This is a genomic window from Mesorhizobium sp. CU3 (assembly GCF_006442965.1).
Lineage (GTDB): Bacteria > Pseudomonadota > Alphaproteobacteria > Rhizobiales > Rhizobiaceae > Mesorhizobium.
Window position 1 is genome coordinate 55,507 of the sequence record NZ_VFWX01000012.1, and the last position, 57,671, is coordinate 113,177.

At 58.8% G+C, this 57,671-nt stretch carries 49 protein-coding genes and 1 tRNA gene (2 of these 50 only partly in view); 17 read left to right on the top strand and 33 right to left on the bottom strand.

Features of this window, described 5'->3' with window-relative positions:
• From FJ988_RS19260 to FJ988_RS19270, 3 genes are all read right to left on the bottom strand, one after another.
• Positions 1-844, bottom strand: the 5' portion of a protein-coding gene (locus FJ988_RS19260; protein WP_140819928.1) for a DUF2130 domain-containing protein. It extends 449 nt beyond the left edge of the window; 844 of the gene's 1,293 nt are visible here — the first part of the coding sequence; it begins with the start codon at positions 842-844; the stop codon falls past the left edge of the window.
• A 179-nt stretch (positions 845-1,023) separates the two neighbouring features.
• Positions 1,024-3,270, bottom strand: coding sequence for a Mov34/MPN/PAD-1 family protein (locus FJ988_RS19265; protein ID WP_140819929.1), 2,247 nt, complete (start codon positions 3,268-3,270; stop codon positions 1,024-1,026).
• The gene (locus FJ988_RS19270; RefSeq protein WP_246688592.1) at positions 3,270-4,406 is read right to left on the bottom strand and encodes a metallohydrolase; all 1,137 of its coding nucleotides are present in this window, start codon (positions 4,404-4,406) and stop codon (positions 3,270-3,272) included. Before FJ988_RS19270 ends, FJ988_RS19265 begins: the two co-directional genes overlap by 1 nt.
• A 634-nt stretch (positions 4,407-5,040) precedes the next feature.
• Here FJ988_RS19270 and FJ988_RS19275 point away from each other — a divergent pair.
• Positions 5,041-5,892 (top strand): S1/P1 nuclease, encoded by an 852-nt coding sequence (locus FJ988_RS19275; RefSeq protein WP_181183592.1) that lies wholly within the window; start codon positions 5,041-5,043, stop codon positions 5,890-5,892.
• Positions 5,893-5,997: 105 nt separating this feature from the next.
• On the opposite strand, the gene FJ988_RS19280 is transcribed toward FJ988_RS19275, so the two are convergent.
• Positions 5,998-6,065: transfer RNA gene (locus FJ988_RS19280), tRNA-Arg, on the bottom strand.
• A 249-nt stretch (positions 6,066-6,314) separates the two neighbouring features.
• Between FJ988_RS19280 and FJ988_RS19285 the strand changes: the two genes are divergently transcribed.
• Both FJ988_RS19285 and FJ988_RS19290 read left to right on the top strand, forming a co-directional pair.
• Positions 6,315-6,809: a hypothetical protein gene (locus FJ988_RS19285; RefSeq protein ID WP_140819931.1), complete on the top strand. Its 495-nt coding sequence runs from the start codon at positions 6,315-6,317 to the stop codon at positions 6,807-6,809.
• 98 nt (positions 6,810-6,907) lie between these two features.
• Positions 6,908-8,608 carry a metallophosphoesterase gene (locus FJ988_RS19290; protein WP_246688593.1) on the top strand — a complete coding sequence of 567 codons (1,701 nt, stop codon included), beginning with the start codon at positions 6,908-6,910 and terminating at the stop codon, positions 8,606-8,608.
• A 72-nt stretch (positions 8,609-8,680) separates the two neighbouring features.
• Here FJ988_RS19290 and FJ988_RS19295 read toward each other — a convergent pair whose 3' ends face one another.
• The 5 genes from FJ988_RS19295 to FJ988_RS19315 form a co-directional block, all read right to left on the bottom strand.
• Positions 8,681-9,139, bottom strand: a complete 459-nt coding sequence (locus tag FJ988_RS19295; protein ID WP_140819933.1) for a hypothetical protein — start codon at positions 9,137-9,139, stop codon at positions 8,681-8,683.
• Positions 9,140-9,376: 237 nt separating this feature from the next.
• Complete coding sequence (locus FJ988_RS19300; protein WP_140819934.1) at positions 9,377-9,649, bottom strand: hypothetical protein; 273 nt, start codon at positions 9,647-9,649, stop codon at positions 9,377-9,379.
• Between the two features lie 925 nt (positions 9,650-10,574).
• Positions 10,575-10,853 carry a hypothetical protein gene (locus FJ988_RS19305; protein WP_140819935.1) on the bottom strand — a complete coding sequence of 93 codons (279 nt, stop codon included), beginning with the start codon at positions 10,851-10,853 and terminating at the stop codon, positions 10,575-10,577.
• A gap of 300 nt (positions 10,854-11,153) precedes the next feature.
• Positions 11,154-12,059 (bottom strand): hypothetical protein, encoded by a 906-nt coding sequence (locus FJ988_RS19310; RefSeq protein ID WP_140819936.1) that lies wholly within the window; start codon positions 12,057-12,059, stop codon positions 11,154-11,156.
• A gap of 795 nt (positions 12,060-12,854) precedes the next feature.
• A complete protein-coding gene (locus FJ988_RS19315; RefSeq protein WP_140819937.1) occupies positions 12,855-15,092 on the bottom strand; it encodes a hypothetical protein in 2,238 nt (745 codons plus the stop codon).
• Positions 15,093-15,150: 58 nt separating this feature from the next.
• On the opposite strand from FJ988_RS19315, the gene FJ988_RS19320 reads away from it, so the two are divergent.
• Positions 15,151-15,345 carry a DUF2274 domain-containing protein gene (locus FJ988_RS19320; RefSeq protein ID WP_140820047.1) on the top strand — a complete coding sequence of 65 codons (195 nt, stop codon included), beginning with the start codon at positions 15,151-15,153 and terminating at the stop codon, positions 15,343-15,345.
• 324 nt (positions 15,346-15,669) lie between these two features.
• On the opposite strand, the gene FJ988_RS19325 is transcribed toward FJ988_RS19320, so the two are convergent.
• The 8 genes from FJ988_RS19325 to FJ988_RS19360 form a co-directional block, all read right to left on the bottom strand.
• On the bottom strand, positions 15,670-16,452 hold the full coding sequence (locus FJ988_RS19325) for a hydroxypyruvate isomerase family protein (protein ID WP_140819938.1): 783 nt from the start codon (positions 16,450-16,452) through the stop codon (positions 15,670-15,672).
• 4 nt (positions 16,453-16,456) lie between these two features.
• Positions 16,457-17,095 carry an aldolase gene (locus FJ988_RS19330; RefSeq protein WP_140819939.1) on the bottom strand — a complete coding sequence of 213 codons (639 nt, stop codon included), beginning with the start codon at positions 17,093-17,095 and terminating at the stop codon, positions 16,457-16,459.
• On the bottom strand, positions 17,092-18,348 hold the full coding sequence (gene otnK / locus FJ988_RS19335; RefSeq protein WP_140819940.1) for a 3-oxo-tetronate kinase: 1,257 nt from the start codon (positions 18,346-18,348) through the stop codon (positions 17,092-17,094). Before otnK ends, FJ988_RS19330 begins: the two co-directional genes overlap by 4 nt.
• Before the next feature lie 116 nt (positions 18,349-18,464).
• Positions 18,465-18,989: a gamma carbonic anhydrase family protein gene (locus FJ988_RS19340; protein ID WP_140819941.1), complete on the bottom strand. Its 525-nt coding sequence runs from the start codon at positions 18,987-18,989 to the stop codon at positions 18,465-18,467.
• Between the two features lie 44 nt (positions 18,990-19,033).
• On the bottom strand, positions 19,034-19,966 hold the full coding sequence (locus tag FJ988_RS19345; protein ID WP_140819942.1) for a 3-keto-5-aminohexanoate cleavage protein: 933 nt from the start codon (positions 19,964-19,966) through the stop codon (positions 19,034-19,036).
• A 190-nt stretch (positions 19,967-20,156) separates the two neighbouring features.
• Positions 20,157-21,032, bottom strand: coding sequence for an SMP-30/gluconolactonase/LRE family protein (locus tag FJ988_RS19350; protein ID WP_140819943.1), 876 nt, complete (start codon positions 21,030-21,032; stop codon positions 20,157-20,159).
• A 28-nt stretch (positions 21,033-21,060) separates the two neighbouring features.
• A complete protein-coding gene (locus tag FJ988_RS19355) occupies positions 21,061-22,656 on the bottom strand; it encodes a sugar ABC transporter ATP-binding protein (protein WP_140819944.1) in 1,596 nt (531 codons plus the stop codon).
• A 30-nt stretch (positions 22,657-22,686) separates the two neighbouring features.
• Complete coding sequence (locus tag FJ988_RS19360) at positions 22,687-24,063, bottom strand: NAD(P)H-dependent oxidoreductase (protein ID WP_140819945.1); 1,377 nt, start codon at positions 24,061-24,063, stop codon at positions 22,687-22,689.
• Positions 24,064-24,407: 344 nt separating this feature from the next.
• On the opposite strand from FJ988_RS19360, the gene FJ988_RS19365 reads away from it, so the two are divergent.
• The 4 genes from FJ988_RS19365 to FJ988_RS19380 all read left to right on the top strand — a co-directional run bounded on the left by FJ988_RS19365 (position 24,408) and on the right by FJ988_RS19380 (position 29,507).
• The gene (locus tag FJ988_RS19365) at positions 24,408-25,538 is read left to right on the top strand and encodes a sugar ABC transporter substrate-binding protein (protein WP_246688594.1); all 1,131 of its coding nucleotides are present in this window, start codon (positions 24,408-24,410) and stop codon (positions 25,536-25,538) included.
• A 114-nt stretch (positions 25,539-25,652) separates the two neighbouring features.
• Positions 25,653-27,668 (top strand): ABC transporter permease, encoded by a 2,016-nt coding sequence (locus FJ988_RS19370; RefSeq protein WP_210242776.1) that lies wholly within the window; start codon positions 25,653-25,655, stop codon positions 27,666-27,668.
• Positions 27,669-27,746: 78 nt separating this feature from the next.
• Positions 27,747-28,676 (top strand): LysR family transcriptional regulator, encoded by a 930-nt coding sequence (locus FJ988_RS19375; protein ID WP_140819946.1) that lies wholly within the window; start codon positions 27,747-27,749, stop codon positions 28,674-28,676.
• Positions 28,677-28,715: 39 nt separating this feature from the next.
• On the top strand, positions 28,716-29,507 hold the full coding sequence (locus FJ988_RS19380) for an SDR family oxidoreductase (protein WP_140819947.1): 792 nt from the start codon (positions 28,716-28,718) through the stop codon (positions 29,505-29,507).
• 552 nt (positions 29,508-30,059) lie between these two features.
• Here FJ988_RS19380 and FJ988_RS19385 read toward each other — a convergent pair.
• Positions 30,060-30,941, bottom strand: a complete 882-nt coding sequence (locus FJ988_RS19385; RefSeq protein ID WP_140819948.1) for an SDR family oxidoreductase — start codon at positions 30,939-30,941, stop codon at positions 30,060-30,062.
• A 103-nt stretch (positions 30,942-31,044) separates the two neighbouring features.
• Between FJ988_RS19385 and FJ988_RS19390 the strand changes: the two genes are divergently transcribed.
• Complete coding sequence (locus FJ988_RS19390; protein WP_140819949.1) at positions 31,045-31,935, top strand: LysR family transcriptional regulator; 891 nt, start codon at positions 31,045-31,047, stop codon at positions 31,933-31,935.
• Between the two features lie 311 nt (positions 31,936-32,246).
• Here FJ988_RS19390 and FJ988_RS19395 read toward each other — a convergent pair whose 3' ends face one another.
• The 8 genes from FJ988_RS19395 to FJ988_RS30875 all read right to left on the bottom strand — a co-directional run bounded on the left by FJ988_RS19395 (position 32,247) and on the right by FJ988_RS30875 (position 39,966).
• Positions 32,247-32,912, bottom strand: coding sequence for an SGNH/GDSL hydrolase family protein (locus tag FJ988_RS19395; protein ID WP_246688595.1), 666 nt, complete (start codon positions 32,910-32,912; stop codon positions 32,247-32,249).
• Positions 32,913-33,038: 126 nt separating this feature from the next.
• Positions 33,039-34,334: an ABC transporter substrate-binding protein gene (locus FJ988_RS19400; RefSeq protein ID WP_140819950.1), complete on the bottom strand. Its 1,296-nt coding sequence runs from the start codon at positions 34,332-34,334 to the stop codon at positions 33,039-33,041.
• 469 nt (positions 34,335-34,803) lie between these two features.
• Positions 34,804-35,553 carry an SDR family oxidoreductase gene (locus FJ988_RS19405; RefSeq protein ID WP_140819951.1) on the bottom strand — a complete coding sequence of 250 codons (750 nt, stop codon included), beginning with the start codon at positions 35,551-35,553 and terminating at the stop codon, positions 34,804-34,806.
• A 4-nt stretch (positions 35,554-35,557) separates the two neighbouring features.
• The gene (locus FJ988_RS19410) at positions 35,558-36,613 is read right to left on the bottom strand and encodes an ABC transporter ATP-binding protein (RefSeq protein ID WP_140819952.1); all 1,056 of its coding nucleotides are present in this window, start codon (positions 36,611-36,613) and stop codon (positions 35,558-35,560) included.
• Between the two features lie 54 nt (positions 36,614-36,667).
• Positions 36,668-37,519 carry a carbohydrate ABC transporter permease gene (locus FJ988_RS19415; RefSeq protein WP_181183593.1) on the bottom strand — a complete coding sequence of 284 codons (852 nt, stop codon included), beginning with the start codon at positions 37,517-37,519 and terminating at the stop codon, positions 36,668-36,670.
• A complete protein-coding gene (locus FJ988_RS19420; protein WP_181183594.1) occupies positions 37,516-38,412 on the bottom strand; it encodes a carbohydrate ABC transporter permease in 897 nt (298 codons plus the stop codon). Before FJ988_RS19420 ends, FJ988_RS19415 begins: the two co-directional genes overlap by 4 nt.
• Before the next feature lie 14 nt (positions 38,413-38,426).
• Positions 38,427-39,725 (bottom strand): ABC transporter substrate-binding protein, encoded by a 1,299-nt coding sequence (locus FJ988_RS19425; RefSeq protein ID WP_181183595.1) that lies wholly within the window; start codon positions 39,723-39,725, stop codon positions 38,427-38,429.
• A gap of 43 nt (positions 39,726-39,768) precedes the next feature.
• The gene (locus FJ988_RS30875) at positions 39,769-39,966 is read right to left on the bottom strand and encodes a hypothetical protein (RefSeq protein ID WP_181183596.1); all 198 of its coding nucleotides are present in this window, start codon (positions 39,964-39,966) and stop codon (positions 39,769-39,771) included.
• Between the two features lie 193 nt (positions 39,967-40,159).
• On the opposite strand from FJ988_RS30875, the gene FJ988_RS19430 reads away from it, so the two are divergent.
• Positions 40,160-40,912 carry an SDR family NAD(P)-dependent oxidoreductase gene (locus tag FJ988_RS19430; protein WP_140819956.1) on the top strand — a complete coding sequence of 251 codons (753 nt, stop codon included), beginning with the start codon at positions 40,160-40,162 and terminating at the stop codon, positions 40,910-40,912.
• 328 nt (positions 40,913-41,240) lie between these two features.
• On the opposite strand, the gene FJ988_RS19435 is transcribed toward FJ988_RS19430, so the two are convergent.
• The 4 genes from FJ988_RS19435 to FJ988_RS19450 all read right to left on the bottom strand — a co-directional run bounded on the left by FJ988_RS19435 (position 41,241) and on the right by FJ988_RS19450 (position 45,349).
• Positions 41,241-42,080 carry a fumarylacetoacetate hydrolase family protein gene (locus FJ988_RS19435; protein ID WP_140819957.1) on the bottom strand — a complete coding sequence of 280 codons (840 nt, stop codon included), beginning with the start codon at positions 42,078-42,080 and terminating at the stop codon, positions 41,241-41,243.
• Between the two features lie 43 nt (positions 42,081-42,123).
• A complete protein-coding gene (locus tag FJ988_RS19440; RefSeq protein ID WP_140819958.1) occupies positions 42,124-43,626 on the bottom strand; it encodes a tripartite tricarboxylate transporter permease in 1,503 nt (500 codons plus the stop codon).
• A gap of 18 nt (positions 43,627-43,644) precedes the next feature.
• Positions 43,645-44,316 carry a tripartite tricarboxylate transporter TctB family protein gene (locus FJ988_RS19445; RefSeq protein WP_246688596.1) on the bottom strand — a complete coding sequence of 224 codons (672 nt, stop codon included), beginning with the start codon at positions 44,314-44,316 and terminating at the stop codon, positions 43,645-43,647.
• A gap of 97 nt (positions 44,317-44,413) precedes the next feature.
• The gene (locus FJ988_RS19450) at positions 44,414-45,349 is read right to left on the bottom strand and encodes a tripartite tricarboxylate transporter substrate binding protein (protein WP_181183597.1); all 936 of its coding nucleotides are present in this window, start codon (positions 45,347-45,349) and stop codon (positions 44,414-44,416) included.
• A 262-nt stretch (positions 45,350-45,611) separates the two neighbouring features.
• Between FJ988_RS19450 and FJ988_RS30880 the strand changes: the two genes are divergently transcribed.
• Both FJ988_RS30880 and FJ988_RS19455 read left to right on the top strand, forming a co-directional pair.
• Positions 45,612-47,030, top strand: a complete 1,419-nt coding sequence (locus FJ988_RS30880; RefSeq protein ID WP_181183598.1) for a hypothetical protein — start codon at positions 45,612-45,614, stop codon at positions 47,028-47,030.
• Between the two features lie 7 nt (positions 47,031-47,037).
• Entirely contained in the window at positions 47,038-47,739 is a 702-nt protein-coding gene (locus FJ988_RS19455) for a GntR family transcriptional regulator (protein ID WP_181183599.1), read from the top strand.
• Positions 47,740-47,829: 90 nt separating this feature from the next.
• Here FJ988_RS19455 and FJ988_RS19460 read toward each other — a convergent pair whose 3' ends face one another.
• Positions 47,830-48,786, bottom strand: a complete 957-nt coding sequence (locus FJ988_RS19460) for a LysR family transcriptional regulator (protein ID WP_181183600.1) — start codon at positions 48,784-48,786, stop codon at positions 47,830-47,832.
• Positions 48,787-48,902: 116 nt separating this feature from the next.
• On the opposite strand from FJ988_RS19460, the gene FJ988_RS19465 reads away from it, so the two are divergent.
• The 4 genes from FJ988_RS19465 (at position 48,903) to FJ988_RS19480 (ending at position 53,375) form a co-directional block, all read left to right on the top strand.
• Positions 48,903-49,358, top strand: a complete 456-nt coding sequence (locus tag FJ988_RS19465; protein WP_140819963.1) for a (2Fe-2S)-binding protein — start codon at positions 48,903-48,905, stop codon at positions 49,356-49,358.
• Between the two features lie 73 nt (positions 49,359-49,431).
• Positions 49,432-51,555, top strand: a complete 2,124-nt coding sequence (locus FJ988_RS19470; protein WP_348644331.1) for a molybdopterin cofactor-binding domain-containing protein — start codon at positions 49,432-49,434, stop codon at positions 51,553-51,555.
• Positions 51,552-52,871, top strand: a complete 1,320-nt coding sequence (locus FJ988_RS19475) for a cytochrome c (RefSeq protein WP_246688597.1) — start codon at positions 51,552-51,554, stop codon at positions 52,869-52,871. Before FJ988_RS19470 ends, FJ988_RS19475 begins: the two co-directional genes overlap by 4 nt.
• 93 nt (positions 52,872-52,964) lie before the next feature.
• A complete protein-coding gene (locus tag FJ988_RS19480; protein WP_140820052.1) occupies positions 52,965-53,375 on the top strand; it encodes a DoxX family protein in 411 nt (136 codons plus the stop codon).
• A 115-nt stretch (positions 53,376-53,490) separates the two neighbouring features.
• On the opposite strand, the gene FJ988_RS19485 is transcribed toward FJ988_RS19480, so the two are convergent.
• Together FJ988_RS19485 and FJ988_RS19490 are read right to left on the bottom strand one after the other, a co-directional pair.
• On the bottom strand, positions 53,491-54,525 hold the full coding sequence (locus FJ988_RS19485; RefSeq protein WP_140819965.1) for a phosphotransferase enzyme family protein: 1,035 nt from the start codon (positions 54,523-54,525) through the stop codon (positions 53,491-53,493).
• A 1-nt stretch (position 54,526) separates the two neighbouring features.
• The gene (locus FJ988_RS19490; protein WP_140819966.1) at positions 54,527-55,810 is read right to left on the bottom strand and encodes an aspartate aminotransferase family protein; all 1,284 of its coding nucleotides are present in this window, start codon (positions 55,808-55,810) and stop codon (positions 54,527-54,529) included.
• 283 nt (positions 55,811-56,093) lie between these two features.
• Here FJ988_RS19490 and FJ988_RS19495 point away from each other — a divergent pair, with 283 nt between their 5' ends.
• Positions 56,094-57,671: the 5' portion of a thiamine pyrophosphate-binding protein gene (locus FJ988_RS19495; protein WP_140819967.1), read on the top strand. 96 nt of this gene lie beyond the right edge of the window; the window shows 1,578 of its 1,674 coding nt (coding positions 1-1,578); it begins with the start codon at positions 56,094-56,096; its stop codon lies off the right edge, out of view.

The window sequence follows — 57,671 nt, forward strand, 5'->3', positions numbered from 1 at the left end:
TTGCGCTGCGCTGATCCGCGCGCAGCTTGGCCAACCAGCCTGCGCTCCAGTTCTTGGTACGCTTCGATTCCCATAAAATGGCGCCACACTGCTGGCCGGCAGGGCCGACGATCCGTTGCAACACGTCGCCGCCATATTCACCTTTGGCAACCGGTTCGATGACGTCGACCGGGAACCTGCTGGCGATCAGCGACTCGAGCTCAAGCTCGAGCACCTCGCCCTGAAGCTGCTGCGAACCCTGCTCGGCCTTGCGCTTCAGCTCCTCAATCTGCCGCTGCATACCAGCGATCTGCTCCTCCTTTTCGGCCACCTTCATCCGGAGCCCCTCTTCTGCTTCCGCTTTGGCCTTGGCGCGGACGAGAGCTAGCCCCTCCTGGACCTTCTTTTCGACCGTCAGATCCAGTTCGCGCTTTTCGTCGTCGAGGGCACGTTGCTGCTTAAGGAACTCGGCCTGCTGTCGCTGAGCCAGCGCCAGCTTTTCACTACGAGCCTGAAGCGTCACCTCGAGGTCGGCGAGCTTCCGGTCCCGCTCCTGGAGGTCCGCCGCCACCAACTGCTTCGCCTTGCGGGCTTCGTCAGCCTCGATCCGAGCCCGTTCCGCCGTGAACTTCTCGGCAACCTTGCCGTCGATGTTTGCCATCGCGGCATCAATCTCCGCTCGCTGTCGCTTGAGGTCTTGTTCCTTGGCCGTCATCGCGGCGTTGGCTTGGGTCAGCCTCCGTTCGTAGTCTTCCTTCGTCGCTGCAATCAACGGTGCGGCGAGTGACTCGTTCAGCTTGATGTTGGTTTTGCAGCTGGGGCAGCTGATTGTCGGTTCGTTGAAAATCCTAGGCTGTTCGGTCATTGCCGCCCCTTCCAAAAGGAATCTGTTTGGGCGGTTATCTTACATCGGAACGGTATAGATCGAAAGAACATAAAGTGAACAGGCTTATTATCCCCTGGTCACATTGACGCCGCGCCCATCAAAGCAGGCGCCGCGCATACGAAGGTCGTGCACTCGTATGTGAGAACATCGGCAGAGCTCTATCCGGGATCTGCAATCGCGAGAAACTGGCTCGGAGTTGCAATGAGCAGAACCGAGGGTGGCGGCCTAACCTGTGCCAGGTCGGCCGCGGTCTTCCAGTCCAGGGCGGACGGTCCCTGTTCAGCCAAGTGACTGTGCCAGGTTCCGACGTCGAGAAGAGCGCCGCCGCTCTCCCGGTTCCGGTCCAGGATTTTGTCATGAAGCCCCTGCGTCCCTAGAACAAACAGGGTAGGGGAGCGCGTGCTGTCTTCCGGCGCGTCGATAACATCGACCACGGTGATGGTCTGGGTTCGCGAGCAACAGGTTCCGATCAGAACACCGCCGGTCTCGACGCCGGGATAAGCAGCGATATCCGCCCTGATCTTGGCTTTGGCCGAGGGCGAAAGCCGCAAGTGCCATCCTAGCTTTTCAACCCCGACCTCTACAAACGGTGGCACGATCACCCGTCGGACCGTCGTGGATACCCCCTCGGCATCGCGGTTGAACACCAAAAGCTCGCCGTTCTCCACCGTCGAGCTCATCAGACGCATTACCTGTTCGACGGCCAGCCCAGTCATCGCCGACAATCTGGCGTCAGTCATCGGCATGGTCAGTGTTCCACAACCCTCGCCGATCTGGATATTGCTGAGACCGAACTCCGGATCGAATAGAAGTGTGCGTTCACGAGGCGTAACGTCGGCGTAGAGGTGGACGACTAGGTCGTCCAGCGATGGGTTACGCGCGGGACCTTCCCACAGAACGAAGGCGCCTTCGCCCCTGCCGAAAAGCGCGATCTCGCCGATTCTTACTGACAGGTCGTCGTAGGAAATAGACGACAGGGCACTGCGGACGAGTAGCGACGCTGTCGTATTCAACAACACCTTAGTGTCCGGCGGCGCGATCACTTTAAGCTGGTCGGGATCGCGGATACCGTCAACGACGTCCCCATCAAAGATCGTAGGCGTTAGGCCCAGTGGCTTGAGTTCATCTACCAACTCTTGCGCCTTGCCCTGTCCAATGCCATCGCGCACCAGCGCGTGCCGGGCCATGTTGTGGGGCTGGAGAAGCCTTGCGTCGGATAACGCGGTAACCTTTGCTCCGGCCCTCGCGAGATGAAGCGTCGTCTTTGAGCCGACACTACCACAACCAACAATCGCCACAGGCGCAAGGTTCGGGGCACCGGATACCTCTCGCAGCAGCGACGGCGTCGGCTTCTCGAGTGGTCGGAGCGGCACCACCGCCTTTCCGGCAGGCCCTTCGAACAATGACCTGCGCCCAGGGAGCGCCGCAATCTCAAAAGCATAGGGGATGAGCTCGATCGATGAGTCACGATCCATCATCCGAAACGGCCGTCGAACGCAAAGGACCACGCCCACCGGGCCGAGAAATGCGGTATTCCGACCTCTCCACCGAGTCGCAAGCCGCTGGAGGAACGTGTCGAAGCTGGCCTCCACGCCGCATTCCTTAGCCCGGGCGGACAACTCGTCCAAGTTCTCGACGGTGTCCGGCAGGAAATTGGCGTTCACGGTCTTTTCGTCCGGCCAGAAAACACCGGTGACGGTCGTTCCAATGGTGAAGCCGCTCTCGTGCACCCTGGAATTGAACGGGAAAGCCTTGAAGTTGCCAACGAGAGCCGACAATTCGTTGTCGGGTTCGAGCCAAACGTCTTTGCCGGCACCAAAAACACCAGACCGGCCGGCCAAAAAGCGGGTCGACAAGACGACCGAACCAGTGCCTTTGCTAACCTGGCTCCGAACGTAGGAAGTGTCGAACACCATCCAATCCGGCAGTTGGCCTCGCAAAGGTGGTTCCCAGCCCTGCTGAGCCGACATGAGTGTTCCCTGGGCTGCCTTGACCAGCCAAACGCACATTTGTTCGATGATGAAGGCGACCCCCAATTCCAGCATGCCGTGCTGGTTGAAGAACTCGTCCAGCGAGCCGTCAATCAGACAGGGCACTGGTGGTCGCCGAATCGAGCCGGGTGTCAAATGCGGGAGATCACGGGGAAAATCGTCGCGTAGATAGAAGCGAGGGCTACGCCGCGGATAATCGGACGATAGGAGCACTTCGACGCGCTCGACCTTCCGCACTCCGTTGGGGCTCTGGCCCCGTGTCCGGAACACGAAGGGCATGTTCACGTCAAGATTAAGGGCGATCCGTGCCTCGACTTCGGTCACACTCGCGAGATCGGCGGACCTCACGTTCGGGTGCTCGTGAGCGACACGCAGAAAATGTTCCGCGTGTCGCTGCATGTCAGCCAAGGCCATCAGCCATGCGCCCGGGCAGTGGTGGTGACGGTAGTGACGCCGGCGATCGCCGCCGCCTTCGCGGCACCCAACATCTGTTTCTTGGAAATTCCGGTGCTGGCGATAGTCAGTTCGAGGGGGCGGTCGTTGGCGTTCGTGTACTCGGACGTGCAGATGAAGCGGTCATCATCGCCATCGACGATCGACACGTATTCTCGCTTCGCGCGCTCGTGCGGCGGGTTGTCGTCGTCCTTCTTGATCGGCTTGCAGCTGGCCACGATCACGGCACCTTCGCGGGTCTGCGAAAGGGCCTTGCGCGCGTCCTCTGAGACCTCGGCATCTTCGCCATAGATCGACCAGCGATCATGGCTGAGGGTGCGCCAGCTGCAGTGGTGTGGTGTTTCCATCACGTCGAAACTGAACCAATCGGGATGGTTCTCGCCGTTCTTCTGCCAAAGGAGTTCCCAGATGCTCACATCGGCGTCGCCGCCCGTGAGGAACCGGCATTTGTCCGAGTAGCCGTCAGCGGCGATCGAGAACCGTAGGATCACACTCGAATTGTTGCGCTCAAGCGTTTCGATGAGCTCCTGATCCTCGGAGTCGACGTATCCGGGCGCAAGCAACCTCGCCTCAAAAGCTCCCGCGATGACGCGGTCGGCGGCATAGATCATGCCGTCCTGCTTGATGAGGATGCCCTGAATGTCGTCAGTCTTTCCGTCCTTGTCCTCGCCAAGGACGAGGATGCGATCACCCGGCCCGGTCCCGAACGCGCCACCGTCTTTGTAAAGCTTGACCCGCCGTCTGGCTTCAGTCGCCCAAGCCAGAGCGTCGTCGCAGAGCTTATGGTTCTTACTGGCCCGGCGGAAGACGATCGGCGAAGACCACATCTCCCGGATTATGATCTTGCCGGAGTCCTTCGGGTAATCACTAGGCGCGCCCAAATGGAAATGATTGCGCAGTCCAGTGACGTGGTCTTGGTCTGGATGCGAAAGCACGAAGACATCGACATAGGGGCGCCCCTGGTCGTCTTTCTTCAAACGATCCTTAAGGTCCTTGGCGACGTCGTACGCTTCATCGTCGTCCGGATCATCGGCGGCCCCGCGGATATTGATATCCACAAGAATGTTCTGGCCATTATCGAGCGTGAGCAAGGCCATGTCCCCGTTATCGACGGGGAAAAATGTTAGATTTGCAGTCATATCAGTTCCCATGAAGGCAAGCGTCGGCATCCACGCTCACGCGTGGTCCAACAACTCGGCGCGCCGGCGCCTTGTCAGTGAAGCCTCTGGGCACTAGACGAACTTGTCAGGGATCGTTCTGGTGGTCTGTCGGGGCCCCGTGCGGCGCCAGCTGAGCCACAGGAACGAACAAACGAAAGGCAGGCGATGAGAATCATCGTCTGCCTTTTTTATAGGCGTTTTCGCCCGAAAAAGCAACTACCTCTGCGGCGTGCGAACACCTAAAATAATGATTTTCTGTGGATTGTCAATTCGGTCTTGACAGGAAATTCACGACAAAACGTCGCAGCCCATGTCTAGGACCTTATTCCTCTTATGTAAGAACCTGAGCTATTGCTTTCAAGACACCGGTCAGAGCAGGCGAAACGTGACCCGCGCGGCCCAGGGAAGTGTTGTCGGCAATGTTGTTTGCAGCTTTTTATGGGACGGCTCTTAATGTACAATTGAGCGGTGGGCCGATGCTTCAGCTTGAAGAGTAGAGCGGGTGTTCTTGGAGGAGGGGATGTTGAAGTCAGGCTCATTGCTACAGCTACCGCCGGTGAGGCTAAACCGCTTGGCACGGACCAGGGCCGGCGTCGTGCTCCTCGGGGCGATGATGGTGGGTTGTGCTATTGGCCCGGCGGCTGCCTGGGGACCTGAAGGCCATTCTATTGTCGCCGAGATTGCCCAAAGGCGCCTGTCGGCGACGGCTCTGACAGAGGTCAAGCGCATTCTTGGTGGTGAGGTCTCGATGGCTTCGGTGGCCAGCTGGGCGGACGATGTGCGGTACTCCGTCCATCCCGAGAGCTACAACTGGCATTTCGTCGATATTCCGCTCGCCAACGATACCTATGACCCGGTGTCGGAATGTGCCGCCAATGCTCAGGGCGACTGTGCGATCGCCGAGATCGACCGCGCCGAGCACGAAATCACCTGCGCTTCGGACCCGATGCAGCGCCGCGACAGTCTCCGCTATCTCATCCACGTTGTCGGCGATATCCATCAGCCATTTCATACGGTCGCTGACAACATCGGGGAGAACACACTGACCGTAACCGTGAAGTTCGGCGGATTGATCAAGAGTCCCCCAAAATTTCCGGGCGACAATCTCCATGCCGTGTGGGACAGCACAATCATCAAGCAGACAACCTATGCCTGGGGTTCTTATGTGGATCGGCTCGAGGGCGATTGGCTGCTGAAACATCCAGAAGCTTCGCAGACCCTGGATCCGGTCGCCTGGACCCTGGAGGCGCACGCGTTGGCCAAGGACATGTCAGCCGGCGTCGCCACTGGCACTGTTTTGGATGACGCCTACTACAATAAGGCCCTGCCGATCGTGGACCAACAGCTCGGCCGCGCGGGCTTGCGTCTGGCCGCAGTGCTGAACCGGTGGCTTTCGACGGCGCCGGCATGTCCGCTGCCGTAAGCTCGCAGAGGCCGGCTCTTACTCAAACCTGAGTGGGCTATCCAAATCCAAGCCGCCTTGCAGCCAGGCGCGATCGCTTACAGCGAAGAAAGCAAGGAGGGGAACCTCAGTGGAGCGGGGTCGGACCCGCATCTGCCGGGTAGAAGCCGGCCGTTCTACCATTGAACTACTGACGCGCGAGGAGGCGCCAACCGGCAGCTAGCCGAAGGTGCAAGGGAGGTTTCCTTAGTAGGTTGGGGTGTTAGAGCCTTCCCGGTAAAAGCGGGATACGCATCGTCTTCGCGACGGTGCGTTTTCTATTTGCCGCCAGCGCGTGATGCTTTCTCTAGATCGAGAGCGGAAACTGGGCGTGCGATGTCACCGGCTCTTCTACTTTTCAATTGACAACGATATAAAGACAGAGGGCAGCGGGGTAAAGTGCTATGGGCGACATCGCCGCGAAACTCTCATCTTACAATATTTTCACCAATCTCATTCCTGGGGCCGTCTTTGCGTTCATTATGAAACGCCTCGAAATTTATGACTTCGGGTCGCTCTCCGCCGTCGTTGACGTCATCATGTATTATTTCCTGGGTGTTGTCATAAGCCGCATTGGATCGGTCATTCTCCAGCCGATCTTGAAGGGAATAGGCTTCGTAGAGCACGGCGAGTACTCGAAGTTCATCGTGGCCGAGTCGAAGGATCCGAAGATCGCGGTCCTTCTCGAATCCAGCAATTTCTATCGGTCGCTTTGTTCCGTCTTACTGACGACGCTAGCAGCCTACGGCGTCAAGTTGGCGGCGGGGTATTTCGCCTGGTCGCTGCGCTCGATCGAGGTATGCACGGTCATTTTCCTACTGGTGCTTTTTCTGCTTTCCTACCGAAAGCAAACGATGTTCATCGAAAATCGTGTGCAGCACCATAGCCAGCAGCCATAGCTCGGTGAGCGACTGACCCAATCTTGAAAATCAATGGGATGCTATAGAACATGCCGACGCCGCCTCCTGACGTAGATGGCCTCTCGAAATATCCAAGGATGACCGGTTGGTTCGGTCCTGTCTTGCTGTTGCGCTTGCTTTGGCGAGTGGTGTTGTCAGATTTGTTTGGTCAGTACGCGGATCGGCGCCTCATCGTAGCCGCTCTTGACTCAGCCATGCCTGAGGAGCTGGTCGGGCGCGCGCGCCAATTCATGCCGGGGCAGCGGAACGAACAGGTGTGGAGCCTGGAGCCCGATGCCGACGGCGCTGTTTGGGTCGACTTCGTCGCCGACCTCGGTGATGGGTTCGACGCCACCTTCGCCATAGCCTCGCTGCTCGCACAGGACTCGCTGTCGGTCGATGGCCAGCAACTGAAGCGCGGCCAGATGTTGGTCATGGGCGGCGACGAGGTCTATCCGCGCGCCGCACCAGAGACCTATCAGAAACAACTCCGGGATCCGTATGACTGGGCATTTCCGGATCCGAATCCGGGTCTGCTGAAGGGCCCGCCGGTCTTTGCAGTTCCCGGAAACCACGATTGGTATGACGGGCTGGTTCTGTTTCTGGCCCTGTTTTGTCGCAAGGACCATATGCATCTTGGCGGGTGGCGCACCCATCAGCGGCGGAGCTATTTCGCCGTGCAGTTGACGGACCAGTGGTGGATATGGGCGATCGACGCTCAGCTCGCCGACGATGTGGATCAGCCGCAGAAGGAGTACTTCCGCGAAATCGCCAAGGCTATGCCTGACAACGCTAAAATCATCCTTTGCGGGCCAGAGCCTGGATGGCTCTATACAGGTCAGACAGGAAACAAGGCGCTTGGCGTGATGAGCTACATCGGCTGGATCGCCGTGAACCAGCGCCGCGGTCTGACAATCCCTCTCGTGCTCTCAGGCGACACCCACCACTACAGCCGCTATATAGCGGACGACGGCAACACCCAGTTCGTGACCTCCGGGGGTGGCGGGGCATTTCTGCATCCGACCCACCAGGTCGAGCCGCGCGTCGATCTCGACAGGGGCAAGGACGGTTATTCTTGGCTCGCGGGGCATATTAAGGCTCTCACGCTGGGTTCGAATGCGCAGGGTAGGGAAGCCGTCTACCCCTCGAAAACCGAGAGTCTGTCGATGCTTCGCGGGAACTTCGGGTTTGTGGCATACAACCCGGGCTTCGCGCTGGTCCTTGGAGTTCTTTATTGGATCGTTTCCCTGATTGGAAAAGCGCTGCCGTCCGACGTCTACTATATAGCTCCAATTCTGCTGATTGGCGGCTTCTGGGGGTATACCAAGAAGCAAGAGGGCGGCGGCCTCAAGACGGCGCTGGTCTCGGCGGCCAATGGCCTAGCGCACTGCCTCGGCGCGACAGTGACCGCATTGGCCGTGGCATGGATCAACGACCACTATGTCGACCTGGCCGGTTGGCCGAGAAGCTCTTTCCTGTTGTCAGCGGCCGAAACGATCCTGCTTGGCGGACTGATCGGCGGCACTCTTTTTGGAGTCTATCTTTACGTCACTTCCCGCTGGCTGGACATGAACCACAACGATGCCTTCAGCTCCATGCGACGCAACAGTCATCGGCATTTTCTCAGAATGCGTATCAAGGGCGATACCGTGACCGTCTTTCCGGTCGGACTTAAGGATATTCCGAAGAGGGAAGATTGGCGGCCGAATGCCGAAAGAGCCGGACAACCGCCGCCGGCGTACGTTCCGAAATCGCCCCTCAAGCCCGAACTGATCGAGGAGCCTTTTTCCGTCAAGTAATGTCCGTTTTAGACCAGGATTCCCCAGGGCATCGGAGGTGACCATCAAGCCGGAGGATTCAGAGCAAGGCCCTTAGCCTGTCTTAACGATACGACCGCGGGATTCTCTGTCGCGTTCACGCATGCGGCGCGACCGATAGGCCTCGCTCTCCTCGTAGGTGTGCGAATGGGTCGTCAACTTAGAAGCCAGCGCCTTGATCTCCGGGTTACCGTCGATCGCGTCTTGGATGTCATCGATGACGTTGCGTAGAATTTTTCGCGTGCGGCCTGCAAACATGCGATCATTTTCGCAGGCACAGCCGGCCTCAACCAAATTAAGAATTTCGCCGAGAATTTCCTCCTGCGTATCCTTCTGGCCATTTGCCAGGTCGAAAGCTCGCCATTCTGCGCGCATCGACTCAGCGAGCGACATATAAAGCGAAGCTGAGGTCGCCCGACGATTTCCGCGCATTTCCCAGGCGGACAACAAAAAGGCTGCGGCAGTGCCTAAAAGGCCGCCGGCCGCCAGCCAATCGGAGAGGTCTCCCGGCATTTAATCGGCTAGGGCTTCGCCTTACCGTCTTGAGCTGAGCCTGAGGTGCTGGTGTTGGACTGAGAAGAGCTCCCGCCGTTGTTGCCGGTAGAACCCCATCCGCTGAGCCGGTCGCTTACTTTGGCGTTAGACGTTGTTCTAATCTGGTCAACGTGCTCAATCTTTGTACTGGTTTTTTCACCGGTCATGTCGGCTCTCTCCTTGACAAGAAATCCGTGGGCACCGTCAGATGGATGATTATCGACCGGCTGGCTTCGGTGACCCCTTCTTGGGCGCATCCTGCTTCGAGCTTATTCTTTTCGTGCCTGGTTGAGGCAGTTCCGCCGCAAACTTCCTGAGTCGATCGGCGACCTTCAGATTCGAAACGGTAGCGCCTTCAGAATTCATCAGCGGGAGGTCAAACGGGTTGAACGGTTTTTCTGACATGCGAATCTCCAAATTTTGATCAAGCAGTTTAGCGCCGAGGCGGGTTGTCGCCAAGCGCGCCACCTGCTGATCTGCCAAATGCATGCCAGGATGCGGCCGGCCATAAGCGGGCGTTGTGCGGGGATCGTCGTTAGCGAAGTCAGGGGTGCAGTCCACGGTCGTAGCAGCGCTACAAGGGCGATATCTTGGATCGGCCGATGTAAGCCGGGTGTGCAGGCGAGGGTGCCGGCAGCCTTGCCCTGAGGCATGGTCGGCATGGCGTTGACCTTGCCAGGCATTGGAGGCGCCAGAACGCCAATCGCGGATCGCATGACTAACCCGCAATATCGGTCATGATCGCGAAAGCTGAGGCAGCCGACCGGCAAACTCGCCTTGGGACGCTGATCCATGATACGCGGTGCATGCCTTGGGTGAGTCCATCGGGCCAGGATTTTGAGGCCACTCGACCGTGTCGCCAGTTCTGACAAGGGGATGATACCAGTCTTTACCGAATGTATCCGAGAGGCTGCTCAGGACCTTGCCGTGGATGATGTAAGGATTCTCTCCGGCAAGGCAATCAGAGCAGACGCCGCCAACGCTCGCTTGCAACTCTGTTCCCGCTCCAAAGTCGGAGAAGGGTCGTGAACCACCCAAGGGAAATTCGAACGTCTGTCCGTTCTTCCCATTGTCCCAAAAGCAGGTCTTTGAAGTGTCGCGCCCCAGGCATATCACTCCGTCGAGCTGAACCACGTTGTTGACATCGTAGCGAGGCAGGGCGACGCAAAAGCCGGGAGGGGAGGTGCTCGTCCAGGTCAAGACCTCCGCATCGATGCTGCGAACGATGAACAGATCCGCACGGCATAAGGCTGGCTCCGCGCTTCAGTAACCTGGGTCCAGAGTTTCGTTCGTAAAATGCGCTTCAGCGCATTGTTCTTCTGGCGGATTCGATCGTCGGCTTGGGGTGGAATAGCGTCAAGGAGCCAATCCACAAGGTTGGCGTCTAATATCAGGCCGGCTTGTTCGTCCAATGTCAGGCCCGTCCTGAGACGCTGATCCAGCTTGTGAAATCCCGGTGCTGGGCGTCAGTCAATCGTGCCGCGAGCCGCGCTTTGTACCAAGCCAAAGCCGCGCCTACCGACTGCAAAGTGGGGGATATTTCGTTGCCTGCTTGGTCGAAGATGGCCCCATGACCGACAAAAGCGATAGGATCGTCACCTTGGCTTTGAGCAAAAGCGATCGAAGATATGAATCCGGAAAGCAAAAGGGTAAATGAGGTATATAGCCCGACAAGACGAAGCTGTTGAAACATAGAACCCTCTTTCGACGGCTCCGAGGCCAATTCCGTATCCCGGCAGCGATCCCAACCTACAGGCCTACCAGCTCGGCGTCGGACATGTTGCATGCCCTGCACTCTGCCTCGCTGACGAGGATTGGTCCCCTGTATGTGCCGGTTTTCGGATTCAGGACCCATTTCTCATATACATCTCCGATCTTATAGCAGCGGCATGCGTACGCCTCATTGTTCGCCTGTTTCGCAAACAGTTCGACTGACGCTTTTTTGTTTCTCTTGGCCATGGTGGTGCTCGCAACTGATGTACGGTTACTGAAACTATTGCGCGTTGGCATTCGCTAGATTTGCACTGACGGTTGTCCCGACATCTGCCGCAAAGGCAGCGCTGGCGGCCGCAGGTGCTAATGCGGTCGGCCGCATAAGGGGTTTTCCGGTGGCCGGGTTGATCTTCGGCTTTTTGGTTATGGGATCGATAACCACCAAGGACCAATTGGGATCGGGTGGGCCAAACGTGATCGTCAGATCCTGTATCCGGTCACGCGTCGCGCTAAGGAAGTTCCCCGACGGGTTGACCGTCGCCCTAACGAATTTCCATCCGGGGGTGACGTTGCCGGTGGAAACGATCTCGAACTTGACCTGATGCGAGATTACATTCGACTTATTGGGCCCGCTCGGGTTCGCAGGAGCCGGGGTATCTCGGTTGCCTATGCTGATCATGGTCGCCTGCAGCCACTCGTACAACTTCAGATCGCCCTGAAGAATGAACGGCCCGGTGTTGCGTTCACTTGGATCGCAGGCTTGAAGGGATTTCAATTCGGCTACCGTGAAAAACGATCCGATCTTGTCGATGCGCGTAGCATCCGCGGAAAGGGTGCCGCCGAGATTAACGTTGAAAACCCTGGTGGTAGGGCTCGGTGGAAGCAAGTTGACGACCGGATTGACTGAGCTCTTCTCTTCGGTCGTGAGGGTCAGCGACAACTGGGCAGCCCAAGAATCAAACCACCCCAGATTCCGGTTCAAAGGGTCGATTTTCTGGTTCTCGGCATAAAGGTGCACCACCGCGTCTTGAATCTCACATCTTACATTGCGAGCGATCGCATTGACGAAATCCGTGCGCGCATGCTCAGACGCGAAAGCGTTCTCCTGGATCTCGGGGACCCGAGTTCCGCACGCGGAAAGAGCAAGGCAAGTTAAAGCAATGAGAGGTCTTGTCTTGGCCGCCATAACGTCTTCCCCCAAAAATGGTATCCTCTTATTAATACAGCTACATACTTATCTGCTAAGAGTCTATATCGCAGCGGGAAAACTGTTAAAACATGCTAGAAAAAAACGCGGATAGAGCGCGAAAGGTGATGACGCGGCCAGAGCTCTCACCGCTGTTGGCCATTGTATCGCCTTCACCGTTTGCCAGATGCCTGAAACATAACGGTGTTTCATCGGGTCAATTTCACCTGTTTACCGGCCGAGGCATTTCACTTCGACGCCCAGGGCGTGCCCTCGCCAGTTGCCACGCTGGCAGGCCTTTCAAACCGCCTGTCGATTCCTGCCACTTGGCGAGCGGGTTGAGCACCACGAACTCTTTCCTCGACTTGGTCCCTAGCGGTGCAACGGAAGCCGAGTAGCAGCTCGAGTTATACGTGTCGTGACACCCACACCTACGGCCCTCGCCCGCTGAATGGCGCCATTCGCACCGAGAGCCCTTGCTGGCGACAGTGAAAGCGTAGAGCTGACCTTGGTAGAGAGGGCTGCTGCGGTTTACCAATGCTGTCTGGGTTGACCAACCCGTTGCCGACCATGGCGGGTTGACCAATTAGGGCCCCTAAGATCTGCGCAAATCCAATCAAAACCTATCTTAAGATTGGAACTCTCCTCAGCCAAGAACACTCCTGTTTCAAAGGCAGAGGCCACCGGCCGGCTGCTCATAATTCCGGATTGGTAAACCCCGTGAAATGCCCAATAATTGCGGACATCACCCAGTGTGCCGTCCGGAATTAACTGTCGGATACGCACGAGGCCCAGCTACTGTCCGACAACTTCGGCTTGCGGGCCGGCACATGGACGCCCCCTCGGCGCGACGCCTCCCGACAGCCGATAGCTGATCGAGCAGGCGACGCAACTGTTGGTCAGCACGGCTTTGTTGATACCACGGATCACCTGCTGCTGGGACGGTGGAGTGTCGGCTCGCAACGTGGCTAGCTCGGTCACAGTCGCGTTCCGACAGGAGGCCGCATCGCCCACCTGCGCGGAGATCAGTCGTTGGGTCGCACTGGCCAATTGCCATGTAAGCGGCAGAGGCAATTCAGCATTCAGGCTGACGATGGGTGAGGGTGAGGTGAAATCACCGATGGTTCCCTCGGCGAGCCTGTGTTGCGGGTTGAGGAATGCTCTGATGCGGTGCGTTGCCATGTCGGCTCGTGTTACCCTGGAAGAAAGGAGCGTCCGCACTGGCGAAAGCAACTCGCCAAAACCCTCTACCGCCCCCGGCACCAAAACACCGTTGGAGGTCAGCGTGATCAGATGGACTTCGAACGGAGGTGACTGCCCTATAGCGAGCTTTCCACCCATCTCCTGGATTTGCCGAAGCTCCAGGAGCAGGTCGAATGCCGTCTCGTCGCCGGAATTGTCGAGATAACCGCCATCAACCAGCCGAAATTGCGTGGAGCTGGTTATGAAGCGGGCTGCTGGCATGATCCACGGAAAGCGCGCGCTCAGTCCCAATGCGGTGCTGAATCTGATGTCCTCGCCCGGACCCAGAGCCTCCCAACCCTCGTCAACGAGGTAGCCGTTCACATAGTGCGTGTAGCGGGCCCTGTGATGCAGTGTGCCAGCCTGCAGTGGGCTGTCTATGGACATGAACGGGGCAACGACCACCCGCATCCCGTTCTCGACCTGGGTCGTGTTCGCCAATACGGCCGGCGCGGCACCGTCTGCCCGCCAGAAATCCAAAAAGGGTGAAGCTAGCGGATTCTCGGCGTTTGGCAGGACCTCGCTCCACGCACGTTCGAGCTCACGGTCAAAGACTTCCGCCCGGTCACTTCGTGAGACCAGCGCCGGTACGAATGTCTGCGGGACATCGCCGAAAAGCATCGACGCCATCACAGGTGCGAGAAAATCGCGATCGAGTATTTGGCGCGTGGTTCGCTCGAACATGCCAGGGGCCCTGGCGCCGGCGGCACACTCGCTCCAGGGGCCGTTGGCGGCGAAGGACTTGGCCAGCGCGGCAAAGACACCCGCACCGATGGAGCCTCCGGAAACCGAGCTTATCGCAAAGATGTGCTGGGAGAAATTTGGACAGCGATCTTGGACACGAGCGAGGAAAGTCGCGGCAAAGTCCGCAGCGTAATGGCCACCGCCGGCCGCGGAGATGATGAAGATGGGGTAGGGGCGACCAGTTTTCAGAAAATGCTCACGATCTCCCCGAGCCGAAAGCCAGGTGTAAAGCGCCGCGGCGGTCGGCTGAACTTCGGCGGCACCGGCGCTACGTTGCACCTTGGGGGGTATGTGATTGTCGCTGATGTTCAACCAGGCAAGGCAGGTCGCTACGATCAGCAAGAGCGAGAATGCAGGAACGTTCCATCGGTCGCGCATCCGAAAAAGGATACTGAACAACGCTGCTGCAATCAGAAAAAAGCAAAGCACTATCGCAACACTGCCCAGCAGTTCGGGAAGCCGGTAGGGGGCAATGGCAAAGGCGATCCCGCCGAAAGCGCCAATTCCGCATATTGGAGCAGCTACCCTGCCAAATGCGGGACGAAACGATCGCCCCAAGCGGAAGAAACCGACCGCCACGGATGAGCCTATCAAGGCCAGGATCACCCCTGCGGCGATCAAATTCGAGGGAAGCTCGGAGATAGAGGCGAAGAGCTCGGCAAAGTCGCCCTCAAGCGCCCCCGCGGGCTGCCCAGCTCCGATGATCGTCGTGTTAAACCCAGCCAAAATCAGGCCAGCCGCAGCCCCGGCAATTGGCACCAGGGCGGTCACGGCCGCTAGGACTGCTCTGAATCGGCTGCCAGACGGTGTCAGTGCCATCGCGAGCAGCGACAGTCCGACCGCTAGGCCAAGCAGCGCTACGACGGCGAACACCGTTGGAGCAGCCTGGCCAGGTGGATCCAGGGCCAGGACCCGATAGATCTCATAAACTTGGCTCGGAAACGCCAACGATGCGGCAGAAACGGCCGAAACCAGGAAAGGTGCTCTGGCAGTCCGCACCAGTGCGAGACTATCGGCGAGACGACCTCTCCATTCCCGAAGCTTCATCACAATTCGGCTGCCCATTGGTGAAGTCAGTCCGCTTGCGACATCTGGGAACTATGCTATCGCCATTGGCCACGTAAAGGTCACGGTAGAACTGCCGGCGCCTTTGCATCGCGATTTGGTCAAATACGCAGAAATCCTTGGGCGCGAGACCGGGCAGCCATCTACCAATCCATCGCGCTTGATCGCGCCGATGCTTGAACGTTTTATCGCAACGGATCGCGGCTTTGCCAAAGCAAAGAGGGAGGAGGTCTAGATTTGAGTTTTTTCATGCCGACGACAACCTATGCCGGCATCGACAACACGCGGTTCTGCAAGGACGGCGGCTATGAGCGACACCCGGATGTTCAAGCGGTTGCAACGCTCGTGACGGCCTTTCGGTGAAAGTCAAGGCGGCTGGCGTAAGCGAGGACCGGAAGTTCCCCCAGCATTTCCAACACCGAAAGTGATCTGGGGCCGCGTCTCTCAGATTGGTCCGCCAAGGACGCCATGCAACAGATAGCAAACTGGCAATCAATTGACCTCGCTTGAAACCTCTGCGGATCGGCTCGGCCCCCCAAGCAACGAGGTCCTGTGGCTTCTACTGCCAGGCGTTCAGTTTGCTTGTCCAGACGAGACCATCTTCCACCTTGGCGCGTGGCTTGTATTCGCAGCCAATGAAGCCGGCGTAACCAATGTTCCGCAGCTCGGCGAAGATGGCGGAATACGAGATTTCGCCTTCGTCAGGTTCCGTCCGGCTCGGCACGGCCGCGATCTGGACGTGGCCGATCAGATCCTTATAGCGCCGAAGCTTCATGATCACGTCTCCCTCGGCAACGCCGACATGATATGCGTCGAACATTAACCGGACCGTGTCTGAACGCAGGTCCTCGATGATTGAGACGGCCTCCCCCACCGTAGAGTAGAAGTAGTCAGGCTTGTCGCGTGGGTTGATGGGCTCGAGAAGAAGCGTCACGCCCTGTGCGGCTGCTTTTTGCGCCGCCTCGGCAAGATTGCGCAGGAAGATGTCTCGAGCCTTTGCGCGCTCCCTTGATGGCACTATACCGGCCATCGCGTGAACCGCGTTCGCGCCGGAGTTCCGGCAGAAGGCGAGGGACTGGTCGATCGCGGCCTGGAAATCCGCCTCGCGCCCGGCAAGCGCGCCGAGGCCGAATTCGCCGAGCGCGGCATCGCCGACCGCCGTATTGATTCCGAGCAACGTCAACCGGTGCTTTTCGCATGCCTTGCGGACCGCGTCGGCCGGCGTGTCGTAGGGCCAATGAAGCTCGATCGCTCGGAACCCTGCGCTGGCGGCCCGATCTATTCGCTCAAGCAGCGGAAGGTCCGACCAGAGGAATCCCAGATTGGCGGAAAAGCGATGCATAGCCTTATTTCAGCTTGAAGGTGGCATCGAGTTCGGCGATTTCGGTCGCGGAAAGCCGGCGAACCTTCATGGCGCGCGTCAAAATGGCAAGCCGTGCCGTCTCTTCGAGTTCCTCGGCAGCGAACACGGCAGCGTCCAGTGACGTGCCGGCAACCACCGGACCGTGATTGGCAAGTAGCACGGCCGCGTGTCGCGGCGCGTGGGCGCGGATGAACGGTGCGATGTCCGCCGAGCCGGGTCTGGCATATGGAAGGACCGGAACGCGGCCGACGCGCATGACGACATAGGGTGAGAGGGGGGGAATGGCATCCTGGGGATCGACATCCGCCAGGCACGACAGCGCGGTGGCGAAGGTCGAATGAAGATGGACGACGGCCCGCGCTGCGGGGCGGGCTTCATAGAAGCCGAGATGCAGGGGCAGTTCCTTGGTCGGTCTGTCGCCGTCGATGTGGTTTCCGCTCCCGTCGAGCCGGGACAAACGGTCGGAATCGAGAAATCCCAAGCAGGAATTGGTCGGCGTCGCCAGGTACCCGTCGTGAAGTCTGACGGAGATGTTACCCGACGAGCCCACTGTGAAGCCGCGCTCGAAAAGCGAGCGCGCCCACTGCACGATCGAGGTCCGCAGTTCCTTTTCGCCGTTCATGCCGTGCCCAGCATCCTCAGTGCCTTCTCGTAGAAATTCTCGGTGCCGAAATTTCCGCTCTTGAGCGCGAGCCGGACGGGCCGTGCGCCGGACGCGGCCAAGGCGGGGACACCCGGATCGATCTCGGGTCCGACAAGCATATGGGGAACCGCCAGCGCGGTGACGACGGCGCCGGAGGTTTCGCCCCCGCCCACGGCAAGCCGAACGACCCCTTCATCGATCAGCCCGACGGCGACTTCGGCGAGGAAGCGCTCGATCGCCTGCGCGACCTCCTCTCGTCCGTATTTTTCCTGCGTCGCTTTCACTTTATCGGGCTCCGCCGTCGAATAGATGAGAGGCGCTTCGTTGGAATGGTCATCGAAAAAGGCGATGGCTGCCTGTGGCGTCAGCCGGCCCTCCAAAATGTCACCGCCATCCACCGCCAAACCGGGATGCGATTGCAGGTAGAGATTGACCTGGGCAATAGAGGTGCGCGAACACGAACCGGAAATCACCGCTGCCTTTCCCCTGGTGGGCGTAAAATCCGAGCCGGCATCGCGCAGCAATCCGAGCGATCGGAAATTGTCCGGCAGCCCCAGGGCAATGCCCGAGCCGCCGCTAATCAGTACATGGTCGGCAATGGCGCGGCCGATTGCCATGAGGTCGCAATCCGCCAATGCGTCGACCACGATGAGCCGGCGTCCCTTGTGTGTTTCCGCCGCGATGGCCGCCCTGATGGAATCGCTTCCCTCTCGGACCGCCCCATAGGCGACAAGTCCGACCTCGACGGCTGTCTGCCGTTGCAGCCAACGCCTTATGTCGGGATCGGTCATGGGATTGAGCGGATGGCTCTGCATACCGGATTCGCTCAGCAATCGATCCCCGACGAAGAGGTGGCCCATATAGAGCGTGCGCCCGGTGGCCGGGAACACCGGACACACGATGGCGCAGGGCACATCGAGCGCCTGCAGGAGGGCTTCGGCCACCGGGCCGATATTACCCTTCGGCGTGGAATCGAACGTCGAGCAATATTTGAACAGGAACTGGCGACAGCCCTCGCCGCGCAGCCATTTAAGCGCTGCGAGGGATTGCTCGACAGCGTCCCGCCGCTCTATGGAACGTGTCTTGAGAGCCACCACCGCAGCCTCGCAATCGGGCACTTCATTCCCTTCCGGAACTCCCGAAAACTGGACCGTTCGCATGTCCTGCCTGGCCAACGTGTTGGCTAAGTCACTGGCGCCCGTGAAATCGTCCGCTATGCAGCCAAGCAGCATTTGATATGGATCCTAACACCGTTTTGCACATCGCCAATCAGGCGAGAATAGCTCGACGCCGCGCTCGACTTGCCGAGGCGTATCTCTTCAATATCCAACAGCTGCATGGCACCTGCTCATTCAATCATTCTCATCTCTGCCCCGAACCTGCCGGCGTTGCCGACATATTCGGAGGCAAGGTGCTCAATATAGCTGGTGGTCTCGCTCCCCAACTGCCGCACGACACGGCCGGGCACGCCCACGACCAGAGAGTACGGCGGAATCGTCTTACGCTCAGGCACCAGCGCGTTGGCGCCTACTATCGAACCGTGACCGATATGAGCCCCGTTGAGAACCGTGGACCCCATTCCGATCAGGCATCGGTCCTCAATCGTGCACCCGTGAAGGATGGCGCGATGGCCAACTGTGCAGTCCGAGCCAATAGTAAGGGGATATCCCGGATCCGCGTGAAGAACCGCCCCGTCCTGCACGTTAGCGCGATCGCCGATTGTGATCACCTCGTTATCTGCTCTGATGACAGCGTTGAACCAGATACTGGCAAGCTTGCCGATGTGGGCGCGTCCGATGATGCACGCTCCCGGAGCGATCCAGACCGGCGCTCCATGGAATTGGGGCGCATCACTTCCTAACGCGAACAGCATGTTGCGCCCCTTTCCATGTAGCAGCGTCACTGCGGCAACACCTGTCAGAAATTGACGGCGTCACCGCCCTTCAAGGCCAACATTTCACGGGCCTCGTCGGCCGAAGCCACGGTCAGGCCAAGGCCTTCAAGTATCCGCCGCGCACGTGTAACCTGGGCAGCGCTCGATTTAGCGAGCGTTCCGGGCCCGTCCCACAGGCTGTCCTCTAGCCCAACACGCACGTTGCCGCCCATCGCCGCACCGATGGCGACGACCGGCATCTGATTCCTTCCCGCACCGAGAACAGACCATTTGTAGTCGTCGCCAAACAGTCGATCCGCCGTGCGCTTGAGATGAAGGATATCCTCGGGATTGGGGCTTATGCCCCCAAGGATGCCGAATACGGTTTGTACAAACAGAGGAGGCTTTACTAGGCCCTGCTCGTAGAAGTGGGCGAGGGTGTAGAGGTGGGCTGTGTCGTAGCATTCGAACTCGAATTTTGTTCCGGCGTCCGAGCAGGCACGAATGACGAACTCGATGTCCTTGAAACTGTTGCGGAACACCAGATCGTAGCTGTCTTCGAGGCTCTTTCTTTCCCATTCGTGCTGGAAGCTCTTATATCGGTCCAACATTCGAAAGAGGCCGAAGTTCATCGATCCCATGTTCAGCGATGCGACCTCGGGCTTAAACTCGAGCGCAGGCCGTACCCGCTCCTCGACCTTCATCGACGGATGGCCGCCCGTTGTCAGATTGATGACTGCGGAAGTGCGCTGCTTGATCCTGGGCAGAAATCGATTGAAACCTTCCGGGGACTGGTCCGGCTTGCCCGTCTTCTCGTCCCGTGCGTGCAGATGGATGATGGCGGCGCCAGCTTCCGCAGCCTCCACCGCAGCCGTGACAATTTCGTCAGCGGTCACGGGCAAATAGGGAGACATCGATGGGGTATGGATCGCGCCCGTCACGGCGCACGTTATAATGACTTTGTTACTACTGGGCATGCCGTTGCTTACCTTTCCTCGACTGCTTCATCCGCTCTATTGCACCGGTCCTTATGACCGCAATCTTGGGCATCTCACCTCCACGCCGCGTCGCACGTTCTTTTTATTCTGACGCCCCGCGCCAGCGATTTTCAGCATCATGCTCGTTAAATCGGCTGCGCCTTCCTCCACGCCAGCAACATGCGGTTTGCTAGCCGAGGAATCGCCGCTCCGGCACACCCCTGACGCCAAGGCCACGTATCTCGAAAAGGCTACCTCCGAGCCTACCGTCGTCCGGAAAGCGGGCCAGTGGCGACGTCGCCGCAGACGTAACATAGAGCACGTCGAGGTTCGGCCCGCCGAACATCAAGCTCGTGACGTTGCGGACCGGCATCTCAACGCGCCTGTCGAGGCTGCCGTCCGGAGCAAATCTCCGAAGCTCGCCGCCATATGCGACAGCACTCCAGAGGAAACCCTCCTCGTCAATCGTTGCGCCATCGGGAGCGCCAACGCCCTCCCTGAAAGAGGCAAAAGGCCTCTTGTTGCTAATCGAACCGGTGTCCGTATTGTAATCGTACGCGCAGATCTCGTCTGCCCATGTATCCGCGAAGTAAAATGTCTTGCCGTCGACACTCCAGCAAGGTCCATTGGAACAAACGATGCCCTCTTCAAGCTTGTGAATGCTCAGATCGACGTCGACGCGATACAGGGATCCCTTAGGGTTCGCTTCGTCCATATCCATCGAGCCGGCCACGAACCTACCCTGCCGGTCGACCTTTCCGTCATTCAAACGCGTGGTTGCAACATCTGCCTCGGGGTCGGCGATCGGGGAGGCCTTGCCCGTCGCTAGATCGAATGCGTGAAAGCCGGATTCGAGTGAGAGAATCGCGCCGCCGCGGGCACGAAGCGCCATGGACCCGATCTTTCCAGGCACATCCCAGGTCTTCAGCTCGGTTCCGGTGATCGTGGAACGGTAGATTCGCTTACCAAAGCTGTCGATCCAATAAAGCCGCTCTTCATCGACGTCCCAGATCGGGCTTTCACCCAAGATTGTACGACAATCTACGAGTACGCGGATTTCCGGCATCGAGTAAGTTCCTCTTCCAAGTAGGCAGTCAGATAGCCGATGCGAAGTTGTTTGCGTTGTCAGCCGACGAAGTTGGTGCGCCGGAGGCATTCGCGCTATCCGCACCCCCGCCCAGCGCAGCGCGAACGATGGCGACCTCGGTGATCTCGTCGCCGGCTAGTTCCGCAGCGACCGCGCCGGAGTATATTACGAGCACTCGATGGCTCAGGTTCACCACCTCGATGATTTCGGTCGAGTAAAACAAGACGGAACCGCCGGCCCTCACATACTCGTTGATCAGGTTGTAGATTTCGTGCTTTGTCCCGACATCGACGCCCCGCGTCGGATCAAAGAGCAGTAAAATTGGCCCCCCTGCGAGAAGCCAGCGCGCCAGGACTATTTTTTGCTGATTTCCACCGCTGAACTTCTGCGTCTGGGTGTACAAGGCCCGCTCGACAACCTGAACCTTCTGCAGCGCATCGCCGACCGCCTCTTTTTCCGCTCTCCGGTTGATAAGCGAGAACTTCGCGAAACGCTGGATCACGGGTAGGCTTACGTTCTGGGTGCCGTCCAGCTTGAGGAAAAGGCCCTCTGTCTTGCGCTCTTCTGGAACCAGACTGATGCCCACGCCAGCGGAAATCGCATCCTCGGGCGACTGGAGAACGATCTTCTCGCCCTTCACGAACAAATCTCCAGAGTGGATCTTCATATCGCCGAACAGCCCCAGGAAGAGGTCCAACTGACCCATGCCCTGAAGCGCGACGATGCCCAATATCTCGCCCTGGCCCAGGGAGAAGGAGGTATTCTTGATTTTGCCGACGGAAATGTCGCGCACTTCAAGCGCCGGAACAGCCTTCGCCGCATAGCTGACCTTCGGTGGAAATGCTCGGTCCAACTCCCGGCCGATGATCAATTCGATAATCTCGTCGTCCGTTACGGCCGAGGTTGAGAAAGAGCCCACGCTCTTGCCTCCCCGCAGAACAGTTAGCGATCCGCACAGCATGCGCACTTCAGCCATTCTGTGAGAGATGAAAACGACGGTCGTGCCCTTTGATTTTTGATCCGCAATCAGCCATTCGAGCCAATCGACGTCGGCGCTGGAAAGCGAGGAAGTGGGCTCATCGAGAAGCACAATTCTTGGGTCACGCAGAAATGCGCGAGCGATTTCAAGCTTTTGCCTAACAGGGAGTTCCAAATCCCGCATTTCGCGGTCGAGAGACACGCCTTCTATGCGCAATTCCGCGAGACGCTGCTCGACTAGGCGTCTTCCATACTTTTGCCGCAACAGCCCAAAAGGACCAACAGGCTGAACCGGTATCAGCAGATTTTGCCACACAGTGAGATCGGGAAACCCCGCAAGCTCCTGGAATGCCGTCTGAACGCCCAGCCTGTGCGCCTTGTCGGGGCTGGAGAGGTGCTCTTGCTTGCCGAAGATGCGAATGGCGCCCGCATCGGGCTGAACGAGCCCGCTCAACATCTTGACGATTGTGGACTTGCCGGCACCGTTCTCGCCGAGAAGAGCGTGAACGCTGCCGCGCGCCACCGAGAACGTCGCGCCGCTCAGGGCAACCGTTGCCCCGTAAACCTTCGATATGTTGTCCAGCGCGATCGCTTCGACGTCCGGCGACGGACTCCTTTCCCGCATCCCCTGATTTCCCACTATGCGCATCGGTTTCTACGAAGCCGCCATCCGTGGATTCTCTAGGCCCCAGTCGGCGCGATACTGCGCCTCCATCTCTCGCCGGACCCGCACGCCAAGGAGGCCCTCGTCAAGCACCACATCGGACCATCTCACAGGTTGGCCCGCCTCGATATCCCGAACGAGGGTTGCCTCGTGCGCGAGTCCGATGGGAAGAAGCCGCTCGCTGAGCGAATGTCGCGCAGGGAGGGCCTTTCCGACGACGGTGTACCCGCCCTCTCCATCGAGCTTCTCGCCGGCCAACAACTTCCGCTTCGCGGTGGCGGCAACATCACCGGCAAACTCACGCACGGAACCGGTCGGCTCCCGCCGCAGGGCCGCGCTGGCAACCGAAATGCCGAGCTCCAACCCGATCAAATGATAAGGCCTGTAGAGGGCAGCATAGCGCCCGGAGGAATCCGTGCGAACGCCGTACTCTGAGAAGCAACGTTGCACATAGTCAGTGGGAGCGTCAAAGACAACATAAACCCCCCATCGCAAGTCGCGATAGACAGGCCGGCCGTCGCGTTCGAGCGACGATACGACTTCAACCATGCCCCGGCTTTCGAGAATCCCGCCTTCTGACCTCGGCCGCAACACGGAGGCGAGATCATCGACACCACAGGGCGGGAACAGCAGCCCGTCTCGCGGCACCGACAGTCCAGTCGCGTTCGCTACCGCAGCCATTTCGAGAGCCGACTTTGTTCCGTCCAAAAACGAATTGAACATGCGGGCATTGAAATCTCCGGCCGCAAGCTGCTCTTTGGTAAATCCATAATGATCCCAGACAGTGTCGGGAGTGGATGAGGAATAGACAGGCAGATATTTCGTGCCCTTGCCTGCCGCAATCGGCTCTAATCCGATGGCCCGGGCCCAATCCACCAGCTCCGCGATCAAGGCCGGCTGATCGCCATATGCCATGGAATAAACAATGCCGGCCGAAGCGGCTCTCTTTGCCAGCAACGGACCCGCCAGCACGTCCGCCTCGACGTTGACCATCACCATATGTCGTCCATGCTCGCAGCACCACAGAGCGTGCTGAACGCCGGCCCCTGGAATGCCGGTCGCATCGATGATCACGTCGATGCCGTCGAAGCTTATAAGCGCCTCGGCATTATCCAGAATATGAGTAGTTCCATGGCTGACGGCGTCGATCATCGACTTCGCCGCATACTTTTCCTCAGGCCATCCGACCCTCGCAAACGAAGCGCGGGCCCGCTGCGGAGAAATGTCGGCGACGCCCACGACATGGATCCCCGCGGTTGTCTTCGCCTGCGACAGGAACATCGAGCCGAACTTGCCCGCACCGATCAGTCCCACCCGAACCGCCTGACCCGCTGCCGCCTTCGCTCGCAACATGCTGTAGAGATTCATGCCATCCTCATGCAATTGCCCCGGCACTAGCCTTGGCGACTTAAACGACAGAACCTCTGTTAACACCGCGCATTAGCGCACAACAATGGAGATATTTGCGCCTCGGCTGTGCAAAATTCCAAACTTGGCTTGCTTGCGGTGGCCTGACCGAGGTTAAACTTGCACGGCGTATTGGCATTTATGCACGGCGGACTCGCATTTTCGCCAATAGACGTGCAAATTTTTGTTTTCTACAGTCGGATCCGATGGGAGGCTGGGAGCCCGTTCGCGGCGGAACGCTTCCTGTTTGGGGCAATGAAGGTCGCACTGTGTGCGGCGACTAAAATTCCATAAGGGAGGAAAGCATGAGAAGAGAAATGGCCACTCGAATGCTGCTCGCCGCTGCATTGTCAATCGTGAGCCTATGTACGTTGTCGCTGCCTGTTAGAGCGGAGGAGCCGATCAAGGTTTTCCTCAGCATGAGCTTCGTCGGCAATCAGTGGCAGGAAGAGGCGGCTAACACTATCCGTGCGATGGCTGCGTCGAAGAAATACAAAGAAAAAGTGACGTTCGAGGTCCAAGTCGCCGGCCCAAATGCTCAAAAGCAGATCCAGCAGATCAACGCAATGGTCCAAGCTGGGGCAAAGGCGATCATCGTCTATCCAATCTCCCCCACAGCGCTCAACCAGGCCGTGAAGGCGGCTTGTGATAAGGGAGTAACTGTTGTCGCCTACGATGGCGAGATCACTGAACCCTGTGCATACAACGTCCATATTGACCAGGCCGAGGACGGTCGCGTCGGTGCCCAGTGGCTGGCCGACTATCTGAAGGGTAAGGGAAACATCGTCATGATTACGGGGGTCGCCGGAACGTCGGTAGACTCTGATCGCGTCGCTGCCTCCAAAAAAGTCTTTGCCAACTATCCCGAGATCAAGATTGTCGCGGAAGCAAATGGAATGTGGGGCCAGCAGGGCGCGCGGACGGCACTCTCGAAGATCGTCGCCGCTCATCCGTGGGAGACGATCGACGGTATCCTGATGCAGGTGGGCTGTTACACGGCTGCATCGATGCAGGACGAGGCTGGAATACCTGACGACAAGAAGATCCCCTGCGCTGGCGAGCAGTCACAGGGGCACCGGATACAGATGCTACCCTCCGGTACGAAAGTCGAAGGCACGTCCGGAACTTATCGCCCAATGGGGTATCCAAGCATTTCTTATTCAGTTCCAGCGTCTCAGGGTGCGATTGCCTTCAAGGTGGCGATGGACGTGATCGACGGAAAGAACCCTCCCAAGACCACAATCGTCCCGATCAAGCCCGTCAAGATGGGTGAAGTCCGGATCTGCGAAACAGGCTCCTGGAAGGAGATGGATGAGGGCTGCAACGTTTTCAAGCCGACCGTAGTGACCGATCCCGGCTTCATGTCCGGAATCTATACGTCCCTCACCCCGGAGATCGGTCTGGCTGCCGCGCTTCACGGTTCGCCCGAAGAATAAAATAGTCTACGAACGAAGCCTGACAGAGGGTGCCAGATTGGCGCCCTCTATGTCCATGTTTCCAGACGGACGCGACTGCACTAGCATCGGCGCACTCTAAAGGAGTTGCTTCTGTTGGCTCAGACTCATTACTTATACAACATCAAAAATCCTCTCCGCCGGTTCCGGGTCGACGTATATCGCGGCCCGGCGCTGTCGATGATTGTGATGTTCATCTTTGTGGTTCTGCTCGATCTTGTTTCTCCGACGGGCTTCACTCAGGCGGACCTTACTTATACCGCATCCGGCGGGGCCAGCCTGGCGCTGGCGGCGATTGGGCAGACGCTTGTTGTCCTGGTTGGCGGCTTCGACCTTAGTGGTGGCGCGATCATTTCGTTTGTGAATGTGGTCCTTGCCACCAACCTCGAGCCGGGGACGGCTTCCAGTGTCTCTTGGGTCATTGCCGGTCTTCTTATCGGCACGTTCTTCGGAGCTGCAAATGGCCTTGTCGTTGCGTATCTGAGGGTTCAACCCGTTGTCGCCACACTGTCGACGATGTTCGTCGCCCAGGGACTCGCGCTTCTGGTGCTCGACAAACCAGGTGGCAACGTGCCGGCCCCCTTCAGCCAGTTCTTTCTCGGCTCGCTTTTTGACGGAAGCCTGCCCATGCCTCTTGTGATCGTCTCACTTGCACTCGTCGGCTGGGCGCTGCTGAAGAACACGCGTTTTGGCACGTACATCTATGCCGTTGGCAGCGACCGCGATGCCGCGGGCCAACGGGGCATAAATGTTCGGTTCGTGACTTTCACGGCCTATGCGCTGGCCGGTACCGCGTACGGCGCGGCAGGGGTATTCCTCACGGCTCAGACGGCGTCTGGCGATCCGTTGATCGGAGCACCGCTATTGCTGCAGGTTTTCGCCGCTGTCGTTATCGGCGGAACGCGGCTGGGCGGTGGGCGTGGCGGCTGCGTGGGATCGGCTGTAGGCGCGTACGTTCTGATCCTAATCGTGAATGTTCTTCTCGTATTCAATTTCTCCTCGTACTATGCCACGATTGCCGAAGGACTGATCCTAATCTTTGCCGCTTCCGGACATTCGAGTTCTGACCTGCCTCGCACGAACTGGTTGGACCTGGCCTCGATCTGGGGCCGGCGACGGCCGGCCAAAAACCAGGAAATATCGGTGATACCTCGCTCGGACAAGGTGCACGGCCTCCCTGGCTTTTTCCAACGCAACGCTGACGTGCTGCGCTATACCATGCCCGCATTCGTCTGCCTTGGGATCATCATAGCCATCCAAGCGGGACTCTACGGCCATGTCGGCCTTTCGTACCTCAATTCCCAGATCACTCTCGCCTCCTTTCTGATCATACTGGCGCTCGGCCAGGGCACCGTTGTGCTGACAGGCGGTCTGGACCTTTCTCTGCCGTGGGCGATCTGTTTGAGCGGCTTGCTTTTCACCGATTGGACGCAAGGCGATGCCGCATCGACGATCTGGGCGATCCCAGCAGTTCTGCTGGTTGGCGCCGCCATAGGCATGCTAAACGGCTTCGGAGTAGTCGGGCTCAGGCTTCCGGCGATAGTCGTTACTCTCGCGATGAATGGAATTCTTCAAGGCGTGGCGCTGTTGTACTGCAACGGCACTCCGTCCGGCATGTCCCCTGAATTCGTGCACTGGATCATGACGGGGCGGGTTCTCGGTTTCTCTCCTGTGTCGTGGCTGTTAATTTTGTTCGTTCTGTTCGGCGTAGTCCTTCTCGGGCAGACCGTTTTCGGTCGGCGAATCTACGCGGTCGGAAACAGTGTCCGCGTAGCGAGGCTAGCGGGCGTCAATGTCGGCGTTACAATTGCGTCCGCTTACGTTCTGAGCGGCGTGTGCTCCGCCCTTGTTGGAATACTCCTGGCGGGCTTCATTGGCCAGGCCAGTCTCGGGATGGGAGACGAGTACCTGCTTTCTTCGGTCGCCGCGATTGTTGTCGGCGGGACACTTATCACCGGTGCCAGGGGAAAATATATCGGCATGGTCGGAGGGGTACTGTTGCTCACGGCCCTACAGACGGTCCTTGCGAGCAGTTCTCTTCCCGAGGCCACTCGCCAGATTGTCTTCGGGGCGGTCATGCTTGCCGCCGTGGTAACGCTTCGAGACGCCTAGCCCTTCAGATGATTCCCCTCGAAATGAAGACCTGAGACTCCAAATTGCAACGCCCCAAGACGGAACTTCCTAGATCGCATGAACCGCCCTTCCGAAAGCCATCCCGATTTCGACTGGAACGACCTCCAGGCATTTCTCGCGATAGTGCGCAGCGGAAAGCTGACGGCTGCGGCAAAGCGGATAGGGGTCGATCACTCGACATTAAGTCGACGAGTCGGCCGGCTTGAAGCAGCATTGCGGGTTCGCCTTTTCGATCGCGGTCCGTCCGGCTATGTGCTGACGATGGCTGGAGAACGATTGGTTTCCCAAGCCGAGGCGATGGAAAGCTTGGCGATCGGGGCATATGGTAGCCTGGTCGACGAGGGGCTCAGTCTTGCAGGTTCCGTCCGGGTGGGCATGCCGGAGGGGTTCGGGACGTTCTTCCTGGCCTTCCACATCGGCAACCTCACCAAGCGGCATCCCGAATTGGAGATCGAGCTTGTCGCCAACCCGCGTGGATTCAGCCTCTCCAAGAGGGAGGCAGATATAGCGATCAGCATGTCGCAACCGGAGGAAGGACGTCTGCATAGTCGCAAGCTGGTCGACTACGAGCTGGGCCTCTATGCGGCGCAAACCTATCTGGAACGCAGCCCATCGATCAAACAGATCAGCCAGCTTCATGAGCACCCGTTCATCGGATACATTTCCGATTTGATCTGGACGCCCGAACTCGACTACCTCCCCAACGTTTCGGGTGAACTCAATCCAAGACTAAAGATATCGAACATAATAACGCAGATGACTGCGACGCTCGGCGGAGCCGGGTTGTGCATCCTGCCCTATTTCATCGCGGCTCGCGAACCCTCACTGGTGCGGCTTTTCGAGGACGAGATCAAACTAGTCCGCTCCTACTGGCTTATCGTGCATTCCGACATGCGGGATCTCGCGCGAATACGCATGGTAAGCGCCTATATCGCGGACGCGGTCCACAAGGTAGGCCGCACGTTCTGGATGAGTACGAATAAATGACGACCGTGTCATCGCAAAAGAAACCGATGGAAATGAATCATGGAAGTTGATTTGACGAACAAGCGCGCGCTTGTCACCGCCGGCGCGTCGGGAATTGGACGGGCCATCGCCACCCGTTTCTTGGAATGCGGGGCTCGGGTTTGCGTCTGCGATATCGACTCGACTGCCTTGGACGACTTCGCGCGCGCAAATCCGGAAGCGCTGGCGGTGAAAGCGGACGTATCAAAGCCTGACGACGTTGCAACTGTCGTCTCCCGGATGTCGAGCTCCTTCGGCGGCCTCGAGATCGTCGTGAACAACGCGGGCGTATCGGGACCAACTGAAAGCGTGGATCGGATAACGATAGACGATTGGCGTCGCACGCTGGATGTAAATGTTACATCGCAGTTCCTGACGGCGAAATACGCAGTCCCAATCTTTAAATCGCAAGGTGGCGGCGCGATCATCAATATCTCGTCTACGGCGGGACGGATGGGCATGCCGCTGCGGTCACCCTACTCCACGTCCAAATATGCGGTTCGTGGACTGACGGACGCGTTGGCAGTCGAATTGGGCGAATACAACATACGCGTGAATGCGATCCTCCCCGGAATGATAAGGGGGCCGCGAGGGACTCGCGTCATGGCGGAGCAAGCTGCCGCGCGCGGTGTGACGTTGGACGAGTACATGAACCGTGCGCTGATGAATGTCTCCATGCGGACGTTAATCGACGCAGAAGAGGTTGCCGATCTCGCAGCGTTTTTGGGTTCGGATCTGGCGCGCCACATATCTGGCCAATCGATTGGTGTGTGCGGCAATTTCGAATCCTACCGCGTGGTCATTGGAGACTAGGCGCGTTGTTGTTTTCCTCCGATCCAACTTGGAGCCGCGCCGCTCGCACACTCGTGGGCCGCAATGATCCTGGTTCGGTCGGCGTGCGGATGTGGCACACGATTTGGGCCAAGCACAGCTTGATGCCGAGCACAAAGAAGGTCCGAGACCTGCACGATTTAAGCCCGCGCTTCCTCACGCACCATCCACGCCACGGCTGCGTTGTCTTCTCAGTTTCTATGATGAGCTGAGCGATTGCCGGGTCTAAGGCATCCTGTCTTGACGATCGCGCGACCGCATTTGGACGCCAGCGGCCGAACGCACCTTGGGCGAGAGACGGCGGCCTCCCCATTTGAGGCCGCCGGGACCCTACCGCTCCGCTCAGCAACGGCCTCGATCTTCCCACTCGTTTTCTCCACGGCCGTGTTGGCCGAAGGAAGAAACTTTATTGGACTTCCATAGTACGATCCCCCTGTGCGCGAGCCGCGCGCGTGGAGAGGCAGGTCGAAAGGTTGGTGCTGAACGAGAGCGCTTAAGCCGAGACAGATTTGGGCGATCCGCCTGGCCCGGCCCTCAGGCCGTCGCGTCCTGCTGCGCGGCGAGCCCCGCCGCGAAGTCACGATAGGAATGCAGTGGGCGGCCCAGGATATTCGCCAGGCGCTCGACGTCGCCGGGCTCCGGGATCATGCCGTCGCCGACATAGCGCTCGGCCATCAGGCGCATCTCATAGGCCATCCACTTCGGCATGAAGGCCGCCATGGTCTGTTCGAACCCGCTAGGTTCATCGCCGCCATAGGCGACCACGCGACCGAGGACCTGCGACCAGATCGCGGCCACGTCCGAACCGGTCAGCGTGTCGGGCCCGACCAGATTGATCGTCTCTATCGGCAGCTTGCCCGGGGCCTGGTCGCGACGGATCAATTCGATCGCCGCGACCTCCGCGATGTCGCGGGCGTCGACCATGGCGACACCCTTGCCGCCGATCGGCATCGGATAGACGCCGTAATTGAAGATCACGTCCTTGGTCATCACCTCATTGTCGATGAAGTAGGACGGGCGCAGGATCGTGGCGCTGAAGCCCATCTGCTCGAGCATGCGCTCGGCGCCTGACTTCACCGCGAAGTGCGGCACGTTCACGGCGTGATCGGCGTTGAACACCGACAGGTAGACCACCCGCTCGACGCCCGATTCCCGAGCGATGTTCAGGGTGATGATGGCCTGGGTGAATTCGTCACCGGTGACCGCATTGAGCAGAAACAGGGTGCGGACGCCGTTGAAGGCGTTGCGCAGCGCATCGATGTCGAGCAGTTCGCCCTGCGCGATTTCCACGCCGGTCGGGAACGTGGCCTTGGACGGATCGCGGGTGAGGACGCGCACCTTGGCGCCGCGCTGGACGAGTTGGTCGACGACATGGCGGCCGACACGGCCGGTGGCGCCTGTAACGAGGATGGTCATGCGATATCTCCTGATTTGTCGTGATTGACGTCTCCAAAATTAGTGATCCAAATATGATTCAATAGATGCCTTATTTGGACCCTTCGTCTCATTGGTGGAACACATGGATCTGCTTGCGCTCGCTGATTTCAACCTCGTTGCCCGGTATGGAGGGTTCGGGCGCGCTGCGCGCGCCACGGGACGTCCCAAGGCGACCCTGTCCCGGCGCGTGTCGGAATTGGAAGTTGTGCTGGACCTGCGCCTCTTCGAGCGCGGCGCGCGTGAGCTGAAGCTCACCGAGGAGGGACGGGCCCTCTATGAACGAACCGCAGTGCTGCTCACCGAGCTCGACGAGACGGCGAGCGCAATCGCGTCGGGCAGTGACAAGCCACGCGGCCGGCTCCGCATCAGTGCCCCGCTGCTCTTTTCGCAAACTGCGATGGGGAAGCTCGCCGCCGGCTTCGCTCGGCAATATCCCGAGGTTCGGCTGGAGGTCACGGCGGACGATCGTTCGGTCGACATGATCGAAGAGGGATATGATCTGGTGATTCGGGTGAACCCGAGGGCGGACGAGAGCCTGGTCGGGCGGACTTTCCTGCACGATCGGCTGGTGGTTGTGGCGGCGCCAGCCGTTGCTCGACCGGCAGGCGGCTCAGCCGCTCCGGCCGTTGTGCGAGGATCGGCCGATCCTCTGACGAGTTGGGACGTGGCCACGACGCGCGGACGGTCGACGATCGCGATCGATCCGGTTCTCTCGCTCTCCTCGCTGGTGATGATCCGCGATGCGGTCCGCCTCGGTATCGGCGCCGCGCGCCTGCCGCTTTCGCTCGTCAGTCACGATCTGACTGCCGGCCGGCTGGTGCATTGGGCTGATGATGAAGGGCCGGACATCGCATTGTGGACGCTCTATCCGTCGCGTCGGCTGCTGAACGCACGCGTGTCTGCTTTCCTGACCTATCTGAAGAAGGCCTTCCCACGAGGTACGCCGGACGAGTTGGCGGCGTTTATCGACTAATGCATATCGCGCAAAAGTGACCTCGGTTTTGCGGGACGACATGCATCATACGAACCAAAACGCGGCGCGTGCGTTCGTTCGGATGCAACGCACTTTGGGCGATCGGCCAGTGCAAGCCTCGCGAACCGACCGTTCGAGCCTTCACATGAAATCGGGCTTGTCGTCGTCTGTGCCCGGTTTGTCGACGCCCAGATTCTCTCCAGTGTGCAGGCTGGGCTTGCGAAGGATCGCGGCGACCGGATCGGTCGCGCTTCGGCGAGAGACGTCTTAGCGGACTCCGAGCGGTGCGTGTTGATCCGCAACTGTAACGCCTAGGGTGATAGCGTCAGTAGTTCTGCAATAACTGGCGCAACGGCCAAGCCGATTGCTCGGGTGTTCGCGGCATCCAGGTGGACGCCGTCGACGTCTGCGGCTTTGGCGATTGCTGCCGTGTCGAAGAACGCGCAAGCGTGTTGTTCGGCGACCTCGCGGTAGGTCGCTGCAAACCTCTCAGACTCCGCAATGTCGCGACCGCCCACAGGCCTCTGGTCGCCTCCAGCCGTAGGTCCAAAAGGAGGTGGACTCATAATCAGGATCTTGGGGATTTCCGCGCCATCACCATAGGGGTAGGTTTGGACGATTTCGACTAACCGTTCGATGCCAATTCTTGCCCCAAGGATCTTGCCGCAAAGGTGCGGCTTGAGGTCGTTTGATCCGAGCATGATTGCAACCAGATCAAGTGGCCAATGACTGCTGAGCAGCGTTGGAAGGATTCGTGCTCCGTTGCGGTCGGCCACTGAGCTGTGGTCGTCGAAGCAGGTTGTTCTCCCCGGTAGGCCCTCGGCAATGACCCGCACCTCTGGAAGTTGTTCCTCTACCACACTGGTCCAGCGGTACTCAAACGGGTGACGCCCACGACCATTTGTGGTGGCACCCCAAGTTAGACTGTCACCAAAAGCTAGGATCTGGCGCTTTTCAGTCAGTGTCGAAAGATTCACCGTACTTCTTCTCCGCCAAAAACAGGGACTCGATCCGCTCAGGCCCAGCTGCCGCGGCCTTTGTCAGAACAATCTCGAAGTGATGTTGTGCAGAACGAACGAGCTATGTGTGCGCCTAGATGAAGCTCACTTGCGTGGGCCGATTGCCTTCAGCCGGTCCGACATGTTCGTCAGGGCCTCACTTGGCGTCTTCTGTCCCAACATAGCGGCTGCGATCTCTTCGCCAATCACAGTTCGCATCTCGTTAGCGTTCGCGAAGGGCGTAAGCTCATCTGGGCGAGCAGTGTTCGTGAGTCCAATCCACGTGACGAGATAGCTGTCATCCTTCATGGCGGCCAGTGCAGCCTTTGTGGATGGAAACACCCCGGTCTGCTTGTAGTACTCGATCTGGATCTCAGTCTGGCTCAGCAATTTTACGAACTTGCCAGATGCGCCGTCTGGCGACGCCTTTGCGCCGCCATAGTCGAACATGCCAAGTAGATGGCCCCATTGAATGCAAACAGGCAGTCTGTCGGCCGCGACAACCGGCATGGCAACAGGAATGACGTTGTGGTCATAGGCTTTGCCCTGCCCACTCTGCGCACGGGCGAATGCACGGGCAAGTGGGGGGTCGGGGTAGAAAGCGACCTGTTCCTGGGCGAAAAGTCGTCTGATATCGAAACGGTCGTTTCCGGGAAGGATCAGGCCTTCTTTGACCATATCCGCGAGAAGCGTCAGAGCCTGCCTGTTCTCGTTTGAGTCCACGACGACTTCCCCGTCGTCACTGAAGAGAGATCCTCCGAACGTCCAAAAGAAGAGCTGAGCTTCAAACTGGGTGAGCGCAGGATTCTTCGTACTGAAACCCATCGGGCTTGATGAGGGCTTGTCCTTCTTCACTTTGCGCAAGGCGTCAAGAAAAGCATCAATCAACACCGGCATCTCGCTAACACCAGCATCCGCGAGAACCTTGGCATGGCCCACCAGCCCCACCGAGCCGATCGCCCACGGAAGGGCATAACGCCTCCCATTGACCAGCGTCATCGCCAGCGCGGAGGGATGGTAGGTAGCGTCCACGAACTCCTTGCCGAAGACCTCGTCCACGTCAAACATGCCGCCGGCAGAAGCGAACCCGGGGAGCCAACGCTCCGCTAGCTGCCCAACATCAGTCTTTTGGTTGGACCGCTTGCGCAAAAGTAGCGTTGTCTCCATCTGGTTGAACGGAACCCCGATCGTTTCGAGGGCAACACCTTCATTCAACATCCTGAACTGTTTGAATGTGCTATCGAGAAACGGCTTGCTGCCTGCCTCCGTATGGCTCCAGCCTATGTAGACCAGACTGTCGCTGGACGCCGCATTGCCAACAGCCGATCCAGAGAGATAGGCCGCTCCGGCAGTGCCAGCCATCTTCAGAAGGCGACGTCGCGTCAACTCCGATTCGATCACATTTTCCTCCTCGCGGGTAGGCACCTAGGTAAACGAAGCCAAGCTGCGAAATAGGCGAGCCGCGTTGCTTCATCATTCCGGCAAGCTTTGCCGCTTTGTCCCGTCGGTCAGTGCATAATGGTGGAATACATGTATACCAGTCAAGATGGTTCGTGTTTGGAATCGTGATCGAGTGCGTCATTGGCGACAACGCGTCATGGTAAAGATTGAGGGCCTTCGACAAGGCTTGCCGCAAGCTTGGCCTCAAGGACAGGGGCACCGAACCCTCATGCCTAAGACGGACTGCTCCACCCAGATCGCCCTCAGGGGCTGATGCCATCGGATATCCGATTTCCGACTACCGCGCTGCCTGGCTTCATTACTAAATGCCAACAGCCTCTACTGCTGCAGAAAGTCGCAAACACCAATCATCTGACTTGACCAGTGCGCGGGCTGGTTGAAGCTCCACAGCCTGATTGAAGAAAGTTGGTCACAGCGCGAACCCGCCGTCGATGGGGTGGACATGTCCCGTTGTAAAACAGGACTCGTCGGATGCAAGATATACCGCCAAGCCTGCCACCTCCTCGGCTTTACCGAGGCGACCCATAGGCTGTCTGTCGAGAAAAGTTTGCCGAACCTCTTCAAGCGACCGACCGGTGATGTTGGCCAGGCTCGCCACGCGTTCATCGAGCGACGGCGATTGTATTGTGCCAGGACAAATAGCGTTGGCACGGACGCCCTGCCGGATGAAATCGATAGCAATCGCCTTCGTCAGGCCGATCACCGCAGCCTTGCTCGCGCCATAGACGTACCGATTAGGAACCCCACGAATTGAGGATACGATTGAAGAAATATTGATGATCGAGCCGGAGCCTTGACTCAGCATCCCCGGCAGAAATGCAGTGATGGTTCGGTGCATCGATTTTGCATTCAAGTCAAATGACAGATCCCAGTGCGCCTCAGTGCAATCGAGGACGGTGCCAGTGTGAACGTAGCCGGCGCAATTCACCAAAATGTCGACTGTCCCGATCTCATTGGCCAGTGACTGGACATCCGCAGTCGATAACACGTCCAGGCGTCGAGCTCGAATGCCGTCCGCCAAGCCCAGAAGCTTGGCTTCATCAAGGTCGGTTGCCCACACGTTGGCACCCTCCCTATCAAAGGCTTCGGCGATCGCGCGTCCTATTCCCTGGCCGACAGCTGTTACGAGTGCATTCTTGGTTTGCAGACGTCCGGCCATCGCTCTAAATCCCAATGTTAACTTGGGTGCTCTTGTCGAAGTAGATGACCTTGTCGGTCTGGGGTGCCAGATAGAGGATTTCGCCTTGCCGCGCTCTAAGGCGCTGCTTCAGGATGCAAACGAGGGATTGCCCGGCAATCGTGCCGATCACCTGGGTCTCGGAGCCGAGTGGTTCGACAACCGCGACCTCCATCGGCACACCGTCGTCGCGAAGTTCAAAATGCTCGGGCCGGATGCCGCAAATCACCGTTGCCGCGTCGACATTAGGCATTGTCTCAGGCCTTCTAAGCGCGATGCCGCCGATCGTGAGGCTTGCCTCATCGAGGGTCGCCTCCAGAAAGTTCATCGAGGGGGATCCGATGAACCCGCCAACAAACATGTTGCGGGGTTGGTCGTAGAGCTCCAGAGGATGACCGACCTGTTCGATTCGTCCTTCGCGCATGACGACGATCTTGTCGGCCATGGTCATAGCCTCGACCTGGTCATGGGTCACATAGACCGTGGTTGTGCCCAGCTTCTGGTGAAGTGCACGGATCTCGCCGCGCATCGTAACGCGAAGATTTGCGTCGAGGTTTGAAAGCGGTTCGTCGAAGAGGAACACCTGCGGGTCTCGCACGATGGCGCGGCCCATCGCCACGCGCTGTCGCTGCCCACCTGAAAGCTGCCGGGGGTAGCGGTCGAGAAGCGGGGTAAGTCCCAAGATTTGCGCCGCAGGCCCGACCTTCGCTGCAATTTGCTGACGGCTCGCCTTCTTCAGCATCAGCGAGAATGCCATGTTTTCTGCAACGGTCATGTGCGGATACAGCGCATAGCTTTGAAACACCATGGCGATGTCTCTGTCCTTGGGCAGGACATTGTTCACGACCTTTTCGCCGATACTGATCGTTCCGGACGTCACATTTTCCAACCCGGCGATCATCCGCAGAAGGGTCGACTTCCCGCACCCTGAAGGCCCGACGAGCACGACAAACTCGCCGTCTGCGACGTCGACGGAAACTTCATGAAGGATTTTCAAACCGCCGTAGGCCTTGGAAGCGTTCTCGATGCGTACTGATGACATGGTTGTTCCTATTCGGGATTCAGGGTCCGGTTTGAAGGCTGCGATATCGGCGGCTCAGCTTTTCACCGCGCCCGATGTCAGGCCTGCAACGAAGAATCTCTGAAGAAACGCAAAGATAATGACTGCCGGCAGGGAGGCGAGGATAGCGGCCGCCATTGCACCGCCCCAGTCCTGCTGCATTTCACCGAAGAACGTGAGCAGAAGTCCCGGCCCGATCGTGCGAAGATTATCGCTTGTCACGAGCGTCAGTGAATAGAGAAGGTCATTCCAGGCCCAGGTGAACGAGTAGACCGCAACCGAGATCAACGCAGGCTTTGACAACGGCAGCACAATCCTACGGAGGATCGCGATTTCGGATGCTCCGTCGATGCGAGCTGCCTCAATAAGTTCGTTAGGTAGCCGCGAGTAGAAGGAGAAAAGAATGTAGATCGCGGGAGGGAGGGCAAATACGACGTAGGCGATCGTCAGGCCGGTCAACGTATCCAGGAGCCCGGCACTTTGCATCATTGGATAGAGACTGATTAGGATCACGGCAAAAGGGAACATCTGCGCGCCGATCATGATGTTCATTGTCGCGAAACGGCCCGAGAAGCGGTACTTGGCAAAACCATAGGCTGCTAGCGCCGCGAGGGTTGTCGTGAGCAGCGACGACCCGCCAGCGGTGATCATGCTGTTGACTAAATAAGTTGGCAAATTGGACTGGGAGATTGCTCGCTTGAAATTGTCCAAGACCGGATGAGTCGGGATGAATTCCGGGAACTGAACAAAGATTTGCTGGTTTGGCTTCAGCGCCGTCACCATCATCCAGTAGACCGGAAAAAACAGGAAGGAGACGAGAAACAGGAGCGCCAAAGCTCTGGCAATGACCGCAACGGGTCGACGTGACGCGAGGACGAGCGGGTTCATGATCCGTGGGTTTCCGTGAACATCGAGCGCAGGTACGGAATTGCGATGACAGCGATCGTCAAAAACCATATGACGCCGATGGCCGACGCCATGCCAAGATCCCAGTTTTCGAAAGCGCGTCGATAGACCTCGATCGAAAAGACTGTCGTGGCCCGTACAGGACCGCCTGAGGTCATAGCGTAGATGATGTCGAACATCTGGAGGTTACCCATGGCCTGCAATATGATCATCACGCCCAGCGTCTTTCTAATGTGAGGCAGCACCACATAGCGGATGACGTGAAAGTCGTTTGCCCCATCTATCCTGGCGGCCTCGACCTGCTCTTGTGGAAGAGACTGCAACGCTGCAAGAACAAACAGCATCACGACAGGTGTGCTCAACCACGCCTTTGCACTGATCACGGCGATCATCGCCCCGACGCTATCGGACAAGAAGAAGATCGGCTGGTGGATCAGCCCCGTCCAAAGAAGGACGGCGTTCACCACGCCGTACTGGCCGTTATAGAGCCAACTCCATAGAAGGGCCGTTACGGTACTGGGCAGGACCCACGGAAGAAGCGATGCGGCGCGAATGATGGTGCGACCGCGCATTGGTTCATTGAGGAGAAGCGCATAGGTTGTCCCAAACAGTGTCGTGATCGAAGTCGTGCAGATGACGAAGATCCCCGTCACCCGCCACGACTCTCTGAAGCCGGGATCCGCGAAAAGTCTGACAAAGTTCGCGAGTCCAACGAAGCGTGGCTCGGCCGATGTCAGAAGATATTCGTTGAACGCCAACCAAAGCGACCTTGCGAAGGGTACAAAGATCAGTAGCAGAAAGGCGATCAAGGCAGGGACCGTAAGGGCGAAGCCGAAACGGTGCTGTGCTGCATCGAGAGTGCGTGTTTTAAGCATCGGGGGACTTGTGGCTATGACTTGCGGGGACCTATCGCCTTGAGCCGATCGGACATACTCGTCAACGCATCCTGCGGTGTCTTTTGGCCCAGCATCGCGGCGGCGACTTCCTCTCCGATGACCGTGCTCAGTTCGGTGGCATTGGCGAACGATACCAATTCGTCTGGCCGCGCTGTCCTCGACAGTTCGAGCCATCCGGTTAAGTACGCGTCATCCCGGAGCGCTTCGATCGCAGCCAGCGCCGAGGGAAACGCCCCGGTCGCCTTGTAGTACTCGATCTGAACTTCGGGCTTGCTAAGCATTTTGACAAAACGCCCGGAAGGGCCGTCGGCCGCCGCCATGGCCCCGCCATAGTCAAGCATACCGAGCAAATGGCCCCACTGCAGGGACACAGCCTCATTACCTGCCTTGAGCACGGGCATGGCTACTGGCAAGACATTCTTGTCGTAAGCAGTGCCCTGGCCGCTCTGGGCACGCGCGAAAGCGCGCGCAAGCGGGGGATCCGGGTAGAAAGCAACCTGTTCCTGAGCGAAAAGCCGGCGAAGGTCAAACCGGTCGTTGCCAGGCAAGATCAATCCATCCTTGACCAGATCGGCCAGCAGGGTCAGAGCCTGCTTGTTGGGTTCGGAATCAACAACTATTCCGCCTGACGCGTCGAAGAAGGAGCCGCCGAACGTCCAGAAGAACAGCTGGGATTCGAACTGCGTCAAACCTGGGTTCTTCGTGCTGAACCCCATGGGGCTCGACGAGGGTTTGGCCTTCTTCACCTTGCGCAGCGCGTCTACGAAGGCGTCAATCGTCCTTGGCGCTTCTTTGACGCCGGCCTCCTCCATCACCTTTGCGTTGCCGACAAGACCGGTGGATCCAGCAACCCACGGCAGCGCATAGCGCTTTCCATTGATCTTGGTCATGGCCAGCGCGGTTGGATGATAGGTTTTGTCAACAAACTGTGAGCCAAATATCTCGTCGACATCAGACATACCGCCAGCCGCGACGAACGAGGAAAGCCAGCGCTCCTGGAGTTGGGCCACGTCGGTGCGCTGGTTCGAGCGCTTGCGTAGAAGCAGCGTGGTTTGAACCTGAGCGAAGGGGACGCCGATGGTTTCCAGCTTGCTGGCCTTGTTCTCGGCGCGAAATCGGTCGAAAACCTGCTCGAGATAAGCCTTGCTCCCAGCCTCTGTGTGGCTCCAGCCGACATAAACCATGTCGTCCTGTCCGGTGGCGAAGACTTTACCTGATGCTCCCAGATGAGCAGCACCGGCGGCCGCGCCCAACGTCAACAGGTCACGCCTGCTCAGTCTCGTTGTGATCATGATATCCTCCCGATGATCATTTGCTTCAGATGGCGTGCCAGCCCTAGGCCTCCGGCGGTGTGTTGTACGCTTCGTCAGGATCGTCGATCGGCGTGTGCTGACGAGGGTCGAGCACTGAGTTGCAAAGGCGCGCCCCCAGGTCATCGAAATCCTTGCCAACAGGGGCGCTAAGACCTGTCTCGCTATACACTCCAAGCGCTTTGCGGTTCAGCGGGTCAAACTGGACGAAAATGGTCTTCATCTCTCGCGCTCCGGCCAAAACGCTCTTCCCAGACACGGCCGACGCTGGTCAGCAAATTCGCTTATACTGACATACATGTATACTAGTCAATCCTTGGTTTCCGTGCTGAACTGCCTCGTGGGGTTGTCAATCGCAGACAGCTCCCGCCACTTTCGCAGTTTTGGAAATGAACACCGTACGCAGGACAGATTCGATGCCCAAGACGCAATATAGCTCTCTGAAGGATAGGACCGTGCTGGTCACTGGCGGCGCCAGCGGCATTGGCGAAAGCATAGCCCGCGCTTTCCACGCACAGGGCTGCAGCGTGGCGATATTCGACTACGATGTCGCGGCGGGGGAACTTCTGGCAAGAGATCTCGGCGACCGGGTATGTTTCGAACATGTCGACGTCCGCGACATTCCGGCACTCCGTTCGGCCATTCGACGAACGATTGATACTATGGGTGCCATCACCATACTGGTCAACAATGCAGCAAGGGATGATCGCCACACGATCGACGAAGTGACGCCTGAGTTCTGGCGCGAACGATTCGCGACAAATCTCGACCATCAGTTCTTCGCCGCGCAAGCGGTCGCGCCCGACATGGCGAAAGCAGGCGGAGGGTCAATCATAAATATGGGCTCGACCAGCTACATGATCAGCAGCAATTCTTTCGCAGCGTACAAGACTGCCAAGTCGGCAGTGGTCGGACTGACGCGGGCGTTGGCGCGAGAACTGGGCTCGAAGGATATCCGGGTCAATTGCCTCGTGCCGGGCTGGATCATGACGCAACGGCAAATCGAAAAATGGCTGACACCCGAGGGGGAAAAGGAATTGCTGACGCGTCAGTGCCTTAAGCGCAAGTTGATGCCTCAGGACATCGCCAACTTTGCGCTGTTTCTTGGTTCCGATGATTCGAGTGCGATGTCGGCTCAGACATGCATTGTCGATGGCGGCTGGGCGTGAGGGTTCGCGCCAAGCGCCGCCATAGCGGCTGCCTGATATGGAAACCGTCGGCGAGAACCGCGATGCGGAGTCGGGCTCCCTGCGCTTGACAACTTCCCAATACTCGCAGGTCAACGGCCTGGCCCGCAGATCAGTAGGTGTCGCGACAGAAGGCAAGCGATTTCTGGACGACTGAAATGGGCCGGCGCCGGCCCCATGCCACAACGGCCAGCAGGGCGACGAACCGGCCATCGTCAATTTCAAATGGAGAGACCGGCGGCTCGAACCTGCATGTGATGAGTGGCCGGTCCCTTCCGGCCGCTCGTTTCTGGCTACCGTGCTTCGTCCGTCAAGCTGAGCCGACCGTCTGGAACTGGCGTCCTAAGCCCTGGATGGCCAGTTCCATGGTATCGCCGGGGGTCAGGTAGCGCGGTGGCTTGAAGCCCATGCCTACGCCTGGCGGCGTCCCCGTCGTGACGACATCGCCAGGCATGAGGATCATGAACTGCGAGATATAGGAGACGAGCTTCGGGACGCCGAAGATCATCGTTTCGGTCGAACCGTTCTGGACGAGCTCGCCATTGACCCTCAGCATCATCGGTAGACGGCCAACATCGACCTCGTCGGGGGTCACGAGCCAAGGGCCGAGGGGGCCGAATGTGGGGCATCCCTTGCCTTTGGTCCAGGTTCCGCCACGCTCGAGCTGGTAGGATCGCTCCGAGACATCATTGCAAATGCAGTAGCCCGCCACATGATCGAGCGCTTCCTCCTCGGAGACGTAGGTTCCCCGCGTTCCGATCACGATCGCAAGCTCAACCTCCCAGTCGGTCTTCACCGAGCCTCGGGGGATCAGGACGTCGTCGTTTGGCCCGATGACGCAAGACGGCGCCTTGTTAAACAAGATGGGTTCTTGTGGGATCGGCATGCCGCTCTCGGCCGCGTGGTCTGCGTAGTTGAGACCGACCGCGATGAAATTACCCACCCCGGCCACGCATGGCCCCAGCCTCTGACCCGATGGCGCAAGTGGAAGGTTTTGGGGGTCGAGGGCCCTGAGCGCCGCGAAGCTTTCCCGCCCGAGTGCCTCGCCGCGCAAATCGGGGATGTGGGCCGAAAGATCGCGAACGTGTCCGTGTTCATCCACAAGCCCCGGCTTTTCATGTCCGTGTTCACCGAACCTGACAAATTTCATCCAAATTCCCTTTCAACAACTGATGCGGGTGTTCGGCGTTAGCCTATTCGGTAAAGGCCGTGTCACGACCTCGTCTTATGGACGGCAACATCGCTAAAACGATGAGGACTGCAGCAACCATCAACAGGCTTGCGCTGATTGGATGTTCCAGAAACGTTGCTGGCGAACCTCGCGATATGCTCAGTGCGCGCCGCAGGTTTTCCTCAAGCAATCGGCCGAGGACGAAACCCAGCAGCATTGGCGCAGGCTCGAATCCCATCCGGATCAAGGCAAACCCGACGAAACCGAAAAGAGCGATGAGCATTACATCCGTTGGCAGGGAATTGATCGAATAGATACCGATGCAGCAGAACATGAGGATTGCCGGAAACATCAGCCGATATGGAACTTTCAGCAACCGCACCCATATGCCAACCAATGGCAGGTTGATGACCAGAAGCATCAAATTTCCAACCCACATCGAGGCGATCATGCCCCAAAACATCGCTGGATTTTTGGTCATCACTTGAGGTCCGGGAACGATTCCGTGGATAGTCATCGCCCCGATCATCAACGCCATTACAGCGTTCGGTGGAATGCCTAGAGTGAGCAGCGGGATGAATGATGTCTGCGCAGCAGCGTTGTTGGCCGATTCTGGACCCGCAACACCTTCGATAGCGCCGCGGCCAAAGCGTCCGGGCTGCTCCGCCAGCTTCTTTTCAAGCGCATAGGAGGCAAACGGCGCCAGCACCGCACCACTGCCGGGGAGGATTCCCAGAATAGCCCCCAGCGCGGTACCGCGTAGAACGGGCCTGCAGGAACTGCGAAAGTCTTCCTTGTCAGGCAGCAACCGCCCTATGTGCTGGCGTATGACGTCCCGATTGTCAGTCTGCGTCAGATTACGCATAATCTCAGCTATCCCAAAAATCCCCATCGCGAGAATCGTGAAATCGATTCCATCCGAGAGCATCGACAGACCGAACGTCATGCGCTCCTCGCCAGTCTCCAGGTCGGTCCCAACGAGGGACAAGAGAACGCCAAGAAGGATCATCGCTATCGCCTTCAGAACGGAACCGCTCGCCAGAACAACGGCAAAGACGAGACCCACGACCATTAGAGAAAAATACTCCGTTGGTCCGAAAACCAGCGCGACGCGTGTTAGCGGCGCGGCGAGCAAGGCGATGAGCAAGGTGGCAACGGTGCCTGCAAAGAAAGAACCGATCGCGGCGATCGCAAGCGCGACGCCGGCGCGGCCCTGCTTCGCCATTTGATGACCGTCCAATGCCGTAACCACCGAACTGGCCTCTCCGGGCATGTTGACGAGGATCGCGGTCGTCGAGCCGCCATACTGGGCGCCGTAGTAGATGCCGGCCAGCATTATCAGCGCCCCGACAGGGTCGACGCCGAAGGTGATCGGTAACAGCATCGCGATTGTTGCGAGGGGTCCCACGCCGGGCAGAACGCCGACGAGAGTTCCAACAAGGCAGCCCAAGAAGGCAAGCACGAGGTTGGTCGGGACAAATGCGACGCTGAATCCAAGGCTTAGGTTGGCCAGAAAATCAGTCATTAGACTCTCGCAGCGCTGTCATGTCGATGATCGCCTGGTGGAGTTGGGCCAAGCAACGAGTATCAGGACGGCTGCGGCGCCCAGAGCGGCTGCACTCAGGCGAAGATCGGCTTTGGCGGACCAACTCGCGGGCAGGAGGTCGACAAGAGGTTGCGGTAGGATTGGTATTGGGAGGTTCAGCAGATCGCCGAACAGCAGCATGCAAAAGGCCGTAAGGCCCAACGCCAGCCCGAGGAGCTGGTCAAAACGGACATCGGGACTGGCATAGCCGCTAATCATAATGGCAACCGGTCCCGCGAAAAGGAGGCCCAAGCCTGGGATCGACACGCCTGCGAATGAAACCCCACGAATAGTTGAGGCAAACATCAGGACCGCGAGAATGATGAGAGCGGGACCCCGCAACATGGCACGCTCGAAGCGAACGCCAGGTTTGTAGATAGCGGCAGTAAGCAAGGCAGCCCCAGAGACACCCAAGGCCAGGCTCAGCCATTCCGGCAGTGTGGCAGGACCGACACCGTTGGATGGGCGTGCAAGGTCACGCGTCAGCGCGTACGCAGATATCGCTATCGCAACCAGCAGGAGGCCAGCCGCGAAATTCTGGTCTTGAATGATCGGTAAGAGGCGTGCTTTTGAGTTAGATGTAGGTCGATCCGTTTTCAATCTTTGCCCTCCCTTGGTGCTTTGATCCACGCCGGTAGCCAGCCCCAACCTGCCTGTTGCAGTATCGGCGTGTCCTAATGATCTGGCCGATTGGACTGTGACCAGACGGCGGTTGCCGTCGTCGCGGTCACTCCTGCTCGACGCTGAGTTCCGCTACCAGATCCTTCCATCGCGCCAATTCGGCCTTCACGTGCTTGCCCAGCGCCTCCGGGGAACGACGATCGACCGCGACGGGCGTTGCCCCAAGGCTTTCGAAGCGGCTCAGCACCGCAGGATCCTGCAGCGTCTTGGCAAGGGCCGAATTGATGACCTTCACCGTCTCGGCCGGTGTTCCGGCTGGCGCAAACAGACCGTGCCATGCGCTGATGTCGGCACCGCTGATACCTGCCTCGGCGATGGTTGGCAGATCTGCGAGCTGGTTCAAGCGGGCCGGGCCCGTTACCCAGAAACCCTTGACGGACTTCGAGTTGATATTGTTGATCGCGTCCGCGGTCTGGGCGCAAAACAGATCGATGTGACCCCCCAGTATGTCGGTCATTACAGCGGCCGCGCCGCGGTAGGCGACGAAGTTCGGCTGTGCCTTGAGCGCGCGCGCCAGCAGTAGGCCGCAGATATGGGCACCACCCCCGAATCCCCCATGACCCATTCGGATGGAAGCTGGATCATCGCGAAGGCGGGCTATCAGGTCGCCTGGCCCAGAAGAGGGAAAATCGACCCTCGAGACCAGCACGAAGGGAGCCTCGTTGATCAGTCCTATAGGGGTGAGTGCCGTCGAGGGATCGAAGTCTTTCGCTGCCTTCAAGAACGCCGGCAGGCTTGTGAGTGCTGTGTTGTAGAGCAACAAGGTATAGCCGTCAGGCGCCGAGCTAGCCACGTGCCGCGATCCCACAAGTCCGCCAGCGCCGACGACGTTTTCGACAAGCACTCGCTGATTGAATGTCTTCCCCAGCGATTCAGCGATGATGCGGCCGAAGGTGTCCGTGGGACCGCCCGCTGGCGCGGCCACGACAATTGTTATTTGGCGTTCGGGAAATCCTTCCGCGCAAACAGCAACTGCACTCATCCATAGGGCTGCCGCTGCGACTGCAGCGACTCTGACAATTCGCATGTTTCCTCCCTTTCAAAAGTCGACGGGGCCCAGATCAAGAACCTGTCACCACGAACTACAATTCCCGCCCGACTGTCGGCTGGTGCCCAACCGGCCCAACAGGAAACCACCTCTTGTCGAATTACTGACACACATGTATACCAGAATTCAAGAGGCAAAGCCGCCATTCCGGACGGAACGATTTTCCACCCCCCTATGATGCGAGGCAGATACGATCATGACGAAGAGGTTCCTTGGCATAACGGTCTTGCCGGAATTCCTCCAAAACGAGGGTATCGAACGCGTTCTTGATAATCTGCAGCGCGCCGGGGCTTCAGCTGTTTCGACATCTCCTTACGTGATGGAGCCGGGCGAAGGCGACGACAGCAGTCGCGAGCCACCGGCTGATGGCGGCAAAGGATCGGTCCGCTTGCTGGACCGCCCCCTTTGGGGGCGCCGCGAACTCATGGTGCGGACGGCGCCAAGTTTTACACCGGATCTTCGTCTGTATCGAAATCTTGCCTACCAGCCGCCCGTCCCGGAACGATTGACACGGGAAGCGGGCGCCCTTGTCGGCCAGTTCATCCGCGCGGCGAAGGAGCGAGGCCTCAAGGTCTATCTACAAATCATGGCCGCAATCCCGCCGGGCTTTCGCGTTCAGTACGGTGGCCCGCATCGGGAAGACATGCCTCGTCTACCGGACGGCAACTTCAGGGGTAAAGGTGTCGACAACAATGCCAGCCTCGCAAGTTCCGCGATCAAGGCTTACGCGGGTGCGCTGATCAAGGATCTGTGTCGCCAGTACCCAGAGATCGACGGCTTTCGCATCGACTGGCCCGAATATCCTCCCTATGACCTCGATAGCCTTTTCTTCGATTGCAGCGACCATGCCTTCGCTGCGGCTGCAAGGTTGGGATATGATGTATCAGCCCTTCGTAGAGACCTTGCCCAGACGTACCGGCATGTAAACGGTGGGCTCGGCAGTGAAGATCTAAAGGAAATGGCCGAGTGCCGCCCGGGAGCTCTTTTCGCTTATTTGCCCGGATTCTCCGACATGTTGTCTCTGAAGGCCCGGCTCGTTGGCGAACTTCTTGGCGCCTACAAGGCGGCCTTGACCGAGGCGGGAGGGCAGGCGAGGGAACTCGTTCCGCAATCTCACCCCTTTCCCTGGTCGGTCCTCTCGGGCTTCGATATTGGACTGGCCTCACAGCATGCCGACCAGATTGGCATCAAGTTCTACACGATGCATTGGGGCATGATCGTCCGAAATTATGTCGAGGCTCTCATAAGCCGCAATCCCGGACTTCAAGATACTGAACTCGTCCTGCAAGCTGTCTTGCGCAATCTGGAGTTGGTCGATGCAGCAAAGCAGGTGCGATTCACCGACATTCGCTACCCTGAGCCCGACGAAGCTCACTGGACCGGCGGCCCGTATGCAATCGAACGCAAACTCGCCGAAGCGCTCCGGCAATCGAAACGGCCTATCATCGCGCTGGCGCACGGTTATGGGCCGGTATCCGATGTGCGCGAACGGGTGGTGGCTGCTTATCGGGGATGCGACCGCGTCTGGGTCAACCGGTACGGCTATCTCTCAGACGAAAAACTTGGTGTATTGGGAGAACTGGTCCGGGACAACGCTCCGGTTGAATGCAAATAGAGGTCATATGGCAACAAAGATCGCAAATGCGGCGCCGCGGTTTTTCCTGGAGATTGATCCGACCAAGCCAGTGCGCCAGCAAACATACGACCTAATCCGCCAGGCGATCGTCACAACGAAGCTGCCTCCTGGTGCGGCGATCTCTGAGTATGAAATCGGGTCCCAGATTGGCGTCAGTCGAACTCCAGTTCGCGAAGCCATGGTGCGTTTGATCGACGAAGGCCTTGTCGAAGTTCGTCCGCGAATTGGCACTTTCGTTACCAGACTGAGGTCGGACGAGATAAGGCAGGCGATCTTCTTGCGCGACGCGGTGGAAAGCGCCGCCGCTAGGCTCGCGGCCAAACGGCTGACACCGCAATGGTCCAGACGGCTGCGGTCAAACCTCAATCAGCAGGAGAAGGCGTGGGCACTGGCCCAGTATGACCGCGTTTATGAGCTCGACGAAGATTTCCATCATCTGATTTTCGAGATCAGCGGCAATCCTGCGGTCTGGAAAATCGTCAAGGCCGCCCGCGTTCACATGGCTCGGCTCAGGAATCTTTCCGTCCACTATGCCAATCCCGTGCCTCAACACCGGGAAGTGTTCGACGCGATTGAGCGGGGCGACGGCGAAGAGGCGGCAAGTGCCATGGGAAGGCACATCGCCGCGAATAGGCGATATGAGGAGGCCTTGCTACTGGAGAGGCCAGAACTCTTCGAGAAAACCTAGTCGTCGTGACCCAAAGCACGCGATTGGTGAGGCTGGGGGCAGTGCCGGCAGTGCCCGGTTCTCTGTTTCATATTTGCTCCTTTGTTCGCTCTACGACGCGTCGGCAGCCTCCACCTTTGTTTGAGGCAGTTGATGCGGACTGAGTACCTGCCGGCATGTGTGCGATGCTATCGCGCGTAACCACCTATGGGCAGGTTGGTCGCGCCATCGTTGGTGAAAAATCAACGTGGTACTTCCTGGGGTCAACGACACAGGACATGGTTGGCATACGAGATTGAAATAAGCCGCCAAGCCGTCAGCGACGCTTTGGCTCAAGGTGCAAATCAGGTTGTTTTGTTGGACCAAAATTTGCCCCGCCGCCACAAGGCTTGGGACGACGACCTCGATGCTGCGACTGCGATCAAGTTTGGACAACGCAACGTCTGCGACTCCTTCCAACCGTCCGGTAGGAGACACCAACAGATGTGGGAATGAGAGGTAACCTTCCAGACTGACCGGCGTCGCTTGGCTTAGCGGATGCGCTGGCGCCATGACAACCCTAAAGCCCTCTTGTCCAATCACCGTGCGTATGATGCGTGCAGGAAGATCTTTTGGTAGAATTCCCACCGCGAAATGGATTTGATCCTCGTCCATCAAATGCTGTGCACTATCCTTGTCCACGATCCGCAGAACAGTCTTCGTGTACGGGGCCTCGCGACGCAAGGCGGCGATCAAAGGTGGTCCAAAGGCAAAAGCAGCCTGATCAGTCATCCCAAGCAAAAACGTATCGGTGGCAACGGTCGGATCGAACGAACGCCTGGCCGTGACCATTGTCTCAAGTCGTTCGACGATTTCCAACACCTCCGGCGCTAGGGTCACCGCAAGAGCGGTTGGTTCCATGCCCTGTGGCGACTTCTGAAACAGGGCGTCATCGAAACCGATGCGAAGCCGCCGCAGTGCGTTTGACACGGACGATTGTGTGATCCCAAGTCGCTCCCCAGCGCGGGTGGTATGACGCTCTTGGTACAGGGCGACGAACACCTTGAGCAGATTGAAATCGAGCTTCACCAACCGCGTGTCCATCATTCACCAAATCGATTGCTTCTATTTGCGTAAACAATTTTCATAAATGACTGGGCCTTGCTAAACAACAAAAAATAGACCGTTGATGGCCGCAGGTGTGAATGTTGACCTTAAACATAAATGGCGCTTCAACGCCTGTTGAAGCTCCCGTCGATATGCCGTTGCTTTGGGTTCTCAGGGATATCGTTGGTTTGACTGGTACCAAGTTTGGCTGTGGTATCGCCCAATGCGGAGCATGTACAGTCCATATTGATGGGAAGCCGAAACGATCTTGCGTGCTCCCGGTGGGAAGTATTGGTGATCAAGCGATTACCACAGTCGAGGCGATCCAAGGCACCGATGTTGGTCGAAGGGTGCAGACGGCCTGGCTGAACTTGGAAGTCGTTCAGTGTGGATATTGTCAGTCCGGCCAGATCATGTCGGCCACCGCGCTGTTGATGAATGTTCCCAAACCCAATGACGCCGACATTGATGCCGCCATGGCCGGCAACATCTGTCGGTGCGGTACCTATGTCCGCATTCGCGCAGCCATAAAGGAGGCGGCAGATGCTACGTGAGTACAGGGACGAGGATCCTTGGAGGGCAAAGGGGGTAGGGTCTGGAGATGGAGCTTTAAGCCGGCGTTCAGCATTGAAGCTGGCCGCTTTGGCCGGCGCAGGCCTGCTTGTGGGGTTTCGTTTCGACGGAGGTGGCGACGCACTCGCCGCAACGGCCGGCAACGTTCCATATGAGCCAAATGCGTTTATCCGCATCCGCCCCGACGGTATGGTAAACCTGATCATACCTTCTGTGGAAATGGGACAGGGTATTTACACCGGTCTTGCCACGTTGATCGCCGAGGAGTTGGAGGTTGACCTGGACCAGGTCAGCGTCGAAGCGGCGCCGCCGGACGCGAGCTCTTACGCAAATCCGTTGTTGCACGTCCAAGCGACCGGCGCATCGACATCGACGCGGGCGTGGTGGATGCCACTCCGTCTTGCTGGTGCCTCGGCGCGGGCACAACTCGTCGCGGCTGCTGCCCAGGTATGGAACGCGGATTTGTCCGACTGCAAGGCGCAGAGGGGTTCGGTGGTGCATTTTGCCACCGGACGCAGCATCAATTACGGCGCGCTTGTCGATGTCGCCGCCAGGCTCCCGCCCGCGAAGGAGGTGCCCCTCAAGGAACCAAAAGACTTCCGTTTGATCGGCAAGGCGTTGAAGCGGCTGGATACTCCGGACAAGGTCAACGGGCGCGCGCGTTTCAGCATTGACGTCTCAGTGCCCAATATGAAGGTCGCGACACTTGCCGCCAGCCCCGTATTTGGCGGCAGGGTGGTGCAGGTGGATGATAGCCGCGCCAAGGCTGTTCCGGGCGTGCGCCAAGTGGTCGTGCTTGAAGACCTCGTTGCTGTAGTAGGCGATCATATGTGGGCGGCCAAACTCGGTTTGGAAGCGCTCGACATTACATGGGACGATGGCCCGCACGGCAACCTTTCAAGTGCCGATATCGTGCATGATCTTGAAGTCGCGTCACAGTCGAGCGGCATTGTCGCACTGGCACAAGGAAATATCGAGACAGCGGTCGGAAAGGAGATTGAGGCGGTCTATCAGCTTCCGTTCTTGGCCCACGCAAGTCTCGAGCCGATGAATTACACTGTTAGCGTCACGTCCGATAAATGCGAGATCTGGGGCGCCACCCAGGTGATTGGCATCGCGCAAGGTGTAGCAGCAAAACTAACCGGTTTGCCGATCGAGAAAGTCATCATCCACAATCAACTCCTTGGTGGTGGCTTTGGTCGGCGGTTGGAAGTCGACGGCATCGAAAAAGCCGTTCGGATTGCTCGGCACGTCGACGGCCCAGTCAAGGTAATATGGACTCGCGAAGAAGACATTCAGCAGGAGCGCTATCGTCCGTATTATTATGATCGCGTCTTCGCAAAATTGGGTGCCGATGGACTGCCGATATCCTTGCACCATCGCGTGACAGGATCTTCGGTGGCGGCACGATTTGCGCCAGGGCAACTGCGAGCCGACGGGCTTGACCCCGATGCAGTCGATGGCTCGGTTGACGCTCCTTACGAGATTCCGAACCGAATGGTCGAATTCGTCCGTCGTGAGCCGCCCGCCATCACCACCGCTTTCTGGCGTGGGGTTGGCGCAGGCCACAACGTATTTGTCATAGAGAGTTTCATTGACGAGTTAGCACACCAGGCCCAGCGAGATCCTGTTGAGTATCGGCAGGCACTTATTGGAAAGATTCCACGACTCAACCACGTGCTAAACTTGGCCGCCGACAAGGCCGGTTGGGGTCAACCAATGGCCCCTGGCTTTGGCCGTGGGGTCGCGATCCAGACCACATTCAACACCTATATGGCGCAGGTTGCCGAAGTGCAGGTCGACGCCAATGGTTTCACACGCGTGCATCGCGTGACCTGCGCTATCGACTGTGGCATCGTCATCAATCCCGATACGGTGATTGCCCAGGCGCAAGGCGGTATAATCTTTGGCATAACAGCCGCGCTCTATGGCGAAATCACCCTCGAGAACGGCCGGGTTCAGCAGAGCAATTTCAATGATTACCGCATGCTGCGCATTAATGAAGCGCCAGCGGTCGACGTGCACCTCGTTAGCAGTTTCGAGCCACCTGGCGGCATTGGCGAAGCCGGGACGGTAGGCGCGCCGGCGGCGGTGGCCAATGCTATCTTCGCAGCAACCGGTATGCGCTTCCGCGAACTGCCCATTGTGCCATCTCTTTTCGCGATGAAATCCACGTGAGACTCCACAAGATCCTTTTGGCATTTGCGGCCGCCGGTGCAGCGTGCGGTCTTGGCTTGTTCTATTGGCTCGTATTGGGCCCCGGCCCGATGGACTTCGCTCCCGGGCCACGAGTTGAGCTGGCGGCCTATAAAGCCAGACGACCGACAGGCGTCCCGCCTGAACTTGCCAACGCCGACATCGTCACGCGCGGCGAGTATCTCACGCGTGCAGCGGACTGCGCAGCTTGCCATACTGTTGCAGGTGGCAAGCCTTTTTCCGGCGGGTTTGCATTCAAACTGCCCTTCGGGACCATCTATTCAGCGAATATCACGCCCGATCCGGAAACGGGTATAGGTGCGTGGACCGATGACGAGTTTGTCCGCGCCGTGCACGAGGGCATTGGTCAAAAAGGCGAGCGTCTTTATCCGGCGTTCCCTTACGTCTCCTATACGGCAATGACACGCGAAGATGTCCTAGCGATTAAGACCTATCTCTTCAGCCTGAAACCGGTGCACCATGTGCCGCCAAAGAATGACTTGGCCTTTCCATTCAATCAACGTTGGCTGATGGGCGTCTGGTCCACATTCTTCAACCCCGACCAACGGTTCCGACCCAACGCCAGCCAAAGCGCAGAGTGGAACCGCGGCGCCTACCTTGCGGAAGCGCTGGCCCATTGCGGCGAATGCCATACTCCACGCAACTTGGCGCAGGCACTCGATAATCGGCGCAAATTTCAAGGTGCCATTATCGATGGTTGGCATGCCTATAATATCTCGTCAGACCCGAACTCGGGAGTTGGCGCCTGGTCAGACGCTACGCTGAGTGAGTTTCTATCAACTGGCCACGCTGAAGGACGAGGCACCGCATCTGGGCCGATGGGCGAGGCCGTCGACAACGGACTGCGCCACCTGACCCCGGGAGACATCAAGGCTCTCGTGACTTACTTGCGCAGCGTTCCTGCAGTCGACTCTCATGACGAGACCCAACTGCATGCCAGCAGTGAGCCGCATGCCAGCAATGAACTCGGCCAGCATCTATTTGAGGGATCATGCGTCAGTTGCCATAACTCGTCTGGTGTAGGGACGATAACTCCACTTGCAACCCTGATCGGAGACCATGCTGTCAATGATCGTGTAGCGACCAACGTGATCCAGACCATCCTGTCGGGATCGGCGTGGAAGGCCGCCGACGGTCGGGCAATGATGCCGTCTTTTGCATCGTCTTTTTCCGATGCAGAGGTGGCTGCGCTAGCCAATTATGTCGTCGGACGCTTCGGCAGCGGAGCTGCCAACGTTGTTCCGAGTGACGTCGCGGCTCTGCGAAAAGGCAAATAGGCGCCAGTTGCGGACATGCGCGCCTCTAAATTTCGGCAAACTACTGTGCGGCCCGAAATTTCTCCAAAAATCTCTAAGGAAAGGAAATTGGCTATGGATGTGATGTCTACGGACTATGGGATATTTCTTCTGCGTCTCGCGTTGGCGGCGCTGTTTGCAGCACACGCCTTGCTTAAGCTGCGTGTTTTCACAATTGCTGGAACCATGGCCTTTTTCCGTTCGATCGGGTTGCCGAGCTGGCTTGCTCCTGTGACGATCGCGATGGAACTGGCGGGTGCTGCCGCACTTTTCCTCGGCATAGCTCCGCGCATCGCAGCGTTGCTGCTTGTACCCTTGATTTTGGGGACTATTCTAACAGTCCATGGTAAGAATGGATGGCTATTCACCAATCAAAACGGGGGCTGGGAATTTCCCGCGTTTTGGGCTGCTACCCTCTTCGCCTTGGCCTTGCTTGGCGACGGCGCGTTCGTGTTGGTGCCATCCTCAATAATACTCCCCCACTAGCCCACTCAAAGCTAAAGGTGCGTCCGCGCTCCAACGCGGAGCCAACTGTCTTTGCCTCGTCGGAAGTCAGAGACAACTTCTGGAATAGCTACGCGGTTGTGAGCCATGCAATCCATCAAGGCCAGTCGACATTGCGCGCCTCTGGAACAGCTGGTCCCATGCCGAAATCGCGTGCTTGTCTGAAGCTTGAGGCAAGGTATCTTTGGAGGCGCGCGACCGCGCCGGGAATTTCGGGACGATCGGAAATCCAGCTGACATAGGACAGGTAGCGCATCAGGATAAACACCGGAAGTAGTGCCTCGTCCTGTGCAGAAAGTGGTCGCAGGCTGCGATAGCCTTCGAGCAAGGCGATCTGGATCAGACCATAGTGCGGCTCATCACGATTATTGGCCAGCACGATGGCGAGATCGTAGAGCCGCCACCCGAATGCGCAGTCGTCGAAGTCGATGAAGGCGACGTCCGAGCCAGCGAGAAGGATATTCTCTCGCACCAGGTCCGCATGGATCAATCCGAAGTCGCTCGGCATCACATTTGCGATGATCTGGCGAAGCTCTGTGCGAATCTCGCTCAGCCTGCGGCGCTGGTCGTCTGACAGCAGCGGACTGTCCCAGAAACGTCCCCACACTGGCCTCTCGCCCAAGATGCCCTCCGGGCCGAGGTCGGGGCGTTGAAAACCCAAGGGCAGGGTCCAACGGTCGGACAAAGCGTGCAGGCGCGCAAGGGTGACGCCGATGCCACGGAAGACGTCTTCAAGGCCTTGCGCAGGGCGCTCCAGCGGCTGGCCGGATCGCCCGAGCGGTTCTCCTTCTACCCAGGTCAGGAGGTCGGCGTGCTGCACAAACCCGCCATCGCCTGCCAGCGTCACAAGCAGACGGCCGTCGGGCGTCCGGACGGGATCGGGAACCAACAATCCGTTGGCGCGCAGATACCCCATCCAGGACAATTCCGAGACCAGAGCCTCGGCATCGTGATAGCCGGGTCGGTGCAGTCGCAGCGCCGCCTGCTGGCCTTCAACCATCACCCGTAAGACTGCATTCTCGCGGTAGGTGTGAAACGTCGCGGGACCAGTGTCTGTACCCCAATGAGTCAATGCCTCGGCTGCGCGGCGGCTCAACGTCGCGTGTACGTCGGGTGGGATGTCAGACACCATCTCAGACCCGCCCCAGCACCCGGTCGAGAATGTCTATAAGGAGATCAGCGTTTTCGATCGAGAAGGGCATTGGCGGCCTCATCTTGGTGACGTTCCCATGAATGCCCAGCCGGCCGATCAGCACGCCCTCTTCGCGCAGGCCATCCACGATTTTGGTCGCGAGGTCAGGTGCTGGCGCCCGGCTGGGGCGGTCAGTTACGAGCTCGCAGCCAAAGAAGAGCCCGGTTCCTCTGACGTCGCCGATCAGGCTATGGCGACCGGCGAGATCCTGCAGCCGGCGGTTCGCATAGGTTCCCACTCGCGCCGCATTCTCGATCAGCCTCTCCCGCTCGATGACGTCAAGCACCGCGCTCGCGGCCGCGCAGGAGACCGGGTTCCCACCGAAAGTGTTGAAATAGCGGACCTTCTTGCGGAAAGCGCTTAATATATCCCTCGTGGTGACCACACCGCCGACCGGATGACCATTGCCCATGGGCTTGCCAAGCGTCACGATGTCGGGGACAAAGCCAGCAAGTTCATGCCCCCACATGCGCCCGGTTCGTCCGAAGCCCGGCTGCACTTCGTCCGCAATCACGATCCCGCCGGCCTCCCGAACGGCCCGGATCGCCTTGGTCAGGAAGCCGTGAGGGAGGTCCGGAAAGCCTTCATTTGAGAAGAAGGGATCGATGATCAGCGCCGAGATCCCGTGCCCGGTGGCGATCAGGTCCGCAATCGCGGCTTCGACAGCGCGGGCGAATGCTTCCTCGAAGGGAATCCCGTCCATCTCCCCCAGCGGCCGGTAACTATCGGGGGCCGGTATGAAGCGGACATGTCCGCCACGGCCTCCTATCGGTTCGGTCTGTGCAGTCAGTTGGGAAACCGCAGCGGTGTTGCCGTGGTAGGTGTGCGCTGTCGCGATAACACCGGAACGGCCCGTAACCACCTGCGCCATCCGCAAAGCGATGTCGTTCGCCTCGCTCGCTGTACAGGTCAAGATCGCCGTCGCCAGAGAGGCGTCGAAGGTCGCCGTCAGTTTCTCGACATAGTCGAGGATGCCCTCGTGTAAGTAGCGCGTGTGCGTGTTCAACATCGCGGCCTGCCGCATCATAGCCTCGACGACCGCCGGGTGGCAGTGACCGACGTGGGCGACGTTGTTGTAGCAGTCCAGGTAGCGCCGCCCGTCGGCGTCCCAGAGCCAGACGCCCTCACCACGCACTATATGCACCGGGTCAGTGTAGAACAGCGGAGTGTTGGGTCCCAGCAGCCGCTCCCGGCGTGCCAGGAGGTCGGGTTCAGTCGTCGTCATCTCAAGTCCTCGCCTCACCCGACTGCACCCCGAAACGACAATTTCAGGACCGGCAATCTCTGTCGAAATACAGGATGGAATTTAATTTCATTTTTTTGTTGATGCGCACCTTAAGCTATGGCAGCTTGGGCTTGCAACAGAAATCTGCGTTCGGTGGCGGCTCCTTTTTGAGCGGCCTTCGGGGGTGAAGCGGGGCGGGACGAACGGTCTTGCCGCCGAGCGCAGACGGCTGGGCTGCGCATCGCCACGTCAATCGTCTTCCACAAGATTCTGGAGTTCAGGAATGTCGTCAGTCACTGCCGGTGAATGGCTAGCACGCACACTCGGCCGACAAGGCATCGACCATGTCTTCTTTGTCGATGCGATCCTGCGGCGCACCCTGGTCGAGCTCGAACAGGTCGGCGTCAAACGCGTCCTCGCTCACACCGAGAAGGCGGCTGCCTATATGGCCGACGGCTATGCCCGGATCCGCGGCCTGCCAGGCATCTGCATGGCGCAATCGGTGGGTGCCGCCAATCTGGCGGCGGGTTTGCAGGACGCGTTCCTGGCGCAGAGTCCGGTGATAGCGCTCACAGGGCGCAAGCCGCTTTCCTACAGGGACCGTAACGCCTATCAGGAGGTGAAGCATGCGCCGCTGTTTTCCTCTGTCAGCAAGTTCTCTGGCGACGTTGATGACCCGCGCGAACTGCCGCGCATGTTGGCGCATGCCTGGCGTGTCGCGCTCACGGCAACACCGGGTCCGACGCATCTGGATATTGACGGTCTGACCGGCGATCGTCTCGAACGGGGCCTCGTCGGCGACGCAACTGACTGGGCTGTGCCGCTCGGGGCCGGGCCAGTGCATCGCGCGCTCGCGAATGAGACTGAACTTGCAACCGCGGCCGAAATCCTGCTTGGGGCAAAGCGTCTCGCCATTGTCGCGGGGTCGGGGGCAACGCTTTCGCAAGCGGGTTCGCAATTGTTGACGCTGGCCGAGCGGCTGGCGGCACCGATTGCGACTTCGCTCGGCGCCCGTGGCATCGTGCCCACGCGCCATCGCCTGGCGGTTGGCACCGTCGGCAACTATTCCGCCGCTCCGGCCAACCAAGTCGTCCATGCCGCCGACGTCGTCCTCTTCGTCGGGTGCCGGGCGGGCGATCAGGTGACGTTGGACTGGCAGGTGCCGGGCGCCGAAGTCCGCATTGTACAACTGGACGCCGATCCTGTGGAGATTGGCCGCAACTATGCCAACACCAGCGGCATTTGCGGCGACCCGAAACTTGCCCTCGAGGCGTTGATTGGCCTGACCGGCAATCCCGATCGTGACAGCGCCTATAGCGACTGGGCAGCCGGCCTGATGCAGCAATGGCGTGCCGATCTTGCGCGTCTCGTCGCCGAGGACATCCCGGCGATCCGTGTCGAGCGTCTGTGCCACGAGATCGGGGAAGCGCTGCCGGCGAACGGCATCCTCGTCGCCGATACGGGGTATTCCTCGATCTGGTCCTGCACCTGCATCGAACTCAATGGTGCCGGACAGACCTATCTGCGTGCAGCCGGGTCGCTCGGCTGGTCGTTCCCGGCCGCGATGGGTGCCAAATGCGCAGCCGGCGACAGGCCGGTGATCTGCTTAACCGGCGACGGCGGTTTCTACTATCACCTTGCCGAGTTGGAGACGGCGCGGCGCAACGACATCGCGGTGGTGGTCGTGGTGAACAACAACAGTGGCTTCGGTCAATCGCTGAGCAGCATCCGCGCCATCCAGGGCCAGACACCGGGCAAGCCGGAAGAACTCTACCAGTTCGGGCCGCTCGATTTCGCTCGCGTTGCCGAGAGCTTTGGCGTCCGCGGCATCCGCGTGGAGAAGGCGGCCGACATTGCCGGT

Coding starts and splice junctions, on each gene's coding strand:
- FJ988_RS19480 (WP_140820052.1), top strand. CDS start 52,965: ATGGATGTGATGTCTACGGACTATGGGATATTTCTTCTGCGTCTCGCG.
- FJ988_RS19300 (WP_140819934.1), bottom strand. CDS start 9,649: ATGCATTTGGCAGATCAGCAGGTGGCGCGCTTGGCGACAACCCGCCTC.
- FJ988_RS19265 (WP_140819929.1), bottom strand. CDS start 3,270: ATGGCCTTGGCTGACATGCAGCGACACGCGGAACATTTTCTGCGTGTC.
- FJ988_RS19385 (WP_140819948.1), bottom strand. CDS start 30,941: ATGACCATCCTCGTTACAGGCGCCACCGGCCGTGTCGGCCGCCATGTC.
- FJ988_RS19440 (WP_140819958.1), bottom strand. CDS start 43,626: ATGACTGATTTTCTGGCCAACCTAAGCCTTGGATTCAGCGTCGCATTT.
- FJ988_RS19330 (WP_140819939.1), bottom strand. CDS start 17,095: ATGAACGGCGAAAAGGAACTGCGGACCTCGATCGTGCAGTGGGCGCGC.
- FJ988_RS19365 (WP_246688594.1), top strand. CDS start 24,408: ATGAGAAGAGAAATGGCCACTCGAATGCTGCTCGCCGCTGCATTGTCA.
- FJ988_RS19345 (WP_140819942.1), bottom strand. CDS start 19,966: ATGCCCAGTAGTAACAAAGTCATTATAACGTGCGCCGTGACGGGCGCG.
- FJ988_RS19420 (WP_181183594.1), bottom strand. CDS start 38,412: ATGCTTAAAACACGCACTCTCGATGCAGCACAGCACCGTTTCGGCTTC.
- FJ988_RS19430 (WP_140819956.1), top strand. CDS start 40,160: ATGCCCAAGACGCAATATAGCTCTCTGAAGGATAGGACCGTGCTGGTC.
- FJ988_RS19360 (WP_140819945.1), bottom strand. CDS start 24,063: ATGAATCTCTACAGCATGTTGCGAGCGAAGGCGGCAGCGGGTCAGGCG.
- FJ988_RS19450 (WP_181183597.1), bottom strand. CDS start 45,349: ATGAGTGCAGTTGCTGTTTGCGCGGAAGGATTTCCCGAACGCCAAATA.
- FJ988_RS19270 (WP_246688592.1), bottom strand. CDS start 4,406: ATGGCCTTGCTCACGCTCGATAATGGCCAGAACATTCTTGTGGATATC.
- FJ988_RS19310 (WP_140819936.1), bottom strand. CDS start 12,059: ATGGCGGCCAAGACAAGACCTCTCATTGCTTTAACTTGCCTTGCTCTT.
- FJ988_RS19490 (WP_140819966.1), bottom strand. CDS start 55,810: ATGACGACGACTGAACCCGACCTCCTGGCACGCCGGGAGCGGCTGCTG.
- FJ988_RS19380 (WP_140819947.1), top strand. CDS start 28,716: ATGGAAGTTGATTTGACGAACAAGCGCGCGCTTGTCACCGCCGGCGCG.
- FJ988_RS19325 (WP_140819938.1), bottom strand. CDS start 16,452: ATGCATCGCTTTTCCGCCAATCTGGGATTCCTCTGGTCGGACCTTCCG.
- FJ988_RS19485 (WP_140819965.1), bottom strand. CDS start 54,525: ATGGTGTCTGACATCCCACCCGACGTACACGCGACGTTGAGCCGCCGC.
- FJ988_RS19410 (WP_140819952.1), bottom strand. CDS start 36,613: ATGTCATCAGTACGCATCGAGAACGCTTCCAAGGCCTACGGCGGTTTG.
- FJ988_RS19315 (WP_140819937.1), bottom strand. CDS start 15,092: ATGAAGCTTCGGGAATGGAGAGGTCGTCTCGCCGATAGTCTCGCACTG.
- FJ988_RS19305 (WP_140819935.1), bottom strand. CDS start 10,853: ATGTTTCAACAGCTTCGTCTTGTCGGGCTATATACCTCATTTACCCTT.
- FJ988_RS30875 (WP_181183596.1), bottom strand. CDS start 39,966: ATGAAGACCATTTTCGTCCAGTTTGACCCGCTGAACCGCAAAGCGCTT.
- FJ988_RS19425 (WP_181183595.1), bottom strand. CDS start 39,725: ATGATCACAACGAGACTGAGCAGGCGTGACCTGTTGACGTTGGGCGCG.
- FJ988_RS19465 (WP_140819963.1), top strand. CDS start 48,903: ATGTTGACCTTAAACATAAATGGCGCTTCAACGCCTGTTGAAGCTCCC.
- FJ988_RS19285 (WP_140819931.1), top strand. CDS start 6,315: ATGGGCGACATCGCCGCGAAACTCTCATCTTACAATATTTTCACCAAT.
- FJ988_RS19390 (WP_140819949.1), top strand. CDS start 31,045: ATGGATCTGCTTGCGCTCGCTGATTTCAACCTCGTTGCCCGGTATGGA.
- FJ988_RS19340 (WP_140819941.1), bottom strand. CDS start 18,989: ATGCTGTTCGCGTTAGGAAGTGATGCGCCCCAATTCCATGGAGCGCCG.
- FJ988_RS19415 (WP_181183593.1), bottom strand. CDS start 37,519: ATGAACCCGCTCGTCCTCGCGTCACGTCGACCCGTTGCGGTCATTGCC.
- FJ988_RS19295 (WP_140819933.1), bottom strand. CDS start 9,139: ATGCCGGGAGACCTCTCCGATTGGCTGGCGGCCGGCGGCCTTTTAGGC.
- FJ988_RS19405 (WP_140819951.1), bottom strand. CDS start 35,553: ATGGCCGGACGTCTGCAAACCAAGAATGCACTCGTAACAGCTGTCGGC.
- FJ988_RS19355 (WP_140819944.1), bottom strand. CDS start 22,656: ATGCGGGAAAGGAGTCCGTCGCCGGACGTCGAAGCGATCGCGCTGGAC.
- otnK (WP_140819940.1), bottom strand. CDS start 18,348: ATGCTGCTTGGCTGCATAGCGGACGATTTCACGGGCGCCAGTGACTTA.
- FJ988_RS19435 (WP_140819957.1), bottom strand. CDS start 42,080: ATGAAATTTGTCAGGTTCGGTGAACACGGACATGAAAAGCCGGGGCTT.
- FJ988_RS30880 (WP_181183598.1), top strand. CDS start 45,612: ATGACGAAGAGGTTCCTTGGCATAACGGTCTTGCCGGAATTCCTCCAA.
- FJ988_RS19350 (WP_140819943.1), bottom strand. CDS start 21,032: ATGCCGGAAATCCGCGTACTCGTAGATTGTCGTACAATCTTGGGTGAA.
- FJ988_RS19375 (WP_140819946.1), top strand. CDS start 27,747: ATGAACCGCCCTTCCGAAAGCCATCCCGATTTCGACTGGAACGACCTC.
- FJ988_RS19290 (WP_246688593.1), top strand. CDS start 6,908: ATGACCGGTTGGTTCGGTCCTGTCTTGCTGTTGCGCTTGCTTTGGCGA.
- FJ988_RS19455 (WP_181183599.1), top strand. CDS start 47,038: ATGGCAACAAAGATCGCAAATGCGGCGCCGCGGTTTTTCCTGGAGATT.